The following is a 57,671-nucleotide window of genomic DNA, read 5'->3' on the forward strand; positions in this document are numbered from 1 at the left end:
GCCAGGATACAGGAATACATAAAGYACCAACTGGAAGAGGATAAAATGGGTGAGCAGCTCTCGATCCCATATCCGGGCAGCCCGTTTACGGGCAGTAAGTAATCCATAGATGCAAATGTCAGATCGCGATGCGCCTGTTAGGGCGCGGCTGGTAACAGAGCCTTATAGGCGCATATGAAAAACCTCCGGCTATGCCGGAGGATATTTATTACGGGCGCTATTTCTTCTGGCGCAGGCGTTTAACCAGTTCGAAGTCTTTGAAGTAAACCGGCCGGTCAGTTTGTATAGACAGATTTCCGGCGATCCCGGTGAGGATCGACATGGCGCCTGCTCGGTGATCGGCGGCGCGTTTTAACGGATCTTCTGTGCGTTCGCCGAAGAGATCTTCCAGCATCGCATTATCGCCGCCGCCGTGGCCGCCTTCTCCCAACTGGAACTGCGCCTGCCACGGTTTCGCAAACAACGGATAAACCGTGATTTCCGCTTTTTCAATACTGCCTTCGTTCTCCCGTTTACCGCCCGCATTCACGTAAGATATTTCGACAATTTTCATCTCGATACGGCCTTTCGTCCCGTTGAACACCACGTTCAGGCCTTCCCAAGGCAGGTAAGCGTTCAGGGAATAGGTCAGCTGCACTTTATTCTGATATTTGACCAGCACCGACAATGTATCTTCAATACTGATTCCGTCGCTGAAAACGCTCTGGTCGCGGAAATAGTTATCTTCGTGTTCGGCATTGAGATACAGCGCTTTGAGCTGCGGATTGTCCGCCATATGCAGCGCAAAAGGATCGTTCTGCGCCTGTTTGTAGCCGTGAGCGCGCGGATAGAAATCTTTCACGCCGCGCTTCTCGGCGTTTTCCTTGCCGTAAAAACGCAAATCGCCCTGCGCATAAACTTTCTCCGGCGTGCTGTTAAGCCAGAAATTCATCAGGTCAAAGTGGTGCGTGGATTTATGTACCAGCAGACCACCGGAATTGCGTTTTTCGCGATGCCAGCGGCGGAAGTAGTCGGCGCCGTGCTCGGTATTGAGCAGCCATTCGAAATGGACAGAAAGCACTTCGCCAATGGTTTCCTGCTGAAGCAATTCGCGGATTTTGCTGTGATGCGGTGCATAGCGGTAATTGAACGCGACGCGAACCTGATAACCCGTGGCGTCGACGGCGTCGAGAATGCGCAGCGCCCGGTTTTCATCAATGGTCATCGGTTTTTCGGTTATGACGTCACAACCGGCGTGCAGGGCGCGCACGATATAGTCGTCATGCGTGCGATCCATGCTGGTGACAATGACGATATCCGGTTTAGTTTCGTCGAGCATCGTATTGAAATCAGACGCTTTCCAGGTTGAGACCCGGGCAATACCGCTTTGCTCCAGTTGCTGATTCGCATAATCCATTCGCGTCTGGTTGGTGTCGCAGAAAGCGACAAATTTCGCATTGTGGCGATATTTACCGGTAATCGCTTCAATGTATAAACCTGAACGCCCGCCAGTACCGACTAAAGCATAAGTTTTCATAGGATCCTCAAAAGGCCGCAAGGCCGTCATCACTGACAAAATTTTTGTTAAGGAATTCCTGAGGATAACGATTGGGGAAATTTTTTAAGTGAGGGGTATCACAGCGGTGGGCATAAAAATGAAAAGGTGTGCCATTTTCAGCAGCACACCTTTTTTCACTCAAGTCAGGCAAGGCTGACCAGTTGTTCGAGTGCCTTGCGGTTGGTCTGTTTGGTATCGACTTTCACGTAAGCGCTGAACTCTTCCGGAACCACCACGGCTTCAGCCACGCCCGGCTGAGCCAGAATGCGCGCCTGAAGAGCGGAGTCTTTCACGGCCAGCTCAGACAGCGTAATACGCAGGCTGCTGACATACGGCGGTTCGGTCATTGTGGCGCTTACGACCAGCCAGACAACGGCAATCGCTGCGCACACCAGGAAGACCGCACCGGCACCGGCGTGACCGAAAACATATCCGCCCAGACTCCCGCCGATCGCCACACCGATAAACTGGCTGGTGGAATACAGGCCCATGGCGGTGCCTTTGTATCCTGCCGGAGATTCTTTGCTGATAAGCGACGGCAGAATGGCTTCCATCACGTTAAACGCCAGGAAGAACAGCTGGATACCGGCAATCACAGCCCACAAATGCAGACCGGCGGCCCACAGTACAATCTCAGCCAACAGCAGCACGACCACGCAACCCATGAAAACCTGCTTCATGTGGCGCTTTTTCTCGGCGTAGATAATGACCGGGATGACGGCCACGAAAGACGTCAGCATGGTGATCAGGTAAACGCGCCAGTGTTCGCTTGGCGGGAAACCTGCGTGTTCCATCACCTGCGGTAACACCACAAAACTCGACATCAGCAGGATATGCAGACACAAAATGCCAAAGTTCAGTTTCAGCAGTTTAGGGTTTGCCATGACCTTACCGAAGCTGCCTTTCACCATGCTCGATTCACGGTTCAGAATATGCGTGGCAGGGGAGGGGACCACGGCAAGCGTTATAATAATGCCCAGAATTGTCAGCGCAGCAATCGCCCAGAACAGTGCGTGTAAGCCCCATGCATGCGTAATGATCGGGCCGAGAACCATCGCAATTGCAAAAGTAATCCCGAAGCTGATGCCGATAAACGCCATCGCTTTGGTGCGGTTCTGTTCACGCGTCAGGTCAGAGAGCAAAGCCATGACGGCGGCGGCAATCGCGCCGGAACCTTGCAGGGCACGGCCAATGATCACGCCCCATATGGATTCGGTGGAGGCGGCAACAATGCTGCCAATACAAAAGATGACCAGACCAAAAACGATCAGGGGTTTGCGGCCAACGCGGTCAGAAAGCAGCCCGAAAGGGATCTGGAAAACGGCCTGTGCCAGCCCGTAAATACCGATGGCGATACCGATCAGTGTTTCGCTGGCGCCGGAGAGCTTCATACCATAGGTGGTTAAGACCGGCAGGACCATGAACATGCCAAGCATGCGTAAAGAAAATACTGTCCCTAGCCCCCATGTCGCCCGACTTTCCTGCGGGGTCATCTGGTTATCGTTCACATTACTACCTCAAAATAACAATCCGGCTATTGTAGTGCTTTTAGCCAGTTTGGGTAAAACGATGGATCTTTAGCAGATATTACGGGTTTTACCTGACCGGCTCACCAAAAGAAAAGGCCAGTATCGCTACTGACCTTTTAATGTGATTTCAGCGGGTTAGGCTTCCGGCTTGTGTTACCAAACGTAGGTCAGTAATGATGCCGGTGCAGAGTTAAAATCTACAGACATCATGAAGCTGAGCGACATGATCGTGATGATGGAGAAACCAAACAGTTTTCTCGCCCAGACCACGTCGTTTTCCGTTTTATAACCTCTCAGTGCCATGCCCAGCCACCAGATACTGACCGCCGCTGCCACAATCAGGTATTTATACCCTGCGTAGCCGCTCAGCGTCAGCATCAGCGTAGCAATCATAAACGCCAGAATGTAGACGGTAATATGATGCTTGGCGACAGAGATGCCTTTCACCACCGGCAGAACCGGGATGCCTGCTGCCTGATAATCCTTGAAGCGGAAGATGGCAATCGCATATGAATGCGGCATCTGCCACAGGCTGAAAATCAGAAGCAGGATCAGCGCACCGGTATCAAACTGGCCGGAAACGGCACAGTAACCAATCACCGGTGGCGCTGCGCCAGACAAGCTGCCGATCAGCGTGCCGTAAACCGAGTTGCGCTTCATGTACAGGCTGTAAACGCCGACATAAATCACAAAGCCCATAACCGCCAGCCACATAGCCAGCGGATTGGCTCCGATATACAACAACGCAAAGCCCGCAATACCCAGAATGGTCGCGTAAACCAGGGTTGTTTTCGGCGGAATAAGCCCTTTCACCAGGACCCGGTTCTTCGTTCTTTCCATGATCCGGTCGATGTCGCGGTCGATGAAGTTGTTAAATACACAACCCGATGCAACGACCAGCGATACGCCCACCAGCGTGGAGAGAAAGAGTGGGAAGTCGATGCTGCCTTTGGCAGCAAGGAGGAATCCCCCGATGACAGAAATTAAGTTGCCGAAAATAATTCCTGGTTTCGTTACTTGCAGGTATTGCTTAATCATCACGTGCAGCTCGGCTCTTTAACTGACCATCATATTGAGGTTGAGGTTATACATAATCCACAATGAGCCCACAACGACGATAAAGATAATCACAGCGGTGAACAGAAGCGCCACCAGGTTCCAGCGCTCTTCCGACGACGTATTCATGTGCAGGAAGAACACCAGATGGACAACGATCTGGATAATAGCGGATGCAACCACTGTACCCAGGATCAGTGAATGTGATGCTGTGTCAGTCATGACCATAGCAAACGGGATCACCGTCAGGATAACCGACAGGATGAAGCCAATTGCATATGACTTCAGGCTGCCGTGGCTTGCACCACCATGGGAAGTAGCAGAATGACTCATTACATCGCTCCCATCAGATAAACAACGGTAAACACGCAGATCCACACCACGTCCAGGAAGTGCCAGAACAAGCTCAGGCACATCAGGCGGGTTTTGTTAACGTCTGTCAGACCGCGACGTGCAACCTGAACCATCATGGTCAGGATCCAAATCAGACCACAGGTCACGTGCAGACCGTGGGTGGCGACCAGGGCAAAGAAGCCAGACAGGAAACCGCTGCGCTGCGGGCCAAAGCCCTCAGCAATCAGGTGATGGAATTCATAGAGTTCCATCCCGATGAAGCCTAAACCGAACAGGAAAGTCAGGAACAACCAGCCGTTAACGCCTGCTTTGTTACCCTTATTCATGGCCAGCATTGCAAAGCCGTAAGTGATACTACTGAACAGCAGGCAGAAGGTTTCTACCAGCACGAACGGCAGTTCAAAAATGTCTTTACCAGAGGGACCGCCAGCGGTCCCGTTTACCAGTACTGCATACGTTGCGAACAGGCTCGCAAACAGGATGCAGTCACTCATCAGGTAGATCCAGAAGCCGAAGACTTTGGTTGCACCTGCGTCGTGGTGCCCATGCTCAGCATGGGCCTCATCGTGATGAGTCAGAGTATCAGTTGCCATGTTTCACACCTGCTTTACGGATTTGTTCATAATGTTGGTTCTCAATACGTTCCACTTCTTCAACTGGCACGTAGTAATCAACATCTTCGTCGAAGCTTTTCGCAATCCAGGTCGCAGCCAGCGCGATGAAGCTCACTGCCGCCAACCACCAGATATCCCAGATTAATGCGAAACCACAAACCAGACTCAGCATAGCGATGATGAAACCGGCGCCGCTGTTACGTGGCATATGAATCGGTTCATATTTAGCAGGCTGTTTGTAAGCAGTGCCTTTCTCTTTCATGTCCCAGAACTCATCGCGGTCGTGAATTTGCGGCACGATAGCGAAGTTGTAGAACGGAGGAGGAGAAGAGGTTGCCCACTCCAGAGTACGTGCACCCCACGGGTCACCGGTCAGGTCACGGTTCTGGTCACGGTCGCGAACAGAAACGAAGATCATGATCAGCTGGCACAGGATACCGATAGCAATCAGAGCAGCACCGCACGCAGCAACAACCAGCAGCGGGTGGAACTCAGGATCGATATTCTGGCTGACACGACGGGTCATACCCATGAAGCCCAGTGCATACAGTGGCATGAACGCAACGAAGAAGCCGATGATCCAGAACCAGAATGAACGCACACCCCATTTTTCGTTCAGCGTGAAGCCGAAGGATTTAGGGAACCAGTAAGTCAGACCTGCGAAGCAACCGAAGACCACACCACCGATGATAACGTTATGGAAGTGGGCAATCAGGAACAGGCTGTTGTGCAGCACGAAGTCAGCACCCGGAACCGCCAACAGAACGCCGGTCATACCACCCACAGAGAAGGTGATGATGAAGCCAACGGTCCACAGCATTGCGGCGTTGAGTGTGATACGGCCCTGATACATGGTGAACAGCCAGTTGAAGATTTTTACCCCGGTCGGGATAGAAATGATCATCGTCATGATGCCGAAGAAGGCATTGACGTTAGCGCCTGAACCCATGGTGAAGAAGTGGTGCAGCCAAACGATGAACGACAACACAGTGATGGCGATGGTTGCCCATACCAGCGAGGTGTAACCGAACAGACGTTTTCTGGAGAAGGTCGCGGTAACTTCCGAGAACACACCAAAGACTGGCAGAACCAAAATGTACACTTCCGGATGGCCCCAGGCCCAAATCAGGTTGATGTACATCATCATGTTGCCGCCCATATCATTCGTGAAGAAATGGGTGCCCAGATAACGGTCTAAAGTCAGCAGTGCAATGGTCACGGTCAGAATCGGGAAGGACACGATAATCAACACGTTGGTGCACAGTGCGGCCCAGGTAAATACCGGCATTTTCATCAGCGGCATACCAGGAGCACGCATCTTCAGGATGGTCGCAAAGAAGTTAACACCGGTCAGCAAGGTACCAATACCGGATATCTGGAGACTCCAGATCCAGTAATCGACCCCGACCCCCGGACTGTATTCCTTACCGGACAACGGCGGATAGGCCAACCAGCCGGTCTGCGCGAACTCACCCACACCCAGAGAGATGTTGATCAGGACCACAGCAGCAGCGGTGAACCAGAAGCTGACGTTGTTCAGGAACGGGAATGCCACGTCGCGTGCGCCGATTTGCAAAGGAACGACGACGTTCATCAGACCGATTACGAAAGGCATCGCCATGAAGAAGATCATGATTACGCCGTGCGCGGTAAAGATTTGGTCGTAGTGATGAGGCGGCAGGAAGCCAGGTTCACCCGCAGAAGCAAGCACCTGCTGGCTACGCATCATGATGGCATCGGCAAAGCCACGCAACAGCATGACGAAAGCCAGAATGATGTACATGATACCTAATTTTTTGTGGTCGACGGAGGTCAGCCACTCGGTCCACAGATATTTCCATTTGCCGAAATAGGTGATGCCGGCAACTACTGCCAGGCCACCAATAATAATCGCGGCAACGGTGACCATGATAATCGGTTCATGATACGGAACCGAATCAAGCGTTAATTTTCCGAACATCGTTTATTCCTCGGCTCCGGCTGCGTGAGACTGTCCACCCATATCCATGCCTTTCATGTCGCTGCCTGCAGGCATTGGCATGGTATGACCTTCTGGTGCGGCCTTCATGTCATGCATGGAGTATTTGCCAATGATTTCTTTGAACAGACCTGGTTTCGCAACAGAGAAGTATTCGACCGGGTTGTCGATGCTCTGTGCAGCCAGTTTGTTGAAGTCATCAGTGGTTGCCAGCTGGTTCGGTGCGCTTTTCACTTTCGCTACCCAGGTGTCGAAATCGGCACGGGTTGGGGTCGCGATGGTGTTGAACTTCATGCCAGAGAAACCGCGGCCGCTGAAGCTTGCTGAGATGCCTTTATAGGTACCGGCCTCATTTGCAATCAAGTGCAACTGAGTCTGCATACCGGCCATCGCATAAATCTGTCCGCCGAGCTGAGGAATGAAGAACGAGTTCATGACAGAGTCTGAAGTGACTTTGAACTGAACAGGCACATCTTTAGGAATAACCAGTTCGTTAACGGTCGCGATGCCCTGTTCTGGATAAATGAATAACCATTTCCAGTCCAGAGAAACGACTTCAACCGTCATCGGTTTTTGGTCAGTCACGATTGGCTTGAACGGGTCAAGCGCGTGGGTGGTCTTCCAGGTAATCGTTGCCAGAATGGCAATGATAATAATTGGAACTGTCCAGACGACGGCTTCAATTTTGTTGGAGTGGGACCAATCAGGACTGTACTTTGCATTGGTATTGGAAGCGCGATACTTCCAGGCAAATGCGAAAGCCATGATAATAACTGGTATAACGACGATCAGCATTAAACCAATCGCTGTTAAAATCAGCGTTCTCTGCTCAAGTCCAATTGCTCCCTTGGGATCCATCAATGCCGTATTGCAACCGCTCAACATTAACGCGGAGGCAAATAAGGACAACATCCCAATACTTTTATTGTATTTCTTAAGTCTCATCTAACGACCTCAATAACTAGGGCTCTATTGTCGCTTCAGGTGTGCGGGCATTTTACGGGAAGGTTGCAGGACTGTAAACACGCTTAAACAAGTGTCAAAGCGCTGTTGACACTTTATGTTAACGCAGTCACACATGTCACGGATCGTGACAATTTACAGTGGGCAACAATATGTTGCGTATAGATTTTTTTCTATAGTGATGAAAAACAAGGGGTGATACATTTTCAAATATTTATGGCCGTCCATAATCCCGGCGATAGGTTTAATTAATGTTAAATTAATGTAGAAACCAAGTGAAATAAAACACACAAAAAGAACCGGAGAAAAATTATCCCAACAAATATAATTTTTCCTGAATTTAATTTATTGGGTGATATTTATAGATCATTTGTTAAATGAAACGCGCCATTCATTTTGATAATGAATGGCGGTAAATCAGGAACGTGCAGTCCTGCGCAGTGAGAGAAAATCGAGCAAACTGCCTAAAATAATACCGATAAGACAAACGAAAACGCCCGCCTCCAGCAAAAATCCGGTAAACCCGTGCCAAGACGCCCAGCCTAAACTGTTCACAATCAGCGTCACCAGCCATACAACTAGCAACAAACTCCCGCCCAGCATGCAGCGTAACGCCCAGCTGTAAGGTTTGGCGAAGTGAATGCGTGGCAGGAAAGTGTCCGTTTTCTGGGTGTATTCGAGTGTCTGGCGACAAACCGCTAACAGCAGCAGCCCCGGAACACTGGCGACAATCGAGAAAAGATAGAACCACGGCCAGCCATAAGCTTCCACGAACCAGCCGGCAATCGGACCCACATATACACGGCCCACCGCAGAAAGTGCAGAGAGCAGGGCGAACTGGGTTGCTGAGAAGGAACGGTTGCAAAGCGTCATCAGCAGGGCCACAAACGCCGCGGTTCCCATCCCGCCGCACAGGTTTTCGAAGAAAATCGCCGCGCCCATGGTATACAAATCTTTATCGGTAATGGCGAGCATCCAGTAACCCGCGTTTGAAACGGCCTGCAAAATACCAAACAGCATCAGCGCGCGGAATAGGCTCAGACGCTGCATCAGCATTCCGCCAAAAAGCGCGCCAATAATCGTGGCCATCAGACCGAGCGTTTTGTTCACCAGCCCGACTTCCCCGGCGTCAAACCCGACACCGCGTATTAAGAAGGTGGTGCTCAGGCTGCCCGCAAACGCGTCGCCCATTTTGTACATCACGATGAGAAGTAAAATCAGCCAGGCGTTGTTACGGCCAAAGAAATCCTTCAGCGGTGCCACAACGGCCATTTCAATCGTACGCGGTGCAGGCTGAGAGTTTTGCGGTTCCGGCGATATCAGCGTGGCGAAAACGCCCATCAGCATCAGCACCGCCATCAGCCAGTACATGTGCTGCCAGCCGAGATAACGATCTGCCAGCCATAACGCCAGCCCGCCGGAAACCAGCATCGCCAGACGATAGCCCAGCACGGAAACTGCGGCACCGTTTCCACGTTCTTCAGGCGGCAGTAAATCCGTTTTATACGCGTCGAACACGATGTCTTGCGAAGCAGACGCGAAAGCAATCAGCACCGCCAGCGCCGCCAGCCAGAACAAATCTTTACCGGGATCCATAAAGCCCATGGCGAAAATCGCCGCGACCAGCAACAATTGCGTCAGGATCAGCCAGCCGCGGCGGCGTCCGAGAAATGACGGGGTATAGCGGTCCATCATCGGCGACCACAGGAATTTGAACACGTAGGCCTGGCCGACCAGCGAGAAAATCCCAATAGTTTTCAGATCGACATTTTCGACGGTCATCCACGCCTGCAAGGTGCCGGACGTCAGCGCCAGCGGTAAGCCGGAAGCAAAGCCCAGAAGCAGCAAAATGACGGTATTGCGTTGCGTGAAAATCTTAAAGTACTGACTGATCATGAAAATGTGTTCCTGCGAACCGGTGAGAGAGTGACGCAGGGGCATAATAAAGGAAGCGGGGAGAATAAAGGAAGGAATGCTTGTTCTGAAAAGCATTCTGCCCGGACTGGCCGGGCAGAATAGGTCACACAGATTTCAGCCGGAGCTTATCGGGCGTTAGCCTTGATGAAGTCGCTGATGCTGGTGTCGGAAGCCATGTCGCTGATGACATCACCCAGCGTGGTATTAACCGCGTTGGTGATTTTGGCGTTGGTAGCGGAAAGCGCGCCCTGAACGTTGTACGTTGAGCGGTAATTTTTCACCTGCTTGCTGCCATTTTTCGCTGTAGCGATGATAGAAATATCGGCTTTGGTGGTGATGTTGTAGCGCAGGTTACCTTCCTGAACATCCGCATACAGGTTGTTGACGACAATCTGGAGATCAACTGCGCCGTCAGCACCGACCATGTAACCGCGTGCGGTCATTTGTTTTTCCAGAGATTCCTGCAACAGGAAACGCAGATCGCGTGAAGGCGTCAGGGAAATCAGCTGGCCGTCACGGTTCACTTTGGCCAGAGCCTGATCCTTGCGCTGGTCTGCACCGTTGATGCTGATAGTGATGCCCTGAAGCGTAGGGTCTTGTGAAGGCAGAACAATTTTCGGGGAAACATCCAGCGTGTTAGTGCTGGTGGCGCATCCGGCCAGCATGAACAGTGCCAGCACAGGGAAAATGATTTTTTTTAACATGTGTGTTTTCTCAATATTAATAAAGGAGTAATGCTCAAAAATTTGCCGACATCATAACATCGCCGTTTGCGGGTGGAAGTCCCAACAATCTGTAAAAACGGATATTTAGCGTTTTTTTTCAGCAAGTCTGCGGTATCACCGACTCCGGCGTAGCGAAGCCGCGATTTCTTTGACAGACTGAGCGCCATTTTTATCAATCAACTGCATAAATTTTTTAATGTGATTAACGTAGAGCTGTAAAGCAGCCTATTATTTAAATGTAGAGAGTTTTAAATAGATAGGTGTACCAGACAGGCGCGGTTCTCTGCAGATGCGGTGTGAGGAGATTGCTATGATTCGTGAGCAAATAGAAGCAAAATTAGCTGAGGCATTCGACCCTGCGTTCCTGGAAGTGACTGACGAAAGCTATCGTCATAATGTACCGGCAGGCTCAGAAAGCCATTTCAAAGTCGTGATGGTGTCCGATAAATTCGTCGGCGAACGCTTTTTAGCACGTCATCGTGCCATTTACGGGCGTTTAACCGAAGAACTGGCGGGCAGCGTGCACGCACTGGCTCTCCATACTTACACGCAAAAAGAATGGGAAGGCTTGCAGGACACCGTCCCCGCATCACCGCCTTGCCGCGGTGCGGGAACAATGGCCTGATAGTGACGATCTGATTCACAAAAGGCACAAATATCAGCATTTGATACGGTAAAACTGGAACTTTCCTTATCAGATGCGGTATTAGTAGAGGCGAATTTCAAGAAACGGCCCGCGGGCCGTTTTTGTTTTTCCCCTGACAGGCAGACGACAAGGTGGTTTACGCCTTTGCATCGACCGCATTTTTCGAAGGATCGAGTCCCGTGTGAGTTTCCCTCCCGCGCGTAGAGATACCGTCCTCGACTCAGTGCGTATGCGTCGCTATAATGTCGCGTCTAATTTTTCCGGAATGGTTTCGGACGCTCTCGAATACAGGGCTACGTTCTGATAACAGAACTGTCCCGGTTCTTAGAAGTCGTTTTCAAGGTAAGTTTGCGCGATTGTGCTTCTCATCTTGAGAACGACTTCTGGAGTTGACCGAGCACTGTGATTTTTTTTTGAGGTAACAAGATGCAAGTTTCTGTTGAAACCACTCAAGGCCTTGGGCGCCGCGTAACGATTACTGTTCCTGCTGAAAGCATTGAAAAAGCAGTGAGCAGTGAACTGATCAACGTCTCTAAAAAAGTACGTATTGACGGCTTCCGTAAAGGCAAAGTACCAAGCCACATTATCGAACAGCGTTATGGCGCGTCAGTACGTCAGGACGTACTGGGTGATCTGATGCAACGCAACTTCGTTGATGCGATCATCAAAGAAAAAATCAATCCAGCTGGCGCACCTAACTACATCCCGGGTGAGTACAAGCAGGGTGAAGACTTCAATTTCTCCGTAGAATTCGAAGTGTACCCGGAAGTTGAGCTGAAAGATCTGGAAAACATCGAAGTTGAAAAACCAGTTGTTGAAGTTAACGACGCTGATGTTGATACCATGCTGGAAACTCTGCGTAAGCAACAAGCTGACTGGAAAGAAACTGACGCGGCAGCTACTGCTGAAGACCGCGTTACCGTTGATTTCTCCGGTTCTATCGACGGTGAAGAATTCGAAGGCGGCAAAGCCTCTGATTTCGTACTGGCTATGGGCCAGGGCCGCATGATCCCAGGCTTCGAAGACGGTCTGGTGGGTCACAAAGCTGGTGAAGAATTCACCATCGACGTAAACTTCCCTGAAGATTACCACGCTGAAAACCTGAAAGGTAAAGCGGCTAAGTTCGCGATTACCCTGAAGAAAGTTGAAGAGCGTGAGCTGCCAGAACTGACGCCAGAATTCATCAAACGTTTCGGCGTGGCTGATGGATCTGTTGAAGGTCTGCGTGCAGAAGTGCGTAAAAACATGGAACGCGAACTGAAAGGTGCTGTACGTAACCGCATCAAAACTCAGGCAATCGACGGTCTGGTCAGCGCTAACGAAATCGACGTGCCATCTGCACTGATCGATGGCGAAGTTGACGTTCTGCGTCGCCAGGCTGCACAGCGTTTTGGTGGCAACGAAAAACAAGCACTTGAACTGCCACGCGAGTTGTTCGAAGAGCAAGCTAAACGCCGCGTCGTTGTTGGGCTGCTGTTGGGTGAAGTGATCAGCCAGCACGAGCTGAAAGCTGACGAAGATCGCGTTAAAGCGCTGATCGAAGAAATGGCTTCTGCGTACGAAGATCCACAGGAAGTTGTTGAGTTCTACAGCAAAAATAAAGAGCTGATGAACAACATGCGTAACGTCGCGCTGGAAGAACAAGCGGTCGAAACTCTGTTGTCTAAAGCGAAAGTGACTGAAAAAGCCACCACCTTTACTGAGCTGATGAACCAGACTCAACCTGCATAATCTGATTGCATGTTGCTGAACCTGTTTACAGGTTCGACGCTGAAGCCCGCAGTTTTTACTGCGGGCTTTTTATTTCCTGAAAATCGGATATTTTTGTTTTTGGCTGTTGTTTTTGCACTATATTTATCAATATAAGGCACAGCTCACGTAGACCTGTTCATTCCATTTCACCAATATGGCCTTTCATCCACCCGGTCGGGGTGAAAGAGAAAAGAAATTTTCCGTCAGGCTTGAAAAAAGGGCGTAAATCCCCCAATTGATAATGACGAACCCAGGTAAATTTGCAGTTAAAATCTGACTGATAACGACCGTCAGACGTGTAAATGGCGACTTGGCCGCTTGAGCATAGTCATGTGTGCCTATCTCAAGTAGAATCGATTTTAAATAGCGCCAAACAGAATCTATTAGGAGACGGTTATGTCATACAGTGGTGAAAGAGAGCAATTTGCACCAAACATGGCGTTGGTACCCATGGTGGTTGAGCAAACTTCACGGGGCGAGCGTTCATACGACATCTTCTCCCGTCTGCTTAAGGAACGAATCATCTTCCTGACGGGTCAGGTTGAAGACCATATGGCTAACCTGATTGTTGCCCAGATGCTGTTCCTGGAAGCAGAAAGCCCGGAAAAAGACATTTACCTATATATCAACTCACCGGGTGGCGTGATCACTGCGGGGATGTCGATTTACGACACCATGCAATTTATCAAACCGGACGTCAGCACCATTTGTATGGGCCAGGCGTGTTCAATGGGTGCGTTCCTGTTGACTGCCGGAGCTGAGGGCAAGCGTTTCTGCCTGCCAAACTCCCGTGTGATGATTCACCAGCCGCTGGGTGGTTTCCAGGGTCAGGCAACAGATATCGAGATCCACGCGAAAGAAATTCTGAAAGTGAAATCCCGCATGAATGAGCTGATGGCGAAACATACGGGCAAAACTCTTGAAGAAATAGAGCGTGACACTGAACGAGATCGTTTCCTGTCTGCGAACGAGGCTGTAGAGTACGGGTTAGTCGATTCCGTATTTACCCATCGCGCCTGACGGCTTAGTTCTGCCGGGCTGATGGTCTATAGTTATACTCATACGGATGTCTCAGGGGCAGCGTTTGCCAATTAAACAAACGTTGCTCACTTTGAGTGATAACGGGAACGAACAGACATCAGCCAATCATGCGGCTGTTGTGTAACAGGGTCGTGCCGTAGCGTTTGTTACGCTGCGGGACTGATATTAAAGAAGAGGTTTACTGATGACAGATAAGCGCAAAGACGGTTCAGGAAAGCTGCTGTACTGCTCTTTTTGCGGCAAAAGCCAGCATGAAGTTCGTAAGCTGATTGCCGGGCCGTCAGTGTATATCTGCGATGAGTGTGTCGACTTATGTAACGACATTATTCGCGAAGAGATCAAAGAAGTCGCGCCACACCGTGAACGCAGCGCGTTACCGACACCGCATGAGATTCGTCAGCACCTTGACGATTATGTTATCGGTCAGGAGCCTGCGAAGAAAGTGCTGGCAGTGGCAGTTTACAACCACTACAAGCGCCTGCGTAATGGCGATACCAGCAACGGTATTGAATTAGGCAAGAGCAACATTCTGCTGATCGGGCCGACTGGTAGCGGTAAAACGCTGCTAGCTGAAACCCTGGCGCGTTTCCTGGATGTGCCATTCACGATGGCCGATGCCACCACGCTGACCGAAGCCGGTTATGTGGGTGAAGACGTCGAAAACATCATCCAGAAACTGCTGCAGAAATGTGATTACGACGTCCAGAAAGCGCAACGCGGTATTGTTTATATTGATGAAATCGACAAGATTTCCCGCAAGTCTGACAACCCATCGATCACGCGTGACGTGTCCGGTGAAGGTGTTCAGCAGGCGCTTTTGAAACTGATTGAAGGGACTGTGGCTGCCGTACCTCCGCAAGGCGGGCGCAAACATCCTCAGCAGGAATTCCTGCAAGTTGATACTTCTAAAATCCTGTTTATCTGTGGTGGCGCGTTTGCCGGCCTGGATAAAGTGATTGGTCAGCGTATCAATACCAACACCGGTATCGGTTTTGGTGCAGAAGTGAAAGGCAAAGAGCAGAAAGCAACAGAAGGTCAGTTGCTGGCGCAGGCTGAACCAGAAGATTTGATCAAATTTGGTCTGATCCCTGAATTCATTGGTCGTTTGCCTGTCGTTGCAACACTGAGCGAGCTGAATGAAGAAGCTCTGATTCAAATTCTGAAAGAGCCGAAAAATGCCCTGACTAAGCAATATCAGGCATTGTTCAATCTGGAAGGCGTTGAACTGGAATTCCGTGATGAAGCGCTGGTCGCGATTGCGAAAAAAGCCATGGTCCGTAAAACCGGTGCCCGTGGTCTGCGTTCAATCGTTGAAGCTGCATTGCTGGATACGATGTATGATCTGCCATCTCTTGAAGATGTCGAGAAAGTGGTGATTGATGAGTCCGTGATTGCGGGCCAGTCAGAACCTCTGATGATTTATGGCAAACCAGAAGCACAACAAGCATCTGGCGAATAATTAGCCATTCTATCCAGAGAGTTAGCCACGAAATGGGGGATTTTGTCCCCCATTTTTTTTTCGCACATTCTTATCGTTGAATGTCGGACATTCATCCCCATATACTCAGTTAACGACTTGCTGAAACCCGTCTGACTCGTGTTTCACGAGATTTCCTTAACCTGGCGGAAGCTAAACTAAGAGAGAGCTCTATGAACCCTGAGCGTTCTGAACGCATAGAAATCCCCGTATTGCCTCTGCGCGATGTGGTGGTTTATCCGCACATGGTGATCCCGTTGTTTGTTGGCAGGGAAAAATCGATTCGGTGCCTCGAAGCCGCGATGGATCACGACAAAAAAATCATGCTGGTGGCGCAGAAAGAAGCGTCAACCGATGAGCCGGGCGTTAACGATCTCTTCTCCGTGGGTACGGTAGCCTCAATATTACAAATGCTGAAGCTCCCGGACGGCACTGTAAAAGTGCTGGTGGAAGGGTTACAACGCGCGCGTATTACGACGCTTTCTGACAGTGGCGAGCATTTTGCTGCCCAGGCGGAATACCTTGAATCTCCGGCCGTGGACGAACGCGAGCAGGAAGTTCTGGTTCGCACAGCGATTAATCAGTTTGAAGGTTATATCAAACTGAACAAAAAGATCCCGCCGGAAGTGCTGACTTCGCTTAACAGCATTGAAGATGCCGCACGTCTGGCTGACACCATCGCTGCACATATGCCGCTGAAACTCGCTGACAAACAATCCGTGCTGGAAATGTTTGATATCACTGAGCGTCTGGAATATCTGATGGCGATGATGGAATCGGAAATCGACCTGTTGCAGGTTGAGAAACGCATTCGTAATCGTGTCAAAAAACAGATGGAAAAAAGCCAGCGCGAGTACTATCTGAATGAGCAAATGAAAGCGATTCAGAAAGAACTTGGCGAAATGGATGACACGCCTGATGAGCATGAGGCGCTGAAACGCAAAATCGAAGCGGCCAAAATGCCGAAAGAAGCGCGTGAAAAAACTGAAGCTGAGCTGCAAAAGCTGAAAATGATGTCACCAATGTCCGCCGAAGCCACGGTTGTTCGTGGTTATATCGACTGGATGCTTCAGGTGCCATGGAACGCCCGCAGCAAAGTGAAAAAAGACCTGCGCAAAGCCCAGGAAGTTCTGGATACCGATCACTTTGGCCTCGAACGTGTCAAAGACCGTATCCTTGAATATCTTGCGGTGCAGACGCGCGTCAGCAAAATCAAAGGGCCAATCCTGTGTCTGGTTGGGCCTCCGGGTGTGGGTAAAACCTCACTGGGCCAGTCCATCGCGCGTGCGACGGGCCGTCAGTATGTGCGTATGGCGCTGGGTGGTGTACGTGATGAAGCGGAAATCCGCGGTCACCGTCGTACCTACATCGGTTCTATGCCGGGCAAACTGATTCAGAAAATGGCGAAAGTTGGGGTGAAAAACCCGCTGTTCCTGCTAGATGAAATCGACAAGATGTCATCTGACATGCGCGGCGACCCGGCTTCAGCGTTGCTGGAAGTGCTGGATCCTGAACAGAACGTGGCGTTCAACGATCACTATCTGGAAGTCGATTACGACCTGTCAGACGTGATGTTTGTGGCGACCTCGAACTCGATGAACATTCCTGCACCTTTGCTGGATCGTATGGAAGTGATCCGTCTTTCCGGTTATACCGAAGACGAAAAACTGAACATCGCCAAACAGCACCTGTTGCCAAAACAGCTTGAACGTAATGCCCTTAAGAAGAATGAACTGACTGTTGATGACAGCGCGATTATCGGCATTATCCGTTTCTATACCCGTGAAGCGGGTGTACGTAGTTTAGAACGTGAGTTGTCTAAACTTTGCCGAAAAGCGGTTAAACAATTGCTGATGGATAAAGACATCAAGCACATTGAAATCAATGGCGACAACCTGAAAGATTTCCTCGGCGTGCAGAAGGTCGATTACGGCCGTGCTGACACCGAAAACCGTGTAGGCCAGGTCACCGGTCTTGCGTGGACCGAAGTGGGCGGCGAATTGCTGACCATCGAAACGGCCTGCGTACCGGGTAAAGGAAAGCTGACTTACACCGGTTCTCTGGGTGAAGTCATGCAGGAATCTATTCAGGCTGCGCTGACCGTTGTACGTTCGCGTGCGGACAAACTGGGTATCAACCCTGACTTCTACGAAAAACGTGATATTCACGTTCACGTACCTGAAGGGGCAACGCCAAAAGATGGTCCAAGTGCAGGTATCGCAATGTGTACCGCGCTGGTGTCTTGTCTGACGGGCAACCCGGTGCGTGCGGATGTGGCAATGACCGGTGAGATCACTTTACGTGGTCTGGTTCTGCCAATCGGTGGTTTGAAAGAAAAACTGCTGGCAGCACATCGTGGCGGCATCAAAGTGGTTCTGATCCCAGATGACAACAAACGCGATCTGGAAGAAATTCCGGCGAACGTGCTGGCAGATCTTGAGATCCATCCGGTTAAACGCATTGATGATGTTTTGAACATCGCACTGCAAAATCCGGCTTATGGCGCATTACCGGTTGCAGCAAAATAGTGACTGCGACAGACACAGTTGAATAAAACTCAGGCTGGCAGGTGAAATCTCACTTGCCAGCTTTTTTTTGTGCCGTTAAGTTAGTCAACTGTCAGAAGGTTTCAGGCTGCTTTCAGTCGCTTGCATAGCCCTGACAAGATTGATATAACAGCAGCGCGGTCACGTCCGTAGGGAAAATGCGCCGTGATGATCGAATTTTAAGAGGGGATGAAAAGAGTGAATAAGTCACAATTGATCGACAAAATTGCTGCCGGTGCTGATATTTCTAAAGCCGCAGCGGGACGTGTTTTAGATGCTGTTCTTGCATCTGTCACTGACACCCTGAAAGCTGGGGATGAAGTAGCTCTGGTTGGTTTTGGTACTTTCTCAGTGCGTGAACGTTCAGCACGTACCGGCCGTAACCCACAGACCGGTAAAGAAATCAGTATTGCAGCGGCTAAAGTACCTGGCTTCCGTGCAGGTAAAGCGCTGAAAGATGCCGTTAACGGTTAATTACCTGCTGACTGACGTCGAAACTGTATGAGGGGCATTACTGATGCTTTTTCATTCAGGTCTGGTTGTTAAACAATAACCTGACGTCATCGGGCTGGTAAGGTAAGATATAAGGCGCATCGAAAACGGTGCGCTTTTTTTATTACAGCGGAGTGTTGCCTCACTATGATGGACAATTTACGCGCGGCTTCCAATAACGTCGTGCTCAAAATCATTCTGGCCCTGATTATTCTGTCCTTTATTTTGACAGGGGTGGGCAACTACCTGGTCGGCGGTTCAGGCGACTATGCAGCGAAAGTGAATGGTCAGGAAATCGGGCGTGCTCAGCTAGAGCAGGCGGTGCAGAATCAGCGGAACCGTCTGCAGCAACAGCTCGGTGATCAATTCTCTGCGCTGGCAGGCAGCGAAGGTTATATGCAGCAGTTGCGTCAGGAATCCCTGAGCAATCTGATTGACGTCACTTTGCTGGATCAGTATTCCAAAAAATTAGGCATTGCCGTCAGCGATCAGCAGATCAAAGACGTGATTTTTGCGACCCCACAATTCCAGACGGATGGCCGTTTCGATAACGCTAAATATCTGCAAAGCATCCAGAGCATGGGTTACACCGCGGATAACTTTGCACAGCTGATGAAACGCCAGCTGATCAGCCAGCAGCTCGAACAAGCCTTCGGTCAGTCCGATTTTGTTCTGCCAGCAGAAAGCAAATCGCTGGGTGAACTGATCCTGCAAAGCCGCGATGTACAGACGGCCACGCTGGACACAAACGCTCTGGCGGCCAAGCAGCAGGTCACTGACGCAGAGTTACAGGCTTTCTACGACCAGAACAAAAACAGCTTTATTTCCCCTGAGCAAGTCAAGATCAGCTACATCGAAATGGATGCAGCGGCGATGCAGGGCAAAACTGACGTGACTGACGCGGATATCAGCGCTTACTACGATCAGCACAAAAATGAATTCGGTCAGCCGGAACGTCGTCGTTACAGCGTTATCGTCCTGAATACTCAGGCTGATGCCGACGCTGTGGCAGCAGAGCTGGCGAAAGGCACTGATTTCGCAGAGCTGGCGAAAACCAAATCGACCGATGCACTGAGTGCAAAACAAGGCGGTGATCTGGGTTGGATGGAACCTGAAACAACTCTGCCAGAATTTAAAAACGCGAATCTGACCACGAAAGGTCAGGTGTCTGGCGTCATTAAATCTGACAGCGGTTTCTTCATCTTGCGCCTTGAAGATGTGACGCCTGAGAAGGTGAAGCCTTTGGCTGAAGTCCGTAACACGATTACCGACAAGCTGAAGCAGGAAAAATCACTGGATGCTTACTACGCGCTGCAACAAAAAGTCAGCGAAGCCGCGACCAATGATAACGAATCTTTAGCTTCTGCTGAGCAGGTTGCAGGAACCAAAGCGGTTCATACCGACTGGTTCACTCAGAATCAAATCCCCGCAGGTATTAATTTTAAACCTGTTGTGCAGGCGATTTTTGAAGGCGGTCTGATTGGTCAGGACGGTTCACCGGGCAGCAACTCTGACATCATCACCGTAGACGGAGATCGCGCCTTCGTGGTGCGTGTCGATGCGCATAAAGCTGAAGGGGTTAAACCGTTCGCTGACGTGAAAGATCAGGTGACGGCTATGCTTAAACATCAAAAAGCACAGGATCAGGCGCGTGTTGATGGTGAGAAACTGCTGACCGCTCTTAAAGACGGTAAAGGCGATGACGCGATGAAAGCCGCAGGTCTGAGCTTTGGCGCAGTACAGAAAGTACAGCGCAGCCAGCAGCCTTCTGCGTTCGAAGAAAACGTCTACGCATTACCGCACCCGCAAAAAGACCAGCCGGTTTATGGCCTGTCTCAGGATGACAAAGGTAACAGCGTTCTGGTCAAACTGACTGGTGTGACACCTGGCGTTGTGCCTGAAGCCGATGTGGCACGTTTCACGCAGGAGATGCAACAGACCTCCTCGAACGTGACCTTTGATGCGCTGCTGACAAATCTTCGTCAGGAAGCAAAAATCAAATACGGTTCAGCCGCACAAAACCAGTAAACGCCGCAAAGTTTTGCAACGCGTTGCAACAAACAAAGGCCGCTTTCGCGGCCTTTTCCATATTTGAAAGTTGCCCATTGTTCGCTGTTTCGCCCTGATGCACTCTCTCCGTGCTGTCAAACACATGGAGGATACAGCATGAAAAAATTAGGCATTACTTCACTTTCGTTGGCTCTGGCTTTGGGGCTTTCTACTTTACCGGTGATGTTGCAGGCGGCACCGAATGCTGCCAGTAGCGTGGCAACCACGACGGCAGCGCCCGTGACAGCAGCGGGCAAAGTCTCAGGCCCGCAGGTGAAAAAGGAACAGGTGGCGGTGACAGATGAAAGTACCGTCAACATCAATACCGCAACAGCGGAAGAGTTTGCCAAAGTGATGAATGGCGTAGGGATGAAAAAGGCGCAGGCCATTATCAGCTACCGTGAGGAACTTGGGCAATTCACCGACATCGAACAGCTGCGCGAAGTGCCGGGGATCGGCGCTGCACTGTTTGAACGTAACAAGGACCTTCTGAAACTGTGACGGATGTCGCGGCGGCAATTCCTGAACGGTTGCCGCCGTTTTCTTCTGCTAATCTCTAAAGACATCTGACCAGTTTGGTTGTATGCCTCAGGCGATTATCAGGAGTTTTTTAACCACTATGCATACGTTTATTAAAGTTCGCGGTTTTCACATTGATGTTTACCAGCACGTTAACAACGCACGTTACCTTGAATTTCTGGAGACCGCGCGCTGGGAATGGCTGGATAACCAGTCCGGTTTCCAGTGGATGAGCGAAAACAAAATCGCTTTCATCGTGGTGAATATCAATATCAATTACCGCAAACCCGCGGTGCTCGGTGATGTTCTGCGTATCGACAGCAGCCTGCAGCAACTTAACGGGCGAAGCGGGGTTCTCGAACAAGTGGTGACCTGTGAAGGTGAAGTGGTTGCAGATGCGACGCTGACATTCGTGTGTATCGATCTGCGGACACAAAAAGCGTTGCCACTGGAAGGTGAGTTACTGGAAAGACTACGCGAGCTGGAACTGGAGAACGACTGATTCACGATTGCAAAGTGAAAAACAAAAACGGGCAGCTTTCAGGCCGCCCGTCATAAAACTCTGCCGTCTGGCTGTTAACGCAGACCGGTCTTCTTCTTCAGGCTGGCGGTAACGCCGTCCTTATCCTGCTGATATTGTTGCAGGCCGTTAGCGCGTAAATGGCAGGCCGCACATTCACCGCAACCATCACCCGCAATGCCGTTATAGCAGGTCAGCGTTTGGTGACGCACCAAATCCAGTTGCTGATAGTAATCTGCCAGCGCCCAGGTCTCGGCCTTATTGAGCCACATCAGCGGGGTTTCAAAACGCACATCGCGCGCCAGACCCAGCGAGACTGCCGTATTCAGCGCTTTGACAAACTCATCCCGGCAATCCGGATAACCGGAGAAGTCAGTTTCACAAACGCCGGTAATCACGGCTTCTGCCTGGATCTGATAGGCATAAATTGCTGCCAGTGTCAGGAACAAAATATTACGGCCGGGAACAAAAGTGCTCGGCAGGCCGCCGTCATTTTCATCGCCAAAGTTAGGAACGGGGATGTTATCGCGCGTCAGGCTGCTGACTGCCAGTTCATTGAGCAAATTCACATCCAGCACTTTGTGTGCGCGGGCACCTAATTCTACGGACAGCTTTTGTGCAATCTCAATTTCAGCACGATGGCGCTGGCCGTAATCAAACGTGACGCAATGAACTTCGTCATACTGCTTCAATGCCTGAATCAGGCAAGTTGTTGAGTCTTGTCCGCCGCTGAAAACCACCACTGCTCTTTTCATTCTGTTTACCTGTATTACGAAACCGACTGCGTCCGGCGCAGTAAAATTAGGTTAATGGTACTTTTCTTTAACGTCAGAGTGTAGCGAAACAGCTCGGTCACGCGTTTTCGGATAACAAAGGCGGTGGAACCCAGGCCTGACAAAAATCAAACCAGCCCCACGCCGTGAGCTGAACCCCGCTGATCCGCGGCGGTGCACTGACCTGATACTGATAATTGAATAAAGGCGTCACGATCCCGGTTTGCATCCACTGATAAAAATGATCGCACAGTTCATCGGCGCGACGGTTTTCGAGCGGAATTTGCTGAATATGGAGGAGGCGCTGTTGCTGATTGTGCAGATCATCTTCGCGTAAAATTTCCAGCCAGAGCGGATCCTGCTGCAACCAGTTTTCCAGCGTGGCTTCCGGCGATTCACCGATCAGACGATCGCCGAGCAGCAGATCGGCAGATTTCAACAGTTCACCGTCTTCCCACAAACGCCCCTCGTGATAAACGACTTCCAGCGCGCAGCCCTGATCAGCCAGTTTTTGCTGCAAAGCCTGAGCGACCAGTTCAAATTCCACCGGCGGATGAAACAGGAGCCTCAGCTTTTCCGGCAGGGGAACGTCGGTATCGTCATGCAAAGGAATGGGCCAGCCAGGCAGCATTTCTTTGCTGGCTTTCACAAGATCATGATCAATCGGAAGATTATCCAGCATGCCGCTGCGCTGGATCAGCCGGACAATTTTCCGTGCCTGAGCTTCATTCAGAACGCCCCGCCGCAGATTGGTGGCGATATAACAAAACCCCAGGCTGGTGCTGCGTCTGACCGGTTTGACGCGCGACAATTCTTCCTCTTCTCCCAGAATGATCCTCACCGGATGCTGACAGCTCACATTATTCTTTTGCGTGAATAACTGCGGCGTGATCCAAAATTCTATCGCCGCAAGATAAGGATGTTGCAGGGTATAAAGCGTGTGTTGTTCCAGCCTGACCAGTTCGGGAGAAAAATGCGTCAGCCGGAAAGGCCCCGCGCCGATGTGCGGATTTTCAGGATGCGAGAGCAGGCAATTGAGATCGGCAAACCGGTGCGCCAGCCAGTAATCGGGGGTGTCGAGATCAAATTGCAGGCACTGTGCGTGTGGCTGAGATATTTGGATCACAGATGCCAGATTGTGTTTCCCCCGTGCTGAATGGCGCAATTGCTCAAAGCGGGTCAGCAGTTGCGATGTTTTCAGCGGTTCTCCGTTGTGCCAGAAAAGCTGACTGCGCAGAAAGAACTGCCAGGTTTTGCCGTCATTGCTGATTTGCCAGTGATGGGCCAGATCCGGCTGCGGCGTCGGGTTTCCGGGGACAAAGTGCGTCAAACCGGCATGAATGGTATGCGCCAGGTGTTGTTCCGCGCGGCCGGTCAGCGTTAAGGGATCCAGAAACTGGAGAGGGCGGTAATACGGGATCCGCAACGTGGGCGCATCTTCCTGCCATTGTCCGCCAAGGTGCGGCGCAAGCAGGGTATTCAGATGTGTCGGGTCCAGCTGACTGAGTTGCAAAGCTGCCGAATGCTCGCCGTTTTTGAGCAACTCCTGCAAATAAGCACCGCGCAAATCCTCGGGGGATTTAAGGCAGCACAACGACGCGCGTTTTCCGCGACCGGACTGTGAGTGCCAGTTTATCCACCCCGCATCTTTAAAATGGCTCAGCAATGTCCGCGTGTGGCGTTCGCTGCAGCAGAAAATATCGGCCAGTTCAGTCACAGTCAGTAAAACGGGTTCCTGCCCTGTTTTCACGTACAGACGCTGGTATTGATTAAGCCGGTTTTGCAATCGCATGGAAAATACGGAACCTTATTTTTCTGGTACGGGATTCACTTCAGCATATCGCAGACTTTTACCGATGGCGCGGGGCCGAAAACCAAAGTGTGAACTAAACCCGGAAGAGTATTCATAAACTGTTCACTATTAGTTCCGCAAATCGCAGTCCATACTTTGAACGTGAAAATCATTCCCGCCCAGAGAGGAAATATGTACCGTTTAGCTGCATTCGATATGGATGGCACTCTTCTTTTACCCGACCATACCCTGGGCGAGAAAACGCTGGCAACGCTGCGCCAGCTGGCAGAAAAACCCATGCGTCTCACCTTCGCCACCGGACGCCATTATCTTGAAATGAAAGATATTCTGGCCAATATCGGGATGGAAGGTTTTCTGATTACCGGCAATGGCACGCGTATTCATGACCTGTCCGGGCATTTACTGCACGCCAGTGATTTACCGGAAGATTGTGCGCATGAATTGCTGCACACGGCCTGGGATACACCGGCGAGTCAGCATGTTTTTCGTGACGACGGCTGGTTTACCGCTCTGGACGATCCCGACTTGCTGATCCCGCATCAGTTCAGCGGTTTCCGTTATCATTTGCAGGATCTGCGCACATTGCCCGATGCAGGCAACAGCAAAGTGTGTTTCTGCGCACCGCATGAAACCCTGCTGAAACTGGTTCCGCAGTTGAAAGCGCATTTCGGCAATCGTCTGGACCTGTGTTTTTCGGCGCATGATTGCCTGGATGTACAACCTGCAGGCTGTAACAAAGGCAGCGCGCTGGGACTTCTGACGGCGGGGCTTGAGATCAAAATGTCTGAATGCATGGCCTTTGGCGATGCGATGAATGACAGGGAAATGCTGGAAAGCGTTGGAATGGGGCTGATCATGGGCAATGCATTGCCTGTACTGAAAGAACAATCGCCGCATCTGCAAGTTATCGGGCATTGCCGGAATCAGGCGGTGTCTCACTTTTTGCAACACTGGCTGCACACACCAAACCTCACCTATTCCCCCGAATATTAAGGTTTTGCAGCAAGCCGGGATTATCTGTCCCGGCTTTTTTCCTTTATAATTCAAACTGCTGGTGCGTTGGCTAATCTAAAACCTCAGCTAAGACCTTCAAGCTGCTGTGCGTACACCGAAATATCCCCGATGTTCTTCGCGATCCAGTTCTCGTCAAAATAGGTATTCAGATAACGTTCGCCACTGTCGCAAAGTAACGTAACGATTGAACCTGTCTCGCCATTTTCTCGCATTTGTTTAGCCAGTTGCAGCGCGCCCCAGACATTTGTTCCGGTTGAACCGCCCACTTTACGGCCAAGCACTTTTTCCAGCCAGTGAAGCGTCGCGACACTGGCCGCATCAGGCACCTGCATCATGCTGTCGATGACGCTGGGAATAAAAGAAGGCTCGGCGCGCGGGCGGCCAATCCCTTCGATACGACTGCTGCATTGCGCGGTTACGCTTGCATCACGTTGCTGATAGTAATCATAAAATACTGAGTTTTCCGGATCGACCACCACCAGTTCGGTGTTATGTCCCTGATAACGGATGTAACGTCCCAGAGTGGCGGAGGTGCCGCCTGTTCCGGCGCTCATCACCAGATATCGCGGTACCGGATGCGGCTCGCGGGACATCTGGCGGAAAATACTGTCAGCGATGTTATTGTTTCCCCGCCAGTCGGTAGCGCGCTCAGCAAAGGTAAACTGATCCATGTAATGCCCGTTCAGTTCACGGGCAAGCTGTTCGGAAGCGGCATAAATCTGACCGGAGTTTTCAACAAAGTGGCAGCGGCCGCCATAAAATTCAATTTGCTGAATTTTGCGAGGCGCGGTATAGGAAGGCATCACGGCAATAAAAGGCAGGCCGAGCAGGCGCGCGAAATAGGCCTCAGAAATAGCCGTACTGCCCGACGACGCCTCGATGATCGGCGTATTTTCACGTATCCAGCCGTTGCACAGACCATACAAAAACAGGGAGCGCGCCAGACGGTGTTTCAGGCTGCCGGACGGATGCGTGCTTTCATCTTTCAGATATAGCGAAATTCCGGGGAAATCATTCAGGGCGAGACGAATTAAATGTGTATCGGCTGAACGCTGAAAATCCGCGTCGATTTCTTTGATAGCGTGATTAACCCAGGCGTTTTGCATAATGAGAGCTCGCAGAAGAAGTTTTGTGGGATTAAGAATAACGCAAGCGGCAGAGAAATAGGTTACCCTTTAACCCATGAACTGCGCGTGTTGTAGAAAAATATTCTCCCGGAGTGCCTTATGGTAGATAAAATTGACATCAGACTGTTGTCGTTGTTGCAGAAGGATTGCACGCTTTCTCTGAATGAACTGGCTGAGGCGGTGAATCTCACCACAACGCCTTGCTGGAAACGGATAAAACGTCTCGAAGACGACGGCATTATTTGTGGAAAAGTCGCCCTGCTGGATGGTGAAAAACTCGGGCTGAGCCTGACGGCGTTCGTACTGATTAAAACTCAGCATCACAACAGCGAGTGGTATCAGCGATTTGTACAGCAGGTGGAAGCCTTTCCCGAAGTGCTCGGATTTTACCGTATGGCAGGGGAATACGATTATTTACTCCAGGTTCAGGTTTCCGATATGAAAAGCTACGACAACTTTTACAAGCGGCTTGTGAACGGCATTCCAGGACTGAACGATGTGACCTCAAGTTTTGCGATGGAACGCATAAAATCGACCACCGCATTGCCAATTTAATGCAAAAGTTGCAGTAAAAAGTTTCATCAGAAACGCATGTTAACTCTGGTATCCTTGTCGTCCTGAAGAGAAAACAGGGTTTCTGAAACCTGTTTAACTCAATAAAATCATTATTATTTGTATGGAAAACGCTGAGTGAGATTGTTTGCACAATTAGGCTGGTACTTCCGACGCGAATGGCGCCGGTATCTGGGTGCCGTTGGCTTGCTGATCATTATTGCCATCCTGCAATTACTGCCACCCAAGCTGGTTGGCGTAATTATTGATGGCGTAACGTCAAAACAAATGTCTGCCAGTGTGCTTTTCGCGTGGCTTGGCCTGATGCTGGGCACGGCTGTTGTGGTGTATTTGTTGCGATACGTCTGGCGCGTGCTGTTATTCGGAGCCTCCTATCAGCTTGCGGTCGAACTGCGACAGGATTTCTTCCGGCAGCTCAGCCGCCAGCATCCGGCCTTTTATCTGCGTCATCGTACTGGCGATTTAATTGCCCGGGCGACCAACGACGTTGACCGCGTGGTCTTTGCAGCCGGCGAGGGCGTTCTGACGCTGGTGGATTCGCTGGTCATGGGGCTGGCGGTGCTGATTGTAATGGCAACGCAGATTAGCTGGGAACTGACGCTACTTTCTCTGGTGCCAATGCCGGTGATGGCGATCATCATCAAGCGTTACGGCGACCAGCTGCATTCCCGTTTCAAAACGGCGCAGGCGGCGTTCTCCTCACTGAATGATCAGGCGCAGGAAAGCCTCACCAGTATCAGGATGATCAAAGCTTTTGGGCTGGAAAATCATCAGTCTTCGCAGTTTGCCGATGTTGCGGCAGATACCGGTGCTAAAAACATGCGCGTTGCCCGTGTTGATGCGCGTTTTGATCCGACCATTTATGTGTCTATCGGCATGGCAAACCTGCTGGCGATTGGCGGCGGGAGCTGGATGGTGGTCAACGGGCACCTGACGCTCGGCGAATTAACCAGTTTTGTGATGTATCTCGGGCTGATGATCTGGCCGATGCTGGCGCTGGCCTGGATGTTTAATATCGTGGAACGCGGAAGTGCGGCTTACAGCCGTATCCGCAGTTTGTTGCAGGAAGCCCCTGCGGTGGGTGACGGAACAAAACCGCTACCGGCTGGCCGGGCCGTACTCGAGGCTCAGATAACCCGATTCCAATATCCTGAAAATAATCAGTCTGCACTGAATGCTGTTGAATTCACCCTGGAGCCGGGCAAAATGCTCGGGCTGTGCGGCCCGACCGGCTCCGGGAAGAGTACGCTTCTGGCTCTACTCCAACGTCAGTTTGACGTCACAGAAGGTGACGTGCGCTATCACGGGTTATCTCTTAAAGAAATTCAGCTCGACGACTGGCGCGCGCGCCTGGCGATTGTCAGCCAGACACCTTTCCTGTTCTCCGACACAGTGGCGCAAAACATTGCGCTGGGTCGTCCGGAAGCCACTCAGGAAGAAATTGAAGAAGCGGCGCGGCTTGCAAGTGTACATGACGATATTCTGCGGTTGCCCCAGGGATACGAAACCGAAGTCGGTGAGCGCGGCGTAATGCTTTCCGGCGGGCAAAAACAACGTATTTCCATCGCCCGTGCGTTGCTGATGAAAGCAGAAATCCTGATCCTTGACGATGCGCTGTCGGCAGTTGATGGCCGTACGGAACACCAGATCCTGCATAACTTACGGCAGTGGGGAAGTGACCGCACGGTGATTATCAGCGCACACCGCCTTTCAGCCCTGACCGAAGCGAGCGAAATTCTGGTCTTCAGCCATGGAAGTATTTCGCAACGTGGCGATCACGATCAGCTCGTAGCGCAGCCCGGCTGGTACCGGGATATGTTCCGCTATCAGCAGCTTGAAGCTGCGCTGGACGACGTGCCGCAGGAAATGGAGACGGAACAACGTGGCTGAACAAAAAACGAATAAAATTCAGAAGTTGTGGCCAACGCTTAAACGACTTCTCAAATACGGAAAACCCTACAGCAAGCCACTTTCCTATGCTGTCGTGATGTTGTGGGTTGCCGCTGCGGCGGAAGTGACCGGGCCTATTCTGATCAGTTTCTTTATTGATCACTATGTCGCGAAAGGGGAGTTGCCGTGGGGGAAAGTCAGCTTGCTGGCACTTTGCTTTATCTTCCTGCAATTTCTTGCCGCAAGCCTGCACTATTTTCAGGCGTTATTGTTTAACCGTGCCGCCGTGGGCGTGGTCCAGCGTTTGCGTACCGATGTCATGGACGCCGCACTCCGGCAGCCGCTCAGTGCGTTCGATACCCAGCCGGTCGGGCAGCTCATTTCCCGCGTAACCAATGATACCGAAGTGATCCGCGATTTATACGTGACCGTGGTGTCGACAGTGTTGCGCAGCATCGCCCTGATTGGCGCAATGTTGATCGCGATGTTCAGCCTCGACTGGCGGCTGGCTTCCGTGGCTATTTGCATTTTCCCGGCAGTATTTGTCGTGATGGGGCTGTATCAGGTCTACAGCACGCCGGTTGTCCGCAAGGTGCGCGCTTATCTGGCGGACATTAATGACGGGTTTAACGAAGTCATTAATGGCATGAACGTCATCCAGCAATTTCGTCAGCAGAAAAGATTCGGCGAACGCCTCACGCGTGCCAGCCAGTCGCACTACATGGCGCGTATGCAAACGCTGAGGCTGGAAGGTTTTCTGCTGCGTCCATTGCTCAGTCTGTTTTCATCGCTGATCCTGTGCGGTTTGTTGCTGCTTTTCGGATTCAGTGCCGAAGGCTCTATTGGTGTGGGCGTGTTGTATGCCTTCATTAACTATCTCGGGCGCCTCAACGAACCGCTAATCGAATTGACTTCGCAGCAATCTATTTTGCAGCAGGCGGTCGTTGCCGGTGAGCGTATTTTTGATTTGATGGACAGAACCCAGCAGCAATACGGTCCGGACGACAAATTACTCACCAGCGGAGAAATTGAAGTCAGGGACGTCAGCTTCGCTTATCTGCCCGACAAATGGGTGCTGGAAAATATCTCCCTGCACGTTCCGTCGCGCGGGTTTGTAGCGCTGGTCGGGCATACCGGTAGCGGGAAAAGCACGCTTGCGAATCTGCTCATGGGATATTATCCGCTCAATAAAGGTGAGATTCGCGTGGACGGACGCAATCTTGCTGACCTCTCGCATACCAGCCTGCGTAAAGGTATCGCAATGGTTCAGCAGGATCCGGTGGTGCTGGCGGAATCGGTGTTCGCCAATGTGACACTGGGGCGGGACATTGATGAAGCTCAGGTCTGGCACGCGCTGGACATCGTGCAGCTTTCGCCGCTGGTGCGTGAAATGCCGGAAGGGCTGAATACGCGTCTGGGTGAGCAGGGGAATAATCTTTCCGTGGGCCAGAAACAGTTGCTGGCGATGGCGCGCGTTTTGGTGCAGGCGCCTGAGATTCTGATCCTTGACGAGGCAACGGCCAATATTGATTCCGGAACCGAGCAGGCAATTCAGCGTGCGTTGCGGGCTATCCGTCAGCAAACCACTCTGGTGGTGATTGCCCACCGTCTTTCAACGATTGTCGATGCCGATAATATTTTGGTATTGCATCGGGGCCAGGCGGTTGAACAAGGTAACCATATCCAGCTTCTGGCTGAAAAAGGCCGTTATTATCAGATGTATCAGTTGCAGCTCGCAGGGCAGGAACTGGCATCCACGGGTGCGGTTATTTCAGCAACAGAAAACGTATAATCTTTCAGTTGGCGCAGCCTGATTGCTGCGCCAGTTCATTTCTTACTGTTCGTTTAATCCCTCCTTTTCGCGTCTCACGCACCTGATTCATGCATCCAAAACGTTCCGCTGACTTTCTCTGCACTAAAAAGCAGCGACAGGCACTTTAATGGTGCGCATGGGGTCAGGCTGAATACGGCCCCACAACTGTGCGCCGGGTCACGAATAATCTGAAAATGCCGTATTACGCGGGAATCGCATGAATATTTACGTGATTTCAACTCTGGCACACCCTTTGCTTTAACCATTCCGTATCGGGCGCGAGGTTTCTCGCGGCAAGCCCTTAATTCGAGGAGTGGCAATATGAAGCTGGTTACTGTGGTGATCAAACCTTTTAAGCTGGAAGACGTGCGTGAAGCACTGTCTGCTGTTGGAATTCAGGGGCTGACCGTAACGGAAGTTAAAGGTTTCGGCCGTCAGAAAGGTCACGCTGAGTTGTACCGCGGTGCGGAATACAGCGTGAACTTCCTGCCAAAAGTAAAAATCGACATTGCTATCGCTGATGATCAGCTGGATGAAGTGATCGACGTGATCAGCAAAGCGGCCTACACCGGCAAGATCGGCGATGGCAAAATTTTCGTTGCAGAATTGCAACGCGTCATCCGTATCCGTACGGGTGAAACTGACGAAGCAGCACTGTAATTTCAGGCCTTTATCTCTGATATAAATCGCTTTGATATAAATCAGGTTAGAAAAAACAGTTTTGAGAAACAGGGGTGGGTTAATAATGAAAAAACTTTTATCCATGATGGGGCTTGGCGCGGTTGCATTGCTGCCTTCGCTTGCCATGGCAGCAGCACCGGCAGCCGCAAACGGCGCTGACAACGCATTTATGATGATCTGTACTGCCTTGGTACTGTTTATGACCGTACCTGGCGTGGCATTGTTCTACGGCGGCTTACTGCGTTCTAAGAACGTTTTGTCCATGCTGACTCAGGTTATCGTGACCTTCGCGCTGGTTTGTGTTCTGTGGATCCTTTATGGCTACAGCCTCGCATTCAGTGAAGGTAACGCCTTCTTCGGCGGCTTCAGCAATGTGATGATGAAAGGCATCGGCCTGGATTCTGTCACGGGCACCTTCTCCCAGATGATTCACGTTGCGTTCCAATGCTCATTCGCCTGCATCACTGTAGCGCTGATTGTGGGCGGTATCGCTGAACGTGTTCGTTTCTCTGCGGTGCTGATTTTCACTGTGATCTGGCTGACCTTCTCTTACATCCCGATGGCTCACATGGTCTGGGCTGGCGGCTTCCTGGCGGCTGATGGCGCGCTGGACTTCGCGGGTGGTACGGTTGTTCACATCAACGCCGCTATCGCAGGTCTGGTGGGTGCATATCTGCTGGGCAAACGCGCAGGCTTTGGTAAAGAAGCGTTCAAACCACACAACCTGCCGATGGTCTTCACCGGCGCTTCAATCCTGTACGTGGGCTGGTTTGGTTTCAACGCGGGTTCTGCAAGTGCGGCGAGCTCCATTGCAGCCCTGGCATTCCTCAACACCGTTATTGCGACCGCAGGTGCAATCCTGTCCTGGACGCTGGTTGAGTGGATGGTTCGCGGTAAGCCTTCTCTGCTGGGCGCAAGCTCCGGTGCTATCGCAGGTCTGGTTGCTATCACCCCGGCGTGCGGTACTGTCGGCGTGGGCGGTGCTCTGATTATCGGTCTGGTAGGCGGCATCACCGGTCTTTGGGGTGTGGTTACCCTCAAAAAATGGCTGCGTGTGGATGATACCTGTGACGTTTTCGGTGTTCACGGCGTGTGCGGTATCGTAGGTTGTCTGCTGACTGGCGTATTCACTTCCAGCTCTCTGGGTGGTGTGGGTTATGCAGAAGGCGTCACCATGGGCCATCAGGTCTGGGTTCAGTTCTTCAGCGTCTGCGTTACGCTGGTCTGGTCTGGCGTTGTGGCCTTCATCGGTTACAAAGTGGCTGACATGATTGTAGGTCTGCGTGTTCCTGAAGAGCAGGAACGTGAAGGTCTGGACGTGAACAGCCACGGCGAGAATGCTTACAACCAGTAAGCTGATTTCAGAGAAAGTAGTGCGCTAACTCTCTAATTAAGCAGTACAAAATAATAAAGATGAAAAAACAGAAGGGGCGATATCACTATCGCCCCTTTTTTTATGTCTGCTTTTTGTGAAAAGCGAGGTTACTCGACCGGTCTTTGGCGGATCACGCCTTCCTGCACCGTAGAGGCCACTAAAACCCCTTCACGCGTATAGAACTGGCCGCGAACAAAACCGCGGGCGCCGGAAGCTGAGGTGCTTTCAACGGCGTACAGCAGCCAGTCGTCCATGCGGAAAGGGCGGTGGAACCACATCGAATGGTCGATGGTCGCCACCTGCATTCCCGGCTCCAGGAAGCCAATGCCGTGAGGTTGCAGCGCGGTGGGCAGGAAATTGAAATCAGACGCGTAGCCCAGCAAATACTGATGGATCCGCAGATCGTCAGGCATTTCGCCGTTCGCGCGGAACCACACGGCGCGGTGCGGCTCTTCAACACTGCCTTTCAGCGGGTTATGGAATTTCACCGGGCGCATCTCGATTGGCTTATGGCCGATGAATTTTTCGCGGAATTTTTCCGGAATAAGGTGCGCCAGATTTTTAGCAATATCGGATTCTGACACCAGTGATTCCGGTGGTGGCACGTCCGGCATCGTATTCTGGTGCTCAAAACCTTCTTCCTGACTCTGGAAAGAAGCCGTCATATAAAAAATTGGCTTGCCGTGCTGAACGGCTTTCACCCGACGGGCGCTGAAACTGTTGCCATCGCGCAGGATTTCAACGTCATAAATAATCGGTTTGCTGCTGTCGCCCGGACGCAAAAAGTAACTGTGAAACGAGTGAATACCACGATCGACCGGTACGGTTTGTTTGGCGGCATACAGCGCCTGACCGACAACCTGACCACCAAAGACCTGACGTAAACCCAGATCTTCACTTTGACCACGAAATAGCCCTTCTTCGATTTTTTCCAGATCTAAAAGATCCAGCAGATTTTTTAATGCCTGACTCATAGTGGCCTCATGAAAGTTACCGGTTGATGCATGCCGGGCGGAAAAAAAACGCGGTCTCCGGCACAGGTCTAACCTGTTAATCATAGTGGATCTTCCTGATGCTCAGAAGCCCTGTTTTGTCGTCGGGAGGAAAACTTCAGATTTTTGTGCCATGATTAATAGGTAAGCTGGTTAAAGTCACTAAATTCATCGTCGGCGTTTATTACAGCTTGTCGACAAGCGACTAATAAAAAGGGAGTACGATCAATGAAACTTTGGCAGATAGTAGGTGGAACCGCGCTGTCTCTGACTCTTGCCGGGTGCGCACCGCACCACCAGGACCCAGCGCAACAGCCCCCTGTTAATACGGCGGCCAGTCCGTCGACCGAACCTGCGATCACCGGCCCAAATGTGTCTGGTAGCGTGTTTATCAATCAGCGAGTGGCTTTACCGCCTGATGCGGTTCTGACCGTCACATTGTCTGATGCGTCTCTGGCGGATGCGCCTTCGCGCGTGATTTCACAGAAAGTCGCAAGAACCCAGGGTAAACAGGCGCCGTTTACGTTCATCCTGCCGTATAACCCGCAGGAAATTGCGCCAAATGCCCGCGTTCTGCTGAGCGCAGCGGTGACCGTTAATGGTCAGATGACCTTCGTCACGGACAGCATTAAGGAAGTGATTAACCATGGTCAGGGCACCCGTGCCGATCTGCAACTTGTGCCGGTTGTCGCCGTACCGGTTGCCACCAAGCCGGATGCTTCAGGTCCGCTGAGCAACCCGTCTAATCCTGGGCTGGGCACTTCGCCGGCACCGATCAGCGCAGTGCCATCACAGTCAACTTACTGATGTAAAGGCTGTCTGCGCACTCAGGCACCGCTTCGGCGGTGCTTTTTTATGGGCGCAGTTCTACCATTTCCAGCCGTATTTCTCTAAATCGACTTTGCCTTTCTTAAAAACAATCCCTTCAGCCAGTAACGCCTGACGCTGACGTTTAAAATCTTCGCCTTGCAGGGAAATCTCGCCGTGACGGTTAATCACGCGATGCCAGGGAAGGGTGCTGCCTTCCGGAAGTTTCTTGAGTACGCCGCCGACCTGACGTGCCGCACGCGGAGATCCTGCGAGCTGCGCCACGTTACCGTACGTAGTGACTTGTCCGGTTGGGATGGCGGCGATAATCTGGAATACGCGCTGGCGAAAGTTATCGGGTTCCGACATGACATCCTCCTCAGTGTTTGCCGGACAGTATGACGTAAAAATCGGGGTTCTGTCCGGCCTGATTGAGGCGTATTGTTTAAGAAAACAACGGTTGTCGGCGGTTAACTTGCTTTTGCTCTGGTCATCACAGATAATGCCCACCGCTTCGATTCTCTTGTGCAGAGACCCGGAGCCAACAACGACAATGGGGGCCCTGTTGGTTCTCCCGCAACACTAACTTGTTAACTCGGTCAGGTCCGGAAGGAAGCAGCCATGGCAGGTGTCGTGTGTGCCGGGATGTAGCTGGCAGGGCCTCCACCAATTTGTATCTAAGTACTTAATAAGTAATGATTAAAGTACTGAAATCCCGCCTCCATAGCCTTAGTGGTACAAAAACTGTGTATCACCAGTAGGCTTCACGATGTCTCTTATGCTCTCCCGTCATGGGATCTGGTATTACCGTAAAGTTAACGTTTTACCCTGTGGTAAACGCCGTGAGTTTCGTCGTTCGTTAGGTACTCGTTCAAAGACTGAAGCGACAAAGCGATCGTTACGCTTTGCAGATCGCCCTTGGCTGATTACTGAAACTGTCAGTCCTACAATCGGTATGAGCCAAACCCCTCAATCAGAATTGCCATTCCAAGAGCTAAAATTACAGGCTGTACAGTATGTAGAGTTTAAAAGCCTTGAAGTTTGCGAGAGGGAAGCCGCTTCTATCAAACGCTGTATTAGCAAGTACTTTAACTTTACTGATCAAGTTCTTAAGCGTAGTAGGGCTGCTGAATTTATTCGCGGGCTAGATGTCGCCATTCCAACGAAGAACAAATATGTTAAGAAAATCAGCGGATTTTTCCGATGGCTGAAACATCGTACTGACTATGATTTTCAAAACCCTTTTGAAGGATTGCTCCAGAAGGATCGTGAGCCAGTATCCCAAAAGCGAGAGGCATATACAGATTTTCAGATTAAACATCTTGAGAATGGGATCACTACTTTGCCTGAATGGAAGAGGTGGATTGTTTTACTTGGCCGTTTTACAGGGATGAGGGCAAACGAAATTTGCCAACTATATCATAACGATATATTCAAAAATGATGGGAGGTGGTGCATCAGGATAGATGATCCTTATGAAGGACAGGTGGTTAAAACAGAGAACAGTAAACGAACAATACCCATTCATAACGGATTGATAGATGTAGGCTTTTTAGAATATGTACAGAAGCAAAAGGGAAGATTATTTCCCCTGTTAACCCACTACAAAGGGTCATATAGCCATTACTTCACCCGTTGGTTTAGCGGTTATCGTAAAAAATTAGGCGTTCCTGAGTTTCATTCACTGAGACATCACATTGCAACTAAGTTGAAAAATGCTGGTGTAGTGGAGCAGTATGCTGCTGCATTCTTAGGACATGCAGATAATTCAATAACATACAGAAGATATGGGAAATCAGTGACTGTGTCGCGACTATATGATCTATTGGAACATATTTGATTTCGTACTAAGCAGCCTCTTTGCTAAGAGCCTGCTTATTGACGGGAGAGCATAAGAGACATCGTGAAGCCTACTGGTGATACACAGTTTTTGTACCACTAAGGCTATGGAGGCGGGATTTCAGTACTTTAATCATTACTTATTAAGTACTTAGATACAAATTGGTGGAGGCCCTGCCATCAGCCATTAGTACTAAATTGTGTAGGTTAATCAATTAGTTATCATTGTAGTACTACAACAGTACTGTACCACTCTCGATAGTACCGTCCAGCACAAAATCTTGCAAGCTAACGTGATTGCATTGGTTTTTTGTTATTTTTATCTTTTGTAACCCAGTATTCCATCTAATTATATGGCTTCATAAATTTATGTACCACTTCGAATGTACAATAGTACCTTTGAAATAATTAATGAATGTATCAGTAAAAAAGTACAAATATACTCGCAAAGCCATCGAAGGATGTATCAGTTATAAAGTACAAAGATAGTGTCAAAATCATATATGACTTTTAAATTTTAATAGCGATGGAATTGTCAAGAAAAAGTTGCAACTATTCCTTGATTGAGCCATTTTTGCCCGTTAACATGTAGTCATTCGAGCAAATCATCAGCCGTAGGAGGTTAACCATGAGATGACTTTTAATTTAGAGAGGTAAAAAAATGTCAAAGAAAAACAGTAAGGTGTCAGCAGTAGTTGTTAGCGAAATCAATCGGTTATTCTCAGAGTTAGCAGAGTTCGATGTCACCGTCCAACGTAAGAAAACCGAAGCTAAAGCCTACATTCAGGTTTTGGATCGGTATCAAGGTTATGAAGGATTCACACAATCTATCTGAAGGGCAACGAGATTTGTTATCGTGGCCTAAATATTGACCATGGCGACATAACAGAAGTCGATATAGAAGATAACGAAGTTAAGTTCATTATGTACTCAACATTGGTAATGAAACTTCCCATAGGATACGAAGCAGCAAAGCAGCTTCTGTCTATTGTCGATGTGCACAACCTTGAAGTACTCGCAACTCCTAAATACTAATAACTAAAACGACGAAAGGCCGATTCACTGTAACGAATCGGCCTTTCTAAATTAATCAATATGGAGCGTGAGCAAATGATTAATCCTACACCTATTTATAATAAGTTTAAGTACGTATCTGCTGAATGTGGCTCAGGGAAAACGACAGCAATATGTAACATAATCAATAATAGTAGTGAAAAATATATATTAGTACAGAACACTCAAGAACTTATTAAGCAGACAGCAAAGCAAATCAATAATTGCGAGTATATTATTACGGATACAGTACCAAAAGATGAAAGCGTTATTAGTTCAGTTGTTGAATATCTTTCATCTGGAAGTAATAAAACATTACTCATAACAGATAAAACGTTTTTCAAAATCCCTCGTGAATTGTTATCTAACTGGAATGTTTATATTGACGATGTGACTAATTTTCACTCTTTCCAGAACATAAATGAAGGTAGTCCAGAAATAAAAAACGTTATCCGTCATGTTTTAATCCATAAAGTACAGTCATTAGATGACAGAAATATGTATATTGCGGCTGAAAGAAATCCAGAAGTAAAGGGCGATGTAGTAAAGAACATTTCAAATCAACTTTCAGTATTGAATGATAATGATCATTTTATAATGAATAATGAGTACTTTACTGATGCGGAAAAGGAACAGCTTAATATCACAGCATGGAAAGATCTCAATAAGTACAAAGACGTATCAATCACCTTTCTCGGAGCTAATTTCGAAAATTCATTGATCTATAAAGGCAATAAAGAACTCTTTGAAAGTACTGAACTTGAAGGATTACTGACACGAAAAACAGATCTCAAAGACAGATTAAAGGTTTATTACTTCTCAAAAAATCATAAACTATCAAGGACATGGAAAACTAACAACCCTGATAAAGTACAAAGAATATACGATTTCCTCGATACCAGACTTGGCGGGCAAGACTTCTACTGGACGAAGAACAAAAGCGATTCTAAGAGCCTCAAGAACGGCACAGAGATAAGCCCGGATGCCAGAGGATTCAACCAGTACCAACATTTGCTCACGTGCGTTTGGTTGGCTTGTATGCGTCCCTCTGAAACAGAAGCTAAACAGTGTGAATTGTTCTTTGAGATTGACGGCGAGGCGATACACCTCGCAAGAGAGTACGAAAGTCTACACCAGTTCGTACTACGAGGGATTTCCAGGGATTTCAACAGTACTAAAACGCAGATAGTCTATGTTTTTGATGAATGGCAGGCCAGCTATCTTACGGACAATATTGAGTACATAGATCTCGGTATTGATGATGACGAACAAGGGCAGAGAGGCAGGCCGCAAGGCTCAACGAACAAGGAAAAGCGTTTCACTCTTGATGACACTAAAGCAACGCGTTTCAGACGTTGGGCGAAAGCTAACCCGGAGCTTGGTCATGATGCATTCAAAGCGTTCCTTGCAAGTACTGCCAACGACGATCTCAGTACTGAGGAAAGGGCAGCCATGTACGAGAAGTACGAAAAAGCAGCAAAAAAGAAACAGAAATAGCTCTGCTTCCCTGTCGGAAACACCACCACATACAGCAAATGTCCGAAAAATAATACCTTATAAATCCTTAGGTAATAAATTTCCGACATCACAAAGAGCGAATGCGAATTAACTACCTGAAAGCAGGAGCGGCGAAGCAAGCGAACTGTTTCGGGTAGTTAGTGAGAGTGCTCACGTAGTGAGCACTTGATGGCTATCCCATTGTTTATATAGATAAAACATTTAAACAGCACCCGCTTTGCGTGTACTGTTCGCTGGATTCGGTTCTACTGCTGCGTTCCTTTCAGTCACTGGCAGAGCGAACCAATCGCGTTTTTTGTTCTGTCAGTAAGTACATAACTGATTGTTATTTAATTACTTATTCTACAAATAATTCCTTTTTGTACTTAGTGGGGTATCTGCTGTTTCAGTTACTGGAAAAGCCCTGTCAGTACTGCTCAGAGCGAAGCGAACCCGATCCGATCAATTCCCCTCCATGATGGTGTTTCCGACAAAACGCACAGGAAGCCCCTGAACGCGATGTTCATTACTGACATACCTGACGCACAAAACCCCATAAAACGCCGTAGCGACTCTTTAAGAGCGTTTACGTGATGGAATCGCCAGTACTCCCCGTATTGAAATCAGATACATAGCCTTTTTCATGTTCTACGAATCCACTTGATCGTTTTTACCTATTGATTTGTATTGAATTAATAGATATTGATAGTTTATAACGATTAATTTCCTTTATATTGATCGTTAATATCGATCGTTATTGGGTGTACGTGTTACTCTTGATAGCTTGAAAACGGATGGTTTCAGTCCGTACTTTTGGCCTGAAAGAAGCTAACGGGAGTGATAAGACTGTGAGAGTTGTACAACTGATAATCTATGGACTTTGGGGAGTCTTTCTTTGTCTGGCGGCACTGGAAAAGTTTGGTGATTTCTTCGCCGCTGGTACTGGCTTCTGGTCGGTCGTAATGCTTTCCGTCGCTGGATTGTGCCAGTTACTGGCAAGTACTGCCGCGATCGGCTGGGCTGTTGTGGGTGCCGGTACTCTACGGGCTAAGTACTTACCCTATAAACTCGTTAATAATTATACGGTTCCTGTACTGATCATTGTGCTTGCTGTTGTGGCGAGTATTGCCAGATCCTCAAGCGATGAAGCCAGAGCACAAAAACTTGGTTTTAAAGACGGTAAAGAGTTTTCTGTTGCTCGTGAAAATAATATTTCGAATGTAGCTGATTATGCGAATTTCGCAGAAGAGCAGCGTATTAAAGCAGCAGAAAAAGCCGCTCAGGATGCCGCTCTTGCTGCTGAAAAAGAACGGAAAGCGAAAGAGGAAGAAGCTAAATGTCTCGATGATGCTCATTGCTACGCTTCGAAACATAAAGCAGGAGATTATATTTGTAAGGTAGCTGTAGAAAAATCTGCTCAGTACCAGTTTAAATGGACTGATGGAATTAGTGAACCAAAATTCTCTTCATATAACTGGTACGACAAAGACAAGAAATTAGTCACTCTATACGGGCACAGAGCACAAGCTCAAAACGGTTTTGGTGCATTTAAAAATATTGAGTACTCCTGTACGTTCAATGCTGATACTGGTGAAGTATTAAGTACTACCCTTCAATAAGGAAGATTAAAATGAAAAAGGCTTCTATAGCAGCACTGCTATTTTGTTGCTCTGTTTCGTCAATAGCGGCAGTACCGGACGGGAAAATCGAAAAGCCCTTTGTTATTGGCAATAAAGTTATTTGTTTGAAAGAAATTCAGAAGCAAATTACCCCTTATCTCAGGTCATTTGAAGAAGAAAGCGGGGTTAAGTACAAATACATTGTTAAATCAGGTCTGTCCTATAAAGACACTGTAGGTCTACGGGTACAGATCAACCGTGTGGATTCAGGGCTGAATGACAGGGTTGCTGCTCTTGATTACTACTGGCTACAAGAACGCGGCAGCATGTGTCAGCCAGCGTACATGGTACTTGATCGTTCTCAATAAATGTCTGTACTAGCAAAGGTCGCGAAAGCGGCCTTTTTTCATAAAGCAGCGAGTTCAAACATAATCGAAGAACTAGAGTTTTTACGTTTCTGATTTAAGTTTAGCCATTTGTAGTTTTCTATGACTAAATCAGATACCAATATAATGTATAAGGCCTTTCCTCTGAATTGCCTTGCTCCACTGATATCAGAAACGTGTATATCACCACATAGGAATCTCGATTGTGCTAATGTTACTGGTCTTAAACGTGTCGAATAATATAAACATAGGCTAGCTATTATCGAAATGTAAAGTTTAAGGGATTACATACACATATTAAAAGTAAAGTGTTTTTTATCCGCATTAGTTTTTAGCTGATATTCCTAATAGAATCAGACATCAGTACATTAAAGTAAGGATAGCCAGAGATGCTTACTCAATACTTTGCACAACCCGTAATGACCACAGATCAGAAGTTGTTAGGGGTAGAAGTATTGACTAGATTCCAGAGAGGTGGGCAAAACTAACTCAGGCCAACACCTGCTGAAATGATGCAGGACTGGGCTATTCACGAAAAACGAGCTTATCTAATTGATATAATACATTTTATTACTAATAGCAAAGCATTTTTCATAAAGAATAAGCTATTTTGTTCTCTCAGTATTGATTCCAGTACTGCATTGATTTTGAAGCATGATGCATACATTCAGACTTTATTGAAATCAATGCCATACGTTAAGTTTCTGATCTCAGAGGAAGACATAAAAAAAGAGCAGGGGGGAAGCATCCAGTACTGAAATCACTTTCACATGGTAGCAATGCACTTTTCCTTAATTATCTTGGTGTTGGGAATGTACAGTCTGGTGTTAGTACTATATTTGAAGCGATTAAGATTGATGAAATTTTGTTCAGTACTCAATTCTATAGAAAAAGCTTCCCGGTACTGCTGAAGAACATCATAAAGTACTGTCCAAAAGTTATCGTATCAGGCGTATTTGATGCTGAATTATTGCAGTACTTGAAGGAATGGGGCGTTTGGGGCGTGCAAGGGGAGTAGTATGGGTCAGTACCGCTACAAGATGTCAGTATCGTACTCTGATATTATTTGAAAAAAATATAAAGCGGATCTATTTGGGGTAGAGATAATTAGTCAAAGAAACAGTCCTTTGTTGCTATTAGTTATTATTCTCCAGTTTTTTAATAATAAAAACAAGAGAGGGGATATAACCCATACACTAAAAATAAGCATGGGTTAATTATCTGTCAATATCGCATTAAAAACATATCATGCTGTTCTCCAGGGTATTTTGGAGTTAATAGAGTGTCGTTTTTATCACCTGAGTATTTGTATTCTGTTGATGAAAAGATAAATTGAAAATCGTATTTTTCAGATAGCCCCTTCAAATTGATGACGAAGTTATCTATATCTTCATAATGTATTTCGTGCTGTTTTGGAGTGTCAAATATCGCAAACATAAAAGACTTGTTATCCATTTCAAGCATGCTTTCGATTAATGCACTGCGATATGCAAGTATTGCTCTTACTTTAGTACTTCCTTTTAATTGCTCTAGTGTTTCATAACCCATGATAGGGTTGAAGTCATTTTCAAATGTAACATTAAAATCAATATTTGGAGTTTTTAGCACTTTGAGCCAGTTGATGAATTTATCTCTTAATGTAGTTTTAACTTTAGCCAGTCTTGGAATTAATTGTCTATTTTTATCGAGGCCAGCTAATTTATCTAATGCATTTTCACGCTTATTAAGCATTCCGACATACTTATCCTCAAGGATCGCTATTTTGTTTAATTCACTTTTATCTAATTGCAGCTTAAAGAGCATGGATGTTATTTCTGAGATGGCATCAATTACCGAGGATATATCTTCTTCCTCTATAATATTGTTTCTTAACGTATTTAGATCTTCAATGGTTTTACTGGAATAATGTATTTCTTGTTTAATTTTGTCATGCCGATTACTATCTAAATTTAAACTCCTTTCAATATCCTTGATTTGGTCTTTAAGATATAAAAGATGTTTAGCATAACTTTCAGAACTACGAGAAAACATTTTACAATCAACTGATGGACAAATCTCCTCAAAAGAGCGAAATATTCTCTTCGCTTCTTCATTTAGATTTAACGTGTTAATTTCTGTGTTTATTTCTTTCATTATTTGTATTAACGATGACTCCCTTCTTTCCATGAAATTTAATTCAGAATTCAATTCCCTTAGGTTTTCTTTTTGTTTTTTTATGATTTCTTCTATGCTAAAAAGAGAGTCATTCTTTAATGATTTACTGTTTTTTAATTGAGTTAATTCATTCTTTAAGTTGTTGATTGAGTCATCAATTGATTCTATATTTTTGTCATTATGAGCATCTTTAGCTATTTCAATATCTCGTCTTTGAACTGCTAGTGAGTTATCTAAATATTTAATTTCCTCTGTGATGTTAATTGCCTTCTTTTTTGCATCGAATGAGTGTTTCTCAGGTAGGGAAAATATTATCCGTAGCATTTCGGAAAATTGATCTTTTATAAAATTACTTGGTGAGTAATAAAATTTTGAATAGCCTAAGTCTTGATCTAGGTAGAATATAGGGAGAATAGTCGATAAATAAGGATATGACTGTTTATTCTGCGTTGTAAGAAGTGATGGGTAAGCTAATGATAGCCTTTCCATTATATATTTAGAGTAATCAGCTTGATTGTGAAATTTTAATGTTTCTTTCTTGCTTTCTAAGGTTAAAATGAACTCAGTATGTTCAAAGTCTCTAGTGGCCCGAAGAGTGTCATTAGCTATAGTAAATGTAAGAATCGCAGATTTACATAGCTTATAAATATCATCTCTAAACTTACATGGATATCCTAGACAATAAGCGATAGATTGCAGTAATGGTGTTTTTCCGCATCCATTAGGCCCATAAAATTCAGTAATATGTTTGCCAAAAGTGAGTTCTTCGGACTCAAGTCCAACAATATCCCTACCCTTAATTTTTATACTTAGCAGCTTCATAATATCTCACCGTCCAATTTTGAATCAACACAGTAATTTCTATATGATCTTTCTATTAATGCGAGATTATAAGATAAATCAGTTTCATATGAAAATGCCTTATCAATTACTTTTTTTCCTAACTTAGTAATATTCAACTTCTTATTATTCTCATCAACTATGATTAATTGTACAGATTCAAGGAAATTTAAAGCAGTGACTGTACGTATTCTAAGATTTGCAGACCATCCAAGTAGTTGTGATGATCCTTTGAATCCCAGCATAACATCTTCTAAAAGTTTACCCACCAAACTACCAACTTCACTTGCCCGGGGTTTTACTCTGTTTTTAGATAAAAGAAGTATTATGAGAGCTATCAATGGCAGTTGGAATAGGGCCTCATTATTTAATCCTACGCTCTCTTGTTTTTCAATATCTTTGATATCGATTCTGATTTCTTTGTTAGATACAATATCGAAAAATTCATCGTAATTCATTTTGAACGCTCAACTAACCTGGCAAAAAGACTTCCAGTCAAAGCCTCTTTGTCTAAAGAGTGAAGTAAATTATTTACATGTAATGAATCATGTAATTCATTAATGAAGTCTCTTAAACTTGCTAAAAATAAATTTCCATGCATAAATGTCAATTTATCTAGAGTTGAGTTGATCTCTCTGTCAATTGTAATGTAATCCAACTCAGATATTATATGTCTGTTATTTCTTAACCACTGATCCCATTTTATCTTACATCTTGTGAAAAAATCTATTTCGACGTCGCTAGCTCCTGCCTTTCTCAATAGTCTCTCAATTACAGATGCTGATTTAAGGGCATGTTCATCCCCATTATCTAAAAATTCATAATAAGCACGCTTCGAGATACTAAGTACCTCCAAAAGATCATCAATACCTATGCCAGAATATATTTCAAGGTTTTCCCTTGAGCAATTGTTGATTTTCACACTAGATTTTGTATTTACAAGAGACAACAGAGAGAATAATATTTCCTTCGCTTCTATATGTGATAATTCTATTTCACTGAATTTAAATATTTTTTCCTTTGCAAGTATCTCGAATGTTTCATGTTTACTTTTAATATATTCAACATCGGTTTCAAACTTTAATTTCTTGAGATTGTGTTTTATTGCATCAATATCTAGGGTTTTCTTACCATCTTGAATTGATATAAAACAGTTGTTAAATGAATCAATAATAAGTCTGCAATGCGTATTAGAAAAGGAGTCAGATAAGATATCATTAACAATATCCTCAATATCTTCATCAATATGAGTATTTGTAAGGAAGACGACTTCCTTGCAGGAGTCCTCAAAATTAATTGTATGCTGCAATAATTTCCCAATGAAACTATCTCTGATCATTTCATCCGTTTGCGGGTTTTTTGTGCTTTTTCTTTTTAAAATTCCAAATACATCTCGAAGTTTCCATATTTCACGCAGCTTCTCTTTGGTTTTGACTTGTACAAAAGTGTAATGAATATCGTTAGCAATGACTTTTTCAATCACAAAGTCATCATGAAATTCGCAAAAGACACGTTTAACATCTTTGCCTTCCAATATGGACAGGCATGCGATACTTGCTGCTCTAATTTGAGCATTATATCGTTCTAAAGTGTCTCTTCCCGCTTGTTCTCTTGGTTTAACATCATGTAACTCAGCCATAACATTTCACATTGTCCTAAAGAAACATAGAGATAATGTAAAGGCAACAGCCATTTTTGAAAACAAGAAAGGCTGTAAAAGTGAACATGGATACAATAATCAATAACTGGTTTTATATCCAGTGCTTTTTCTTTTTAGCTTTAAAGAGGGGAGAAATACCCTTAGAGGTAGCCTAAGCCTGTCTTTGGTACATCTGTTGCTGCCCGATCCGTATTGGTGAAGAGTTAGGTGATTATGAGACAACTCATGATTCGGGGAGAGTGTAAAAGGGTAACGAACGACGTCAGCTATCCGTTCTCATTTGGGTATACCTCAAGCAGACCTGCACAGATCTTCATTCAAACTGGTTCATTAAATGGATTTTACAACATAAAACAGACTGTATATAATGAACCATATAAAACAGACTGATGGTGACTATCATGCGTGTATGGGCATATCTAAGAGCATCGACGAAAGAGCAAGATGCGGATCGGGCATTGAAAGAGTTGGAGGCATTTGCTCATTCACATGATTTAAAAATATCCAAGTACTTTAAAGAAAATGAATCAGGTGCAAGCCTACAGCGTCCTCAATTGTTTTTACTCTTAGATATCGCGGAACGTGGCGATATTCTTCTCTGTGAGCAAATAGATCGTATAAGTAGGCTTACCGCAGAGGACTGGAAAACCTTACGAGGACTGATCGAGTCTAAAGGGATCAGAGTTGTATCGTTAGATTTGCCTACGAGCCATCAGCTTTTGCATGTTCAGGATGAGTTCACCGCACGTATGTTTGAAGCAATGAATTCTATGATGCTCGATATGTTGGCGGCAATCAGTCGCAAGGACTATGAAGATCGCCGCAGACGACAAAAGCAGGGTATTGAAAAGGCCAAGAAAGAGAAAAAGTATCGTGGTCGTCCAGTCGATGAGAGCTTGCATCATAAAGTACAAGAACTGCTGTCTGACGGTAAAAGCTGGAGCAAAATCCAGGCTTTGATCGGTTGTTCAAGAGCTACTATCGCAAAGGTGGCTAAAAACTCGTCTCTAACAGAAGAATAGTGGGTAATAAAGGGCAGAGTATGCGAGCACTGCCAGATTATGAACAGATATAGAGGTATAGGGTTAAGGAAGGGTACTTACAGTTTGTAGTAAAAGAATCCTTTCGATATCTATCCATGTTTTGTGATGAAAATCAACTTAAACACAATATGTAGTATTGAATGGTTGTTGATGTCACTATATGCTGATTTTTCCATAGAAATAGAGGGTTCGATAATGGGTAAAGATCAGCATGTTGTTCCTCATGATGAAGGTTGGGCCGTCAAAGGGGAAGGAAATAGTAAAGCGACCTCCGTTCACTCAACAAAGCAATCTGCGGTGGACGCAGCAAGAGGGATTGCTACAAATCAAAAAAGTGAGCTTGTGATCCATAACAAGGATGGCAAGATTGCGAAAAAAGATTCTCACGGCAACGATCCTTGTCCACCAAAAGACAAGAAGTAGCCCAAGAGGGGCTTAATCGCCCCTTTTAAATTTTTACCGAACAAAAGTTATGAGAGTGCAACACTGCTTAGTTTCGTGTGTTGACTAATATTTCATTCGATGTCATTACTAAAGTGAAATTTATTTAATATGTTATCTTGCTATCTATACCGTTAGGATATTATAAGTTTGAGCGGATATTAACCAACTAGGAAATCTCGATGATAGACAATCTGTGTTATGAGTTTTTCCGAGAGTTTGCACGTTATGAGTACTGTCTAAAAGCCACCGGTTTTCGATTCAATACCAGAGATGCTAAAGCAAACTGGGATATGTACGCTATGGCGGTTACTCATGTCTTTGAGTCACCAGAAGATCCTGAGCTTAAAGCTGCAATCGAATATTTTTTAAATTTCCCTCCCAAAAAACAGGTAGTTAATGACGGTGTGCTTGCCTGGGATCAGACTCCCATTGAAGAAAAAATCATCGCAAAAAAAATTTTAATCCTGATACGTCGTGTAAGGAACAACCTCTTTCATGGCGGTAAATTCAACGGTGAATGGTTTGAACCTGAACGCAGTGAGGCACTAATGCGGAATGCACTTATTATTTTAAGAGCTTGCGGGGAAAGTCATCATGAAGTAAGCAAAGCATATGGCGGCATTGCCTGTTAAAGATGTCTTTGAGCCGTCCTTTTCGTACGCTTTCATCCAATTCAAGATTTAGCATTCGCTTAACGCATATCAGATAAATGTGGACTCCCATTATTTTACATAGGCTACCGTCATGCTGGTGCTCAATGTAAATGTTATGACTCTCATCCTACTTCCCCCGACACGTTAGCTTGCAAGATTTTGTGCTGGACGGTACTATCGAGAGTGGTACAGTACTGTTGTAGTACTACAATGATAACTAATTGATTAACCTACACAATTTAGTACTAATGGCTGATGGCAGGGCCTCCACCAATTTCAGGGCCTTCCGTTTTACCTCTTCTGCAATCCCGTTCACTCATCAAGATAAACTTTGTTCTGCCTGAAAATAACAGGCACGGTATTTCCGCGCCCGTTATTGGGTGAAATGAAATCAGTGATGCACCAGCGTGGCGAAGTAGTACACCAGCGGAACAGCCAGAATATACAACCCCAGCGGGACTTCGCGCCCTTTTCCGGCCACGATTTTAATGATCATGTAAAACAGTAAGCCGCCGGCAATACCGGTACCGAAGCTGTTCGAAATCAGCGTGATCATGACCATCATCAGCACCGGTAACGCATCGGTGAAATTGCCCAGATCAACTTTTCTCAGATTACTGAACATATTCAGGCCGATCAAAATCAGCGCTGGCGCCGTAGCTTCCTTGGGGATCATCAGCGCGACCGGCGTGAATAACAGCATCAGCAGGAACATGACCGCCGCGGCCAGCGCCGTCAGACCGGTTTTGCCACCCGCTTCGGCTGCGGCGGAAGATTCAATCAGCGCCGTCGCCGCAGGAATGCCGACAACCGGCCCCAGTGCGGCAGCAATGGAATCCACCATGAAGGGCCGGTTGATGTGTTTCATGTTGCCATGTTCATCCAGCAATCCGGCCTCGCCGCCGACGGCCAGCGTAGTGCCCATCGTTGAAAAGAATTCAGATGCAAAAAAGATAAACAGGAACGGCAGGAAAGCGATATTGATTGCGCCTGCCAGATCAACTTTACCGAAAAGCGGTGCGACAGAGTGTGGCAGGGAAAGCCAGTGTTCAGGCAGATGCGTGACGCCGAACGGAATACCCGCAACTGTCGCCAGTAAAATGGCCCACAGAATGGCACCCGGTACTTTTCTCGCCTGTAATCCGATGGCAACCAGCAATCCAAGCAGGGCAATCATCGCACCCGGTGCAGTAAAATCACCCAATCCGAGAGCCGATGTCTTTGCGTTCGCCATCACCAGCCCGGCATTACGAAAGCCGAGAAGGGCGACAAAAATCCCGATGGACGCCGTCAGCCCTAATTTAATCGACTGCGGAACCGAGCGGGTGACAATTTCGCGCAGGCCGAACACGGTCATGATAAAAAACAAAATTCCAGACCAGCAGGCGATACCCAGCGCGACCGGCCAGGTGACGCCGTCCCCAGCCAGCGTAATGCCGACCAGAACCGAGCCACCAATTCCCGGGCCGACCATAAACGGCAGGTTGGCGTAAAAGGCCATCAGCAAAGAACCGAGAACAAACACTACAATCACGCCCGTAGTAGCCGCGCCTTTATCCATTCCGCCCACCGCCAGCAACCCCGGGATAACGACCAGCAGATACGCCGCGGCCAGAAATCCGGTTATTCCGGCCAGACATTCCGTTTTGACTTTGGTCTGGCGCTGACGTAACTGAAAGCGGCGTTCCAGCCAGCCGCCTTCAGTCGCAGGTGCAACATTTTTTACCGAACTTTCACTCATACAAACTCCCCTGGAAATGCTTTTTATAATGTTGTGTTTGCTATCATTTTTGTGTTTTAGCGCTGAGAACGACTCAGACGTTATCCGGCCAGATTTCCAGAACCGGATCGACGATTTCACGTAAACCACCGTCGGTCAGGCCTAAGTCTGTTAAGTGTGGCCCTGCATTACACGCCAGACAGGTGCCTTCGATGGCTTTGAAGACACGATAAGGCGGCTCCCAGTCAGCGACCTGTGCGCTGAGTTCGCGCAGATTTTTAAATTCTTTTGCCAGCTGCTCTGCGGGTAAGTCGGAGAGCATTCCGGCAATTGGCATCTCAATTTTGGCCAGAAGCTTGCCGTGCTGACTCAGGGCCATGCCGCCGCCGCTGGTGATAAGCTGGTTTGCCGCCAGCATCATGTCGGCGGGTTCACGGCCGATTACCACCAGATTGTGTGAATCGTGCGAGTAAGACGTAGCAATCGCACCGCGCAATTCTCCCCAACCTTCAAGCAGAGCCATTTTTGGCGTTGCGTCGTGCCGGCCGTGGCGGTGCTGAACCCAAATCAGGCTGAAGCCATCCGGAAGCTGAACGGCGCCGTCCTGTACGCTGACCGTGACTTCGCTCCACTGTGTGAACCGCGCACCTTTGATATTACGCAGACGTGCCTTACCGTTGTTCAGCCCAGGAATTTTCAGGCGGAAATCATCTTCGCTGAGCGGCTTAAGTTGCATCGTATCGCGGGGAGGAACCACGCCGCTGGCTGCGGCGGGAATAAACAGAAGTTTGCCGTTTCTGGCAACGCGAACGCCGGCAACGTACACGGCTTCCGGATGCAGGTTTTCAAGTGAATCGAAAGCGATAATGTCAGCGGTACGGCCTGCGGCGATCAGCCCTAAATCTGAACGTTTCATCCGGATAGCCGCATTGAATGTGGCCATTCGCAAAACGTCTTCCACGCGTAAACCGTAAGAGATCAGCAGTTTAATCAGTGCGATAAGTCCGCCTTTTTCCAGCAATTGGTCTGGCGGGACATCATCGGTACACAATGTAATTTGCGAGGACAAATGCGGGAGCGCGAGCAACGCGGCGGCGATATCCGGCAAAAGATAAGGGTGTGACCCACGGATCTGAAGCGTCAGACCGGCGCGCAATTTTTCGAGAGCATCTTCTGCGGAAGTCAGTTCGTGATCGGAAGTGACGCCCGCCGCCAGATACGCCTGGAGTTGCTCGTCTTTCAGACCACGCGCGTGGCCTTCAATGAGCTTGCCGCTTTTAAGCCCGGCATCGAGGATCTCAAGCATTCTCTCGCTGCCGTTGAGCACGCCGTACATGTCCATGACTTCGGCAACGCCCGCCACCTCTGGCCAGCCCAGCATGGTCTGCATTTCCTGACCTTTGAAATCAGCGCCGGACATTTCCAGCCCCGGCGTTGACGGCACGCTGGAAGGCGCCGCGCAAATCACCCGCAAGGGCAAATTCCGGCTGGCCTGAACGGCGTACTGAACGCCCGGTACACCCAGCACATTTGCCAGTTCATGCGGATCCCAGAACACGGTAGTGGTGCCCTGAGCGACGACGATTTCCGCGTATTTTTCCGGCGGCAGGTGTGAGCTTTCAATGTGGACATGTGTATCGATAAAGCCCGGTGACAGATAATGTCCGGATAAATCATCAACGTTGCTGGCCTGTGCGAATTTTCCTCGCGGATGAACGCTGGCAATCATATTGCCGGTGATCCCGACGTCGGCTTCGCGAATTTCTCCCGTCACCATATCGATGACTTTTGCATTTATCAGAAGGCGGTCGAAAGGGATTTTCCCTAATGCAGCGTTCACAGCCCGCTGGCGCAGGGAAGCAGAAGCGATGTTATCGGTCATTTGTGTATCCGGATTTGCAGTGTTATCGGGCTAATGTAGGCAGAGGAAACGGCTTTGCACAGATGAATTATTTTATCCGTCTATAAGATGCGGTTATGCTGAGCAAACGTTTTCTATTTTTCGCGGAATGGCTGCAAATATGTCTGAACCCTGGCGCCGGTTGCCTGCACTCTCGCTCAAGCAAATCCAGTATTTTGTCACGCTCGCACAGTTGCGTAGTTTTACAGAAACGGCGAACCGACTCGCAATCAGTCAGCCCGCGCTGAGCAGCGCGCTGCGGCAAATTGAATCGGTGCTGGGCGGAAAGTTGCTGCACCGGACCGCGCAGGGCGTAAGTCTGACAGAGCAGGGCGAAGCGGTTTTGCCATATGCAGAGCGCTTATTGAATACGGCGCATGGCGTATTCGATGATATGCAGCAAATTATGCGGCAGGGTGGCGATGGGACTTTGCGTATCGGGCTTGTGCCATCGGTCAGTACATTGTTATTTCCGGCGGTGCCGCAATTATTATCCGAATATTTCCCTGATATGCGTGTGGAATTCCACGACCTGACAAACGATGCTTTATTACTGGAACTTGAGAATGGTTCCGTGGATTTTGGTATCGGAGCAACCGACAGTACGGTGCCGGGTTCTGTTGCGATTTATCCTCTGCTTGAGGATCCTTTTGTGGCAGTGATGCGGTGCGATGATGCGCTGGCAGAAGGGCATAATATTCCGTGGCGGCAACTGGCAAAAAGGGATATTGCTATGTTTTCAAAGGGAAATGTGAGCAGGCTGGTGACGTCGCTTATTGAAAGCCATCGTCTGAATTTGCATGTGGGTTATCGTGTGGATTTTCAGGAAACATTGTATGGTTTAGTGCGTTCGCGACTGGCGGTGGCAATATTACCGGAGTTATATACTGCAACGCTCACTGATAACGAATTAACAGTGATTCATTTGCAACAGCCGACATTAAGCCGCACGGTAGCGATGATGCGTAAACCCGCGCCATTGAGATCACCGAAAACCGAACAATGTTTTCAGTTTCTTTTGCAGACATTTCACAACCAGATCAAACAGAAAACAGAAAACAGAGAGAATTATCTGAAAGAAATTGTTAAATAACGCTAACGTTATTTTGTATAAATAATAAGCGTTGGGCCGAAAGTTATTTCGACCCAACTTTATCGATCAACGTACAAACTTCCAAACGGATACCGGGATTTTATCGTACAGCTTGTTCATCGTCAGCTCCGCTAAACGATGGTCTGCCGCCGAGTAAAACAATTCGAGTTCATCGTCGGAAAGTTCGTACTTATTTTTTTCAATAACACGTTCAAGTGTATCAATAGTGGTGCATTTTCTTAAACGCATCAAATAGTCGATTTTGTTCATCTTCGCCTTTTCATTTTTATCTGATGACTGCATATAAATTATTACTCAAGTCTTCATCAGGGTACAGATGTAGTCCCCTGAGAACATTCTGAATAGTCGCTTCTTGGTTTTCTGCCATTGGCGTAAGTCAGAATCGTTAATTCCATAATTACTGAACAGGGTGTAGGTATCATCCAGATACTCTTCAACCAGGTCACTTAAATGGGTATCGTCTGGATACTTAATTTTAAAACTCATCACGAAAGACGCAATGTGTTCAATCAGTTCATTGAGCTGCAGGTTTACAGCCGAAGTCGGGTCGTTGACCCAGCCATGGTGACTGTCACCCAGTGTCGCAATTCCTTCATCGTACAGCATTTCATTCAGGTAGCGTAACTGAGCGATATCGTGCCGCTTAGGCGAGTACTCATCCATATCATCCCCTCCGTAATGGTTTATTCGGTGTTGATAACACTCTGTGAGTAAACAACAAAACTTGGTGGCTTACAGGAAACGGCTCTCACTACAAACGCTATGAACTTACTAAAATTTCAAAGACCCTTACATTGGACAATGTCTTTGAGCGGAGGTTTACTCAATTTATATACAGCCAGTAATTTAAATATAATTCATTTTCAGAAAGCTGTGCAAACGTATTACTCAAACTTACAATTCGTCGGCCGTCGTTCCATTGTTCAATTCAATAATATCAAACTCCAGGCCCTCAGGCTTCACATGGAATGTGACACTTTGCGTCATGAACTCTTCGGCATTAATGTCCAGGCAGCCATTGAAGACTGTCCAGCGGAAACGGTAAGTCATTGAATAATAGTTTTTGTCAATTTGTGTTATTGACACGATTTGCAAAGAATTCGGCTCATACTGCGCATTTTCTGAGAAATAACGTAAATCCCCAATTAACGGTGCTTCAATTTCAGATAAAGTGCATTCAATTATCTGTTGCAGTTCCTGAGGAGATAGAATTTTCTCATTAATATCGTAAGGGATGATTTTCTTCAACAGTAATTACCTCTTACTCACTTACCTTTTCATTATTGCACATTTTTAACAGGATGTGTTTTGACCAGTGAAAAAAAATCCCGGACAGAAACTTCATAACTTTCTGATTGTAATGAAAATTACCGTCAGTACATCAATTTTTACCCTTTTCTGACATTTTTACCCGCAGCCCGGCGATGCGGCACCTGCTGAAATCCTCCAGCCGGTAAAAAACTGAAACAGTTCACGTATTGCTCCACAGTCTGGTTTGTGATGTTATATTGTAACGATTGGAGGGGCCATGACTAAAACACTCTTTACGCTTTCTTCGCCGGTACGCTGCGTTGCTGTACTGGCTGTGCTCGTTGTTTTATGGGCTGCGATTTATTGGGCGATTTCACTACCATGATTTTTGTTAATAATGTCGAAGTCGGTTATGACCGGCATGCGGTTGCCATGCCGCTGAACGGGCAGTTTCGAAGTGGTTCACTGACGGCCATTATCGGCGCGAACGGCGCAGGGAAATCGACGTTTCTGAAAACACTCGCCGGGCTGCAACAGTCTGTGGCGGGCGATATTACATTTACCGGCGGCAAACGTCCGCGGCTGGCGTATTTACCTCAGCAGGCTGAGCTGGATCGCGGATTTCCTATCAGTGTCTTTGATCTGGTCGCCATGGGCTGCTGGCCGCAAAGCGGTTTGTTTGGCGGAATTGACCGCCAGTCTGCGGCGGCGGTGGCAAAGGCGTTGGATACGGTCGGCATGACAGAAATGTCACAGCTTCCTGTGGGTTCGCTTTCCGGCGGTCAGTTGCAGCGCACGTTGTTCGCGCGTTTGCTGGTTCAGCAGGCGCCGTTAATTATGCTTGATGAGCCGTTTACCGGCATCGACAGCCAGACGACTGAGTTGCTGCTGAAAGTCATTGCGCAGTGGCATCAGGAAGGTAAAACCGTGATTGCAGTTTTACACGACATCTCAATGGTTGCCCGGCATTTTCCCCGCGTGCTTTATCTCAGTGCCAGTCAGAATTTGTGGGGAAGTGCGCACGACGTTCTCGGACATTTCCCCCATCAGGCACATGCCTGCGTTTCGGCTGAACCTTTCTCTCTGGCGGCGGGAGTCGCAAATTCATGATGCTTTTTCATTTGCTGGCCGATCCCTTTATTGAATTTGGTTTTATGCGCCGCGCCTTAATCGCTTGTATCGCATTATCAATCAGCGCCACGCCGCTGGGCGTTTTCCTGTTATTACGTCGTATGAGCCTGGTCGGCGATGCACTTTCGCACGCGGTGTTGCCCGGTGCCGCTATCGGCTATCTGATTTCAGGCATGTCGCTGGTCGCAATGGGGATTGGCGGGTTTATCGCAGGGCTGGCGGTTGCCATGTTATCCGGGCTGGTGAGCCGCAGAACGCAGCTTAAAGAAGACGCCAGTTTTGCCGGTTTTTATCTCGGCTCGCTGGCGCTCGGCGTCACGCTGGTTTCGCTGCGCGGCTCGAGCGTCGACCTTCTGCACGTTTTGTTCGGCTCGATTCTGGCCATCGATTCTTCCGCCATGATTATGGTCGGCATTATCACCAGCCTGTCATTGCTGGTGCTGGCATGCATTTATCGCGCGCTGGTGATTGAATCTTTCGACTCCTTATTTCTTCGCGTCAGCGCCGGTAAATGGCTGGCAGCGATCCACGGTATTTTTCTGGCGCTGGTCGTCATCAATCTGGTTGCCGGTTTCCAGATCCTCGGCACGCTGATGTCAGTCGGTTTAATGATGTTGCCTGCCGCCAGCGCACGCTTCTGGGCGCGCGATTTACCGCATACCTTACTGAGTGCCATGATCATTGGTGTCATCGCCAGCGTGGTAGGGCTGATCTGGTCTTATTACGCGTCGTTGCCGGCAGGACCGGCGATTGTGCTTAGCGCGACCGTTATTTTCTTCATTTCAGTTTTATTTGGAAAGCGTGGCGGGATGTTAACGGCCTCGCGTTGTTAAGAAGTACCACTATTAAGGGGACATGATGAAAGTATTACCTGTATCACTCGCAGTAGCTGCCCTGCTGTCGAGCCCGCTGGCGATGGCGAAAACCGTCGACGCGGTAGCCAGTTTTTCTATTCTGGGTGACATCGTTCAGGAAGTGGGGGGCGAACACGTCAAAGTAACGACGTTAGTCGGGCCGGATGGTGATCCGCACAGTTTTGAACCTTCACCAAAAGACAGCAAAGCCATCAATGCGTCTGACGTTGTGTTTGTCAGCGGTTTGGGGCTGGAAGGATGGATTGATCGACTTGTGAAAGCTTCCGGCTACAAAGGCCATCTGGTAACGGCATCTGAAGGCGTTAATTCCCGCAAGATGGAAGAAGACGGCAAGCAAATCACCGATCCTCATGCCTGGAACAGCATGGCGAACGGGGTGATTTACGCGACCAATGTGATGAATGCGTTAATCAAAGCCGATCCGGAAGATGCGGATTATTTCCGCCAGCGCGGCACGGCTTACATTGAGCAGTTACAAAAGCTGGATGCCTGGGCGAAAACGGAATTCACCGGTATCCCTCAGTCAAAACGTAAAGTGCTGACCAGTCATGACGCATTCGGTTATTTCGGTCAGGAATATAACGTCAGCTTTATGGCACCGGTCGGTTTTTCTACCGAAGCGGAAGCCAGCGCCAGTGGTGTGGCTTCACTGATTAAGCAGATTAAAGAAGAGAAAGTGAAAACTTACTTCATCGAGAACCAAACCGATCCACGTCTGGTTAAGCAGATTGCTGCTGCCAGCGGGGCGCAACCGGGTGGAGAGTTGTATCCGGAAGCATTGTCAGGCCCGCAAGGTCCGGCAACGACTTATGTGAAAGCTTTCAAGCATAACGTTGAGACGATTGTCGCCAGCATGAAATAAGATTTCCCTCCTCACGGTTATGCTGTGGGGAGGTTTACATCATGTCTTAATCATAGAAAAAGCCCCGTCGGGCAAGCGGCGGGGCTTTTGTTTTTATGGGTAAACGGGCCAGCAGAAAATATTAACGTTTCTTCTTCTTACCCTGTACCGCTTTGAAGCGTGGATTACTTTTACAAATCACATAAATCCGGCCTTTACGACGGACTACGCGGCAATCCGGATGTCGGTTTTTCGCTGAACGTAATGAACTGAGAACCTGCATTTCATTTTCCCTGGAGTTGTTTATTTCTTACCGAGGAAGCTGCCAAAGCGCTGATTGAATCGCGCGGTGCTGCCTTCTTTGGAATACTCTTTCTGCTTGCCGGTGTAATACGGATGTGACGCTGAAGAGACTTCGATAGTCACATACGGATAAGTTGCGCCTTCCAGCTCAATGGTCCGGTCAGTAGAAATGGTTGAGCCGACTTTGAAGTATTCGTCTGCGCTGGTGTCGTGAAAAACCACGGTGCGATACGCAGGATGGATAGCGGGTTTCATAATGCCTCTAAGTGTTATGTTATACTATAACAATAAGTATGCACCCATCTGTTTTCCGGTTCAAGACTCAGGCGAAAAAAAAGGCCGCATAAGCGGCCTTTTCTGTGGAGCGGATCCTGTTACAGCGTCGGATGCTCTACTTTGTGGGTATGTTCGATGTCTTCGTTCTTCTTACCAAAGCGGCGGCGAACCACCACGAAGAAGACCGGAACAAAGAAGATCGCCAGCAGTGTTGCAGTGATCATCCCGCCCATTACGCCAGTACCTACGGCGTTCTGAGAACCGGAACCTGCACCGGAGCTGATAACCAGCGGCATTACACCGAGGATAAAGGCCAGTGAGGTCATCAGAATCGGACGCAGACGCATACGCACCGCTTCCAGCGTTGATTCGATGAGACCTTTACCTTCTTTATCCATCAGGTCTTTGGCGAATTCGACAATCAATATGGCGTTCTTCGCGGACAGCCCGATGGTGGTCAACAGACCTACCTGGAAGTAAACGTCGTTGCTCAGGCCGC

At 48.1% G+C, this 57,671-nt stretch carries 53 protein-coding genes, 1 other RNA gene and 1 pseudogene (1 of these 55 running past the window's edge); 30 read left to right on the forward strand and 25 right to left on the reverse strand.

What is annotated here, in order from left to right; genetic code table 11:
• Positions 1-102 (forward strand): annotated as a pseudogene (locus tag KWG64_RS00005) (IS200/IS605 family transposase); the annotation flags it as partial.
• 115 nt (positions 103-217) lie between these two features.
• Here KWG64_RS00005 and KWG64_RS00010 read toward each other — a convergent pair.
• The 9 genes from KWG64_RS00010 to KWG64_RS00050 form a co-directional block, all read right to left on the reverse strand.
• Positions 218-1,516, reverse strand: a complete 1,299-nt coding sequence (locus tag KWG64_RS00010) for a Gfo/Idh/MocA family protein (RefSeq protein WP_218520585.1) — start codon at positions 1,514-1,516, stop codon at positions 218-220.
• Positions 1,517-1,680: 164 nt separating this feature from the next.
• Positions 1,681-3,045 (reverse strand): MFS transporter, encoded by a 1,365-nt coding sequence (locus KWG64_RS00015; protein WP_218520586.1) that lies wholly within the window; start codon positions 3,043-3,045, stop codon positions 1,681-1,683.
• Between the two features lie 174 nt (positions 3,046-3,219).
• Positions 3,220-4,104 (reverse strand): heme o synthase, encoded by an 885-nt coding sequence (gene cyoE / locus KWG64_RS00020; RefSeq protein WP_195814314.1) that lies wholly within the window; start codon positions 4,102-4,104, stop codon positions 3,220-3,222.
• 18 nt (positions 4,105-4,122) lie between these two features.
• Positions 4,123-4,455, reverse strand: coding sequence for a cytochrome o ubiquinol oxidase subunit IV (locus tag KWG64_RS00025; RefSeq protein WP_013576648.1), 333 nt, complete (start codon positions 4,453-4,455; stop codon positions 4,123-4,125).
• Complete coding sequence (locus tag KWG64_RS00030) at positions 4,455-5,069, reverse strand: cytochrome o ubiquinol oxidase subunit III (RefSeq protein ID WP_195814313.1); 615 nt, start codon at positions 5,067-5,069, stop codon at positions 4,455-4,457. The genes KWG64_RS00025 and KWG64_RS00030 overlap by 1 nt, the downstream gene beginning before the upstream one ends.
• On the reverse strand, positions 5,059-7,050 hold the full coding sequence (cyoB, locus tag KWG64_RS00035) for a cytochrome o ubiquinol oxidase subunit I (protein ID WP_195814312.1): 1,992 nt from the start codon (positions 7,048-7,050) through the stop codon (positions 5,059-5,061). The genes KWG64_RS00030 and cyoB overlap by 11 nt, the downstream gene beginning before the upstream one ends.
• Before the next feature lie 3 nt (positions 7,051-7,053).
• A complete protein-coding gene (gene cyoA, locus KWG64_RS00040; RefSeq protein WP_195814311.1) occupies positions 7,054-8,013 on the reverse strand; it encodes a cytochrome o ubiquinol oxidase subunit II in 960 nt (319 codons plus the stop codon).
• Positions 8,014-8,448: 435 nt separating this feature from the next.
• Entirely contained in the window at positions 8,449-9,927 is a 1,479-nt protein-coding gene (gene ampG / locus KWG64_RS00045; protein ID WP_218520587.1) for a muropeptide MFS transporter AmpG, read from the reverse strand.
• Positions 9,928-10,073: 146 nt separating this feature from the next.
• Complete coding sequence (locus tag KWG64_RS00050) at positions 10,074-10,652, reverse strand: lipoprotein (RefSeq protein WP_195814309.1); 579 nt, start codon at positions 10,650-10,652, stop codon at positions 10,074-10,076.
• A gap of 331 nt (positions 10,653-10,983) precedes the next feature.
• Between KWG64_RS00050 and bolA the strand changes: the two genes are divergently transcribed.
• From bolA to KWG64_RS00095, 9 genes are all read left to right on the forward strand, one after another.
• Entirely contained in the window at positions 10,984-11,298 is a 315-nt protein-coding gene (gene bolA / locus KWG64_RS00055) for a transcriptional regulator BolA (RefSeq protein WP_152327873.1), read from the forward strand.
• A 447-nt stretch (positions 11,299-11,745) separates the two neighbouring features.
• Complete coding sequence (tig, locus tag KWG64_RS00060) at positions 11,746-13,050, forward strand: trigger factor (protein ID WP_013576641.1); 1,305 nt, start codon at positions 11,746-11,748, stop codon at positions 13,048-13,050.
• 417 nt (positions 13,051-13,467) lie between these two features.
• Positions 13,468-14,091, forward strand: a complete 624-nt coding sequence (gene clpP / locus KWG64_RS00065) for an ATP-dependent Clp endopeptidase proteolytic subunit ClpP (RefSeq protein ID WP_152327874.1) — start codon at positions 13,468-13,470, stop codon at positions 14,089-14,091.
• 205 nt (positions 14,092-14,296) lie between these two features.
• Positions 14,297-15,571, forward strand: a complete 1,275-nt coding sequence (gene clpX / locus KWG64_RS00070) for an ATP-dependent protease ATP-binding subunit ClpX (protein WP_112287508.1) — start codon at positions 14,297-14,299, stop codon at positions 15,569-15,571.
• A gap of 191 nt (positions 15,572-15,762) precedes the next feature.
• Positions 15,763-18,117, forward strand: coding sequence for an endopeptidase La (gene lon, locus KWG64_RS00075; protein WP_195814308.1), 2,355 nt, complete (start codon positions 15,763-15,765; stop codon positions 18,115-18,117).
• 216 nt (positions 18,118-18,333) lie between these two features.
• Positions 18,334-18,609, forward strand: a complete 276-nt coding sequence (hupB, locus tag KWG64_RS00080; RefSeq protein ID WP_013576637.1) for a nucleoid-associated protein HU-beta — start codon at positions 18,334-18,336, stop codon at positions 18,607-18,609.
• Positions 18,610-18,774: 165 nt separating this feature from the next.
• A complete protein-coding gene (ppiD, locus tag KWG64_RS00085) occupies positions 18,775-20,655 on the forward strand; it encodes a peptidylprolyl isomerase (RefSeq protein ID WP_218520588.1) in 1,881 nt (626 codons plus the stop codon).
• Between the two features lie 138 nt (positions 20,656-20,793).
• On the forward strand, positions 20,794-21,177 hold the full coding sequence (locus KWG64_RS00090) for a helix-hairpin-helix domain-containing protein (RefSeq protein ID WP_218520589.1): 384 nt from the start codon (positions 20,794-20,796) through the stop codon (positions 21,175-21,177).
• A gap of 118 nt (positions 21,178-21,295) precedes the next feature.
• A complete protein-coding gene (locus tag KWG64_RS00095; RefSeq protein ID WP_195823647.1) occupies positions 21,296-21,697 on the forward strand; it encodes a YbgC/FadM family acyl-CoA thioesterase in 402 nt (133 codons plus the stop codon).
• A 74-nt stretch (positions 21,698-21,771) separates the two neighbouring features.
• On the opposite strand, the gene queC is transcribed toward KWG64_RS00095, so the two are convergent.
• Together queC and KWG64_RS00105 are read right to left on the reverse strand one after the other, a co-directional pair.
• Entirely contained in the window at positions 21,772-22,470 is a 699-nt protein-coding gene (gene queC / locus KWG64_RS00100) for a 7-cyano-7-deazaguanine synthase QueC (protein WP_218520590.1), read from the reverse strand.
• A gap of 97 nt (positions 22,471-22,567) precedes the next feature.
• The gene (locus KWG64_RS00105; RefSeq protein WP_218520591.1) at positions 22,568-24,280 is read right to left on the reverse strand and encodes an SgrR family transcriptional regulator; all 1,713 of its coding nucleotides are present in this window, start codon (positions 24,278-24,280) and stop codon (positions 22,568-22,570) included.
• A gap of 192 nt (positions 24,281-24,472) precedes the next feature.
• On the opposite strand from KWG64_RS00105, the gene cof reads away from it, so the two are divergent.
• On the forward strand, positions 24,473-25,294 hold the full coding sequence (gene cof / locus KWG64_RS00110) for an HMP-PP phosphatase (RefSeq protein ID WP_218520592.1): 822 nt from the start codon (positions 24,473-24,475) through the stop codon (positions 25,292-25,294).
• Positions 25,295-25,377: 83 nt separating this feature from the next.
• Here cof and KWG64_RS00115 read toward each other — a convergent pair whose 3' ends face one another.
• Positions 25,378-26,421, reverse strand: a complete 1,044-nt coding sequence (locus tag KWG64_RS00115) for a PLP-dependent cysteine synthase family protein (protein ID WP_218520593.1) — start codon at positions 26,419-26,421, stop codon at positions 25,378-25,380.
• 120 nt (positions 26,422-26,541) lie between these two features.
• Between KWG64_RS00115 and KWG64_RS00120 the strand changes: the two genes are divergently transcribed.
• The 5 genes from KWG64_RS00120 to amtB all read left to right on the forward strand — a co-directional run bounded on the left by KWG64_RS00120 (position 26,542) and on the right by amtB (position 32,753).
• A complete protein-coding gene (locus tag KWG64_RS00120; protein WP_218520594.1) occupies positions 26,542-26,997 on the forward strand; it encodes an Lrp/AsnC family transcriptional regulator in 456 nt (151 codons plus the stop codon).
• Positions 26,998-27,132: 135 nt separating this feature from the next.
• The gene (locus KWG64_RS00125; RefSeq protein WP_218520595.1) at positions 27,133-28,905 is read left to right on the forward strand and encodes a SmdA family multidrug ABC transporter permease/ATP-binding protein; all 1,773 of its coding nucleotides are present in this window, start codon (positions 27,133-27,135) and stop codon (positions 28,903-28,905) included.
• Entirely contained in the window at positions 28,898-30,697 is a 1,800-nt protein-coding gene (locus KWG64_RS00130) for a SmdB family multidrug efflux ABC transporter permease/ATP-binding protein (RefSeq protein WP_218520596.1), read from the forward strand. The genes KWG64_RS00125 and KWG64_RS00130 overlap by 8 nt, the downstream gene beginning before the upstream one ends.
• A gap of 342 nt (positions 30,698-31,039) precedes the next feature.
• Entirely contained in the window at positions 31,040-31,378 is a 339-nt protein-coding gene (gene glnK / locus KWG64_RS00135; RefSeq protein WP_009639071.1) for a P-II family nitrogen regulator, read from the forward strand.
• Positions 31,379-31,463: 85 nt separating this feature from the next.
• On the forward strand, positions 31,464-32,753 hold the full coding sequence (gene amtB / locus KWG64_RS00140) for an ammonium transporter AmtB (protein WP_101075501.1): 1,290 nt from the start codon (positions 31,464-31,466) through the stop codon (positions 32,751-32,753).
• 128 nt (positions 32,754-32,881) lie between these two features.
• Here the strand turns inward: amtB and tesB are convergent, their stop codons facing one another.
• Positions 32,882-33,748, reverse strand: coding sequence for an acyl-CoA thioesterase II (gene tesB / locus KWG64_RS00145; RefSeq protein ID WP_165059308.1), 867 nt, complete (start codon positions 33,746-33,748; stop codon positions 32,882-32,884).
• Between the two features lie 246 nt (positions 33,749-33,994).
• Here tesB and KWG64_RS00150 point away from each other — a divergent pair, with 246 nt between their 5' ends.
• Positions 33,995-34,573, forward strand: coding sequence for a YbaY family lipoprotein (locus KWG64_RS00150; RefSeq protein ID WP_195823639.1), 579 nt, complete (start codon positions 33,995-33,997; stop codon positions 34,571-34,573).
• A gap of 60 nt (positions 34,574-34,633) precedes the next feature.
• Here KWG64_RS00150 and KWG64_RS00155 read toward each other — a convergent pair whose 3' ends face one another.
• The gene (locus KWG64_RS00155) at positions 34,634-34,942 is read right to left on the reverse strand and encodes an MGMT family protein (RefSeq protein WP_101075504.1); all 309 of its coding nucleotides are present in this window, start codon (positions 34,940-34,942) and stop codon (positions 34,634-34,636) included.
• A gap of 194 nt (positions 34,943-35,136) precedes the next feature.
• Here KWG64_RS00155 and ffs point away from each other — a divergent pair.
• From ffs to KWG64_RS00185, 6 genes are all read left to right on the forward strand, one after another.
• An RNA gene (gene ffs, locus KWG64_RS00160) (signal recognition particle sRNA small type) lies at positions 35,137-35,233 on the forward strand.
• A 109-nt stretch (positions 35,234-35,342) separates the two neighbouring features.
• Entirely contained in the window at positions 35,343-36,413 is a 1,071-nt protein-coding gene (locus KWG64_RS00165) for a site-specific integrase (protein WP_218520597.1), read from the forward strand.
• Positions 36,414-37,073: 660 nt separating this feature from the next.
• Positions 37,074-37,247 (forward strand): hypothetical protein, encoded by a 174-nt coding sequence (locus KWG64_RS00170; RefSeq protein WP_218520598.1) that lies wholly within the window; start codon positions 37,074-37,076, stop codon positions 37,245-37,247.
• A gap of 275 nt (positions 37,248-37,522) precedes the next feature.
• Complete coding sequence (locus KWG64_RS00175; protein WP_218520599.1) at positions 37,523-38,962, forward strand: type III restriction endonuclease subunit R; 1,440 nt, start codon at positions 37,523-37,525, stop codon at positions 38,960-38,962.
• Positions 38,963-39,756: 794 nt separating this feature from the next.
• On the forward strand, positions 39,757-40,581 hold the full coding sequence (locus KWG64_RS00180) for a hypothetical protein (protein WP_255562056.1): 825 nt from the start codon (positions 39,757-39,759) through the stop codon (positions 40,579-40,581).
• An 11-nt stretch (positions 40,582-40,592) separates the two neighbouring features.
• The gene (locus tag KWG64_RS00185) at positions 40,593-40,949 is read left to right on the forward strand and encodes a hypothetical protein (protein WP_218520600.1); all 357 of its coding nucleotides are present in this window, start codon (positions 40,593-40,595) and stop codon (positions 40,947-40,949) included.
• Positions 40,950-42,191: 1,242 nt separating this feature from the next.
• Here KWG64_RS00185 and KWG64_RS00190 read toward each other — a convergent pair.
• From KWG64_RS00190 to KWG64_RS00200, 3 genes are read right to left on the reverse strand one after another with little or no spacing between them, the layout of a single operon-like run.
• Positions 42,192-43,943 carry an AAA family ATPase gene (locus KWG64_RS00190; protein ID WP_218520601.1) on the reverse strand — a complete coding sequence of 584 codons (1,752 nt, stop codon included), beginning with the start codon at positions 43,941-43,943 and terminating at the stop codon, positions 42,192-42,194.
• Positions 43,940-44,419: a hypothetical protein gene (locus KWG64_RS00195; RefSeq protein ID WP_218520602.1), complete on the reverse strand. Its 480-nt coding sequence runs from the start codon at positions 44,417-44,419 to the stop codon at positions 43,940-43,942. The genes KWG64_RS00190 and KWG64_RS00195 overlap by 4 nt, the downstream gene beginning before the upstream one ends.
• Positions 44,416-45,600 (reverse strand): dsDNA nuclease domain-containing protein, encoded by a 1,185-nt coding sequence (locus tag KWG64_RS00200; RefSeq protein WP_218520603.1) that lies wholly within the window; start codon positions 45,598-45,600, stop codon positions 44,416-44,418. Before KWG64_RS00200 ends, KWG64_RS00195 begins: the two co-directional genes overlap by 4 nt.
• A gap of 422 nt (positions 45,601-46,022) precedes the next feature.
• On the opposite strand from KWG64_RS00200, the gene KWG64_RS00205 reads away from it, so the two are divergent.
• The 3 genes from KWG64_RS00205 (at position 46,023) to KWG64_RS00215 (ending at position 47,740) form a co-directional block, all read left to right on the forward strand.
• Positions 46,023-46,643 carry a recombinase family protein gene (locus KWG64_RS00205; protein ID WP_218520604.1) on the forward strand — a complete coding sequence of 207 codons (621 nt, stop codon included), beginning with the start codon at positions 46,023-46,025 and terminating at the stop codon, positions 46,641-46,643.
• A 216-nt stretch (positions 46,644-46,859) separates the two neighbouring features.
• The gene (locus KWG64_RS00210) at positions 46,860-47,087 is read left to right on the forward strand and encodes a DUF2188 domain-containing protein (protein WP_218520976.1); all 228 of its coding nucleotides are present in this window, start codon (positions 46,860-46,862) and stop codon (positions 47,085-47,087) included.
• A gap of 200 nt (positions 47,088-47,287) precedes the next feature.
• Complete coding sequence (locus tag KWG64_RS00215) at positions 47,288-47,740, forward strand: hypothetical protein (RefSeq protein WP_000566735.1); 453 nt, start codon at positions 47,288-47,290, stop codon at positions 47,738-47,740.
• A 412-nt stretch (positions 47,741-48,152) separates the two neighbouring features.
• On the opposite strand, the gene KWG64_RS00220 is transcribed toward KWG64_RS00215, so the two are convergent.
• A complete protein-coding gene (locus tag KWG64_RS00220; protein WP_218520605.1) occupies positions 48,153-49,502 on the reverse strand; it encodes an NCS2 family permease in 1,350 nt (449 codons plus the stop codon).
• Positions 49,503-49,575: 73 nt separating this feature from the next.
• Positions 49,576-51,363 (reverse strand): adenine deaminase, encoded by a 1,788-nt coding sequence (locus tag KWG64_RS00225; protein WP_218520606.1) that lies wholly within the window; start codon positions 51,361-51,363, stop codon positions 49,576-49,578.
• 139 nt (positions 51,364-51,502) lie between these two features.
• Between KWG64_RS00225 and KWG64_RS00230 the strand changes: the two genes are divergently transcribed.
• Positions 51,503-52,474 (forward strand): LysR family transcriptional regulator, encoded by a 972-nt coding sequence (locus tag KWG64_RS00230; RefSeq protein WP_218520607.1) that lies wholly within the window; start codon positions 51,503-51,505, stop codon positions 52,472-52,474.
• Positions 52,475-52,540: 66 nt separating this feature from the next.
• Here KWG64_RS00230 and KWG64_RS00235 read toward each other — a convergent pair whose 3' ends face one another.
• The 3 genes from KWG64_RS00235 to KWG64_RS00245 all read right to left on the reverse strand — a co-directional run bounded on the left by KWG64_RS00235 (position 52,541) and on the right by KWG64_RS00245 (position 53,743).
• The gene (locus tag KWG64_RS00235; RefSeq protein ID WP_013576617.1) at positions 52,541-52,744 is read right to left on the reverse strand and encodes an HHA domain-containing protein; all 204 of its coding nucleotides are present in this window, start codon (positions 52,742-52,744) and stop codon (positions 52,541-52,543) included.
• A gap of 45 nt (positions 52,745-52,789) precedes the next feature.
• Complete coding sequence (gene tomB, locus KWG64_RS00240) at positions 52,790-53,158, reverse strand: Hha toxicity modulator TomB (RefSeq protein WP_104923047.1); 369 nt, start codon at positions 53,156-53,158, stop codon at positions 52,790-52,792.
• A 231-nt stretch (positions 53,159-53,389) separates the two neighbouring features.
• Positions 53,390-53,743 carry a hypothetical protein gene (locus KWG64_RS00245; RefSeq protein WP_218520608.1) on the reverse strand — a complete coding sequence of 118 codons (354 nt, stop codon included), beginning with the start codon at positions 53,741-53,743 and terminating at the stop codon, positions 53,390-53,392.
• A gap of 384 nt (positions 53,744-54,127) precedes the next feature.
• Here KWG64_RS00245 and KWG64_RS00250 point away from each other — a divergent pair, with 384 nt between their 5' ends.
• Genes KWG64_RS00250 through KWG64_RS00260 form a run of 3 tightly spaced genes read left to right on the forward strand, consistent with a single transcriptional unit; the run spans position 54,128 to position 56,614 of the window.
• Positions 54,128-54,856, forward strand: a complete 729-nt coding sequence (locus KWG64_RS00250) for a metal ABC transporter ATP-binding protein (protein WP_218520609.1) — start codon at positions 54,128-54,130, stop codon at positions 54,854-54,856.
• A complete protein-coding gene (locus KWG64_RS00255; protein ID WP_195814290.1) occupies positions 54,853-55,710 on the forward strand; it encodes a metal ABC transporter permease in 858 nt (285 codons plus the stop codon). The genes KWG64_RS00250 and KWG64_RS00255 overlap by 4 nt, the downstream gene beginning before the upstream one ends.
• A gap of 25 nt (positions 55,711-55,735) precedes the next feature.
• Positions 55,736-56,614, forward strand: coding sequence for a metal ABC transporter substrate-binding protein (locus tag KWG64_RS00260; protein WP_195823634.1), 879 nt, complete (start codon positions 55,736-55,738; stop codon positions 56,612-56,614).
• A gap of 121 nt (positions 56,615-56,735) precedes the next feature.
• On the opposite strand, the gene ykgO is transcribed toward KWG64_RS00260, so the two are convergent.
• From ykgO to acrB, 3 genes are all read right to left on the reverse strand, one after another.
• Positions 56,736-56,876 carry a type B 50S ribosomal protein L36 gene (gene ykgO / locus KWG64_RS00265; RefSeq protein WP_095924976.1) on the reverse strand — a complete coding sequence of 47 codons (141 nt, stop codon included), beginning with the start codon at positions 56,874-56,876 and terminating at the stop codon, positions 56,736-56,738.
• A gap of 20 nt (positions 56,877-56,896) precedes the next feature.
• Entirely contained in the window at positions 56,897-57,151 is a 255-nt protein-coding gene (locus KWG64_RS00270; RefSeq protein ID WP_101075513.1) for a type B 50S ribosomal protein L31, read from the reverse strand.
• A 119-nt stretch (positions 57,152-57,270) separates the two neighbouring features.
• Positions 57,271-57,671, reverse strand: the end of a protein-coding gene (gene acrB / locus KWG64_RS00275) for a multidrug efflux RND transporter permease subunit AcrB (protein ID WP_218520610.1). It continues 2,752 nt past the right edge of the window; the window shows 401 of its 3,153 coding nt (coding positions 2,753-3,153); the start codon falls outside the window, past its right edge; its stop codon occupies positions 57,271-57,273.

The organism is Rahnella sp. PD12R, assembly GCF_019200965.1.
In the GTDB taxonomy this organism is placed as follows: domain Bacteria; phylum Pseudomonadota; class Gammaproteobacteria; order Enterobacterales; family Enterobacteriaceae; genus Rahnella; species Rahnella laticis.

What these genes read in the sequence shown, in the direction of transcription:
- KWG64_RS00090 (WP_218520589.1), top strand. Translation starts at nt 20,794, where the DNA reads ATGAAAAAATTAGGCATTACTTCACTTTCGTTGGCTCTGGCTTTGGGG.
- cyoE (WP_195814314.1), bottom strand. Translation starts at nt 4,104, where the DNA reads ATGATTAAGCAATACCTGCAAGTAACGAAACCAGGAATTATTTTCGGC.
- KWG64_RS00170 (WP_218520598.1), top strand. Translation starts at nt 37,074, where the DNA reads ATGTCAAAGAAAAACAGTAAGGTGTCAGCAGTAGTTGTTAGCGAAATC.
- queC (WP_218520590.1), bottom strand. Translation starts at nt 22,470, where the DNA reads ATGAAAAGAGCAGTGGTGGTTTTCAGCGGCGGACAAGACTCAACAACT.
- KWG64_RS00260 (WP_195823634.1), top strand. Translation starts at nt 55,736, where the DNA reads ATGAAAGTATTACCTGTATCACTCGCAGTAGCTGCCCTGCTGTCGAGC.
- KWG64_RS00120 (WP_218520594.1), top strand. Translation starts at nt 26,542, where the DNA reads ATGGTAGATAAAATTGACATCAGACTGTTGTCGTTGTTGCAGAAGGAT.
- KWG64_RS00270 (WP_101075513.1), bottom strand. Translation starts at nt 57,151, where the DNA reads ATGAAACCCGCTATCCATCCTGCGTATCGCACCGTGGTTTTTCACGAC.
- KWG64_RS00050 (WP_195814309.1), bottom strand. Translation starts at nt 10,652, where the DNA reads ATGTTAAAAAAAATCATTTTCCCTGTGCTGGCACTGTTCATGCTGGCC.
- tomB (WP_104923047.1), bottom strand. Translation starts at nt 53,158, where the DNA reads ATGGATGAGTACTCGCCTAAGCGGCACGATATCGCTCAGTTACGCTAC.
- amtB (WP_101075501.1), top strand. Translation starts at nt 31,464, where the DNA reads ATGAAAAAACTTTTATCCATGATGGGGCTTGGCGCGGTTGCATTGCTG.
- KWG64_RS00095 (WP_195823647.1), top strand. Translation starts at nt 21,296, where the DNA reads ATGCATACGTTTATTAAAGTTCGCGGTTTTCACATTGATGTTTACCAG.
- KWG64_RS00185 (WP_218520600.1), top strand. Translation starts at nt 40,593, where the DNA reads ATGAAAAAGGCTTCTATAGCAGCACTGCTATTTTGTTGCTCTGTTTCG.
- lon (WP_195814308.1), top strand. Translation starts at nt 15,763, where the DNA reads ATGAACCCTGAGCGTTCTGAACGCATAGAAATCCCCGTATTGCCTCTG.
- KWG64_RS00195 (WP_218520602.1), bottom strand. Translation starts at nt 44,419, where the DNA reads ATGAATTACGATGAATTTTTCGATATTGTATCTAACAAAGAAATCAGA.
- KWG64_RS00205 (WP_218520604.1), top strand. Translation starts at nt 46,023, where the DNA reads ATGCGTGTATGGGCATATCTAAGAGCATCGACGAAAGAGCAAGATGCG.
- KWG64_RS00105 (WP_218520591.1), bottom strand. Translation starts at nt 24,280, where the DNA reads ATGCGATTGCAAAACCGGCTTAATCAATACCAGCGTCTGTACGTGAAA.
- ppiD (WP_218520588.1), top strand. Translation starts at nt 18,775, where the DNA reads ATGATGGACAATTTACGCGCGGCTTCCAATAACGTCGTGCTCAAAATC.
- ykgO (WP_095924976.1), bottom strand. Translation starts at nt 56,876, where the DNA reads ATGCAGGTTCTCAGTTCATTACGTTCAGCGAAAAACCGACATCCGGAT.
- tig (WP_013576641.1), top strand. Translation starts at nt 11,746, where the DNA reads ATGCAAGTTTCTGTTGAAACCACTCAAGGCCTTGGGCGCCGCGTAACG.
- bolA (WP_152327873.1), top strand. Translation starts at nt 10,984, where the DNA reads ATGATTCGTGAGCAAATAGAAGCAAAATTAGCTGAGGCATTCGACCCT.
- KWG64_RS00220 (WP_218520605.1), bottom strand. Translation starts at nt 49,502, where the DNA reads ATGAGTGAAAGTTCGGTAAAAAATGTTGCACCTGCGACTGAAGGCGGC.
- cof (WP_218520592.1), top strand. Translation starts at nt 24,473, where the DNA reads ATGTACCGTTTAGCTGCATTCGATATGGATGGCACTCTTCTTTTACCC.
- KWG64_RS00150 (WP_195823639.1), top strand. Translation starts at nt 33,995, where the DNA reads ATGAAACTTTGGCAGATAGTAGGTGGAACCGCGCTGTCTCTGACTCTT.
- KWG64_RS00225 (WP_218520606.1), bottom strand. Translation starts at nt 51,363, where the DNA reads ATGACCGATAACATCGCTTCTGCTTCCCTGCGCCAGCGGGCTGTGAAC.
- tesB (WP_165059308.1), bottom strand. Translation starts at nt 33,748, where the DNA reads ATGAGTCAGGCATTAAAAAATCTGCTGGATCTTTTAGATCTGGAAAAA.
- KWG64_RS00010 (WP_218520585.1), bottom strand. Translation starts at nt 1,516, where the DNA reads ATGAAAACTTATGCTTTAGTCGGTACTGGCGGGCGTTCAGGTTTATAC.
- KWG64_RS00200 (WP_218520603.1), bottom strand. Translation starts at nt 45,600, where the DNA reads ATGGCTGAGTTACATGATGTTAAACCAAGAGAACAAGCGGGAAGAGAC.
- KWG64_RS00165 (WP_218520597.1), top strand. Translation starts at nt 35,343, where the DNA reads ATGTCTCTTATGCTCTCCCGTCATGGGATCTGGTATTACCGTAAAGTT.
- KWG64_RS00025 (WP_013576648.1), bottom strand. Translation starts at nt 4,455, where the DNA reads ATGAGTCATTCTGCTACTTCCCATGGTGGTGCAAGCCACGGCAGCCTG.
- KWG64_RS00250 (WP_218520609.1), top strand. Translation starts at nt 54,128, where the DNA reads ATGATTTTTGTTAATAATGTCGAAGTCGGTTATGACCGGCATGCGGTT.
- KWG64_RS00180 (WP_255562056.1), top strand. Translation starts at nt 39,757, where the DNA reads ATGGTTTCAGTCCGTACTTTTGGCCTGAAAGAAGCTAACGGGAGTGAT.
- clpP (WP_152327874.1), top strand. Translation starts at nt 13,468, where the DNA reads ATGTCATACAGTGGTGAAAGAGAGCAATTTGCACCAAACATGGCGTTG.
- clpX (WP_112287508.1), top strand. Translation starts at nt 14,297, where the DNA reads ATGACAGATAAGCGCAAAGACGGTTCAGGAAAGCTGCTGTACTGCTCT.
- KWG64_RS00175 (WP_218520599.1), top strand. Translation starts at nt 37,523, where the DNA reads ATGATTAATCCTACACCTATTTATAATAAGTTTAAGTACGTATCTGCT.
- KWG64_RS00230 (WP_218520607.1), top strand. Translation starts at nt 51,503, where the DNA reads ATGTCTGAACCCTGGCGCCGGTTGCCTGCACTCTCGCTCAAGCAAATC.
- KWG64_RS00210 (WP_218520976.1), top strand. Translation starts at nt 46,860, where the DNA reads ATGGGTAAAGATCAGCATGTTGTTCCTCATGATGAAGGTTGGGCCGTC.
- KWG64_RS00215 (WP_000566735.1), top strand. Translation starts at nt 47,288, where the DNA reads ATGATAGACAATCTGTGTTATGAGTTTTTCCGAGAGTTTGCACGTTAT.
- KWG64_RS00235 (WP_013576617.1), bottom strand. Translation starts at nt 52,744, where the DNA reads ATGAACAAAATCGACTATTTGATGCGTTTAAGAAAATGCACCACTATT.
- KWG64_RS00155 (WP_101075504.1), bottom strand. Translation starts at nt 34,942, where the DNA reads ATGTCGGAACCCGATAACTTTCGCCAGCGCGTATTCCAGATTATCGCC.
- glnK (WP_009639071.1), top strand. Translation starts at nt 31,040, where the DNA reads ATGAAGCTGGTTACTGTGGTGATCAAACCTTTTAAGCTGGAAGACGTG.
- KWG64_RS00255 (WP_195814290.1), top strand. Translation starts at nt 54,853, where the DNA reads ATGATGCTTTTTCATTTGCTGGCCGATCCCTTTATTGAATTTGGTTTT.
- KWG64_RS00190 (WP_218520601.1), bottom strand. Translation starts at nt 43,943, where the DNA reads ATGAAGCTGCTAAGTATAAAAATTAAGGGTAGGGATATTGTTGGACTT.
- ampG (WP_218520587.1), bottom strand. Translation starts at nt 9,927, where the DNA reads ATGATCAGTCAGTACTTTAAGATTTTCACGCAACGCAATACCGTCATT.
- cyoA (WP_195814311.1), bottom strand. Translation starts at nt 8,013, where the DNA reads ATGAGACTTAAGAAATACAATAAAAGTATTGGGATGTTGTCCTTATTT.
- KWG64_RS00115 (WP_218520593.1), bottom strand. Translation starts at nt 26,421, where the DNA reads ATGCAAAACGCCTGGGTTAATCACGCTATCAAAGAAATCGACGCGGAT.
- KWG64_RS00030 (WP_195814313.1), bottom strand. Translation starts at nt 5,069, where the DNA reads ATGGCAACTGATACTCTGACTCATCACGATGAGGCCCATGCTGAGCAT.
- cyoB (WP_195814312.1), bottom strand. Translation starts at nt 7,050, where the DNA reads ATGTTCGGAAAATTAACGCTTGATTCGGTTCCGTATCATGAACCGATT.